We start from the raw sequence: 55,830 nt of genomic DNA, 5'->3' as shown, positions 1-55,830 counted from the left end.
GCTCCCTCAACCCGTCCATGAAGATCAAGGACCAGATGGAACAGCTCACCAAGCGTGGGGGTCGCAAGACTCCCGCCGAGCTGCTGGAAATGGTGAAGCTGGATCCCGTCCGGACACTCGCCAGCTACCCGCACGAACTTTCCGGCGGCCAACGTCAGCGTGTGCTGATCGCTATGGCCCTGTCCCGTTCGCCGAAGATCGTTGTTGCCGATGAGCCCACTACCGCTTTGGACGTCACAGTCCAGAAGCAGGTTGTGGACCTGCTCAACGAGCTGCGAGAACAACTCGGCTTCGCCATGGTGTTCGTCAGCCACGACCTCGCTTTGGTTGCTTCCTTGGCGCACCGAATCACGGTCATGTACGCCGGCCAGGTGGTGGAATCCGCACAGGCATCCGAACTCCTGCAGAACCCCAAGCACGAGTACACCCGTGGCCTGCTTGGCGCGGTGCTCTCCATTGAGGCCGACGCCGTCCGGCTACACCAGATTCCCGGCACCGTTCCCTCGCCGCGCGACTTCGCCACCGGGGACCGTTTCGCGGCACGTTCACTGCGTGCCGACGCCGATCCCCACCAGAAGCTGGTCCTCACCGCGGTTCCTTCGGTTGACTCCGTCAACCGCGACGATGCCGACCACTACTGGGCGAGCCACCTGAAGGAGGATGCGAAATGAGCCAGTCAATTCAACAAGACTCAAAGCCGGTCATCGAGCTCCAGGACGTCAAGGTCTACCACCATGCACGGACCGGTGGCCTGTTCCGTCCGAACATCGTCAAAGCCGTGGACGGCGTGGACTTCACCATCAGCCGCGGTGAAACCGTGGGCATCGTGGGTGAGTCCGGCTGCGGCAAGTCCACGCTTGCTTCAGTGCTCGTGGGACTCCAGCCGCCGACGTCGGGCAAGGTTTTGTTCCACGGAAAGCCCGCCATCAAGCGGAATGCGGCAATGCGCAAGCAGTTCGGGCGCTCCGTCTCCGTGGTCTTCCAGGATCCGGCAACGGCACTGAACCCGCGCATGACCATCCAGGACATCTTGACCGACCCGCTGCAGATCCACGGCATCGGCAACGCAGCGTCCCGCGCTGCCAAGGTCAAGGAACTGTTGGCGCTGGTTGGCTTGCCGCAATCGGCGGCTGAAGTGACGCCGTCGCAGGTTTCCGGCGGCCAGCGCCAGCGTGTGGCGATCGCCCGGGCACTGGCGCTGGACCCGGACATCATTGTGGCGGACGAGCCGACGTCGGCGCTGGACGTTTCCGTCCGGGCACAGGTGCTCAACCTGCTCTCCGACCTGAAGACCCAGCTGAACCTCGGCATGGTGTTCATCTCGCACGACATCCAGACCGTCCGGTACGTCTCGGACCGCATCTGCGTCATGTACTTCGGCAAGATCGTCGAGCAAGGCTCAGCCGCACAAGTCTTCGACAACCCGAGCAACGACTACACCAAGAAGCTGCTGGGCGCCGCACCAAGCCTGCTTCACATCTAGCTTTTCCTTTCGCAAGCTACCAACAATGGAGATTTCTGTGTCCACTCAATTCCAGGGCGTCATTCCCCCGGTCATCACTCCCCGCCACGCCGACGGCAGCATCGACACCGCGTCGCTGAAGAACGTCACCAAGCACCTGATCGACGGCGGGGTGTCCGGCCTTTTCGTCCTGGGCTCCTCCGGCGAAGTCCCCTACCTGACCAACGAAGAGCGTGAGCTGGTGGTCTCCACCATCGCTGACGCCAACGCTGGCGCGGTTCCGCTGATCGTGGGCGCCAACGAGCAGACCACCACCCGCGTGATCGAGGAAGCCCGCAAGGTGGTTGACCTCGGTGCCGACGCGATCGTGGTCACCTCCATGTACTACGCGATCGGCAACGCCGCGGAAACCGAAACCCACTTCCGCAGCATCCACGCCGCCATCGAGAAGCCGATCTTTGCCTACGATGTTCCGGTCCGCACGCACTTCAAGCTGCCTACCGATTTGTTGGTCCGCCTTGGGCGCGACGGCGTCATTGCCGGCGTCAAGGACTCCTCCGGTGACGACGTTTCCTTCCGCCAGCTGCTCCTGGCAGCCAAGGACATCCCCAACTTCGACATCTTCACCGGTCACGAAGTTGTGGTGGACGGTGCCCTCCTGGGCGGCGCGCAGGGCGTTGTTCCGGGCTTGGGCAACGTGGACCCGGCCGGCTACCGTCGCCTGTTCGACGCCGCCCAGGCCGGCGACTGGGCCGGTGCTGCGCGCGAGCAGGACCGTCTGGCCGACGTCTTCGAGATCGTCTACACCCCCAACGGCCGCGTCTCCGGTGGCGCAGCTGGCCTGGGTGCTTTCAAGACCGCGCTGCAGGTGATGGGCGTTATCGAGTCCAACACCATGAGCTCGCCGATGCTGTCTTTGAACGAATCCGAGACGGCTGCGATCCGCGAAATCCTGGAACGGAACGGGCTGGTCTAGCTTCCATGACCCACGTGATCGGCGTTGACCTCGGCGGCACCAAAACCGCCGCCGGGGTGGTTTCCTCCTCTGGCGAGGTGCTGCTGTCGGAGACCATTCCGACGCTCAACCGGGACGGTGGCGAAGCGATCCTCGACGCCACCGCAACGCTGATCGCGGGCTTGGTGGAGCGCGCTGCCGACGCCGGACTTTCAGTGTCCGGGGTCGGCATCGGCTCCGCCGGAGTCATCGACGCTGTGGCTGGGTCGGTGGTTTCCGCTACCGATGCCATTCGTGGCTGGGCCGGGACTGCGCTTGCTGCCGGTCTGTCTGCACGCCTTGGCCTTGTTGTCCGGGCCGTCAACGATGTCCACGCCCATGCCCTCGGTGAGGCTTGGCTTGGCGCGGCCGCGGGTTCTTCAAGCTCCCTCATGGTGGCGTTCGGGACGGGCGTCGGCGGCAGCTTTGTGCTGGATGGTGCTCCTGTTTTGGGGCACCGATTTGTTGGCGGACATGTGGGGCACTTCGCGTCCCCTCTCGCTGTGTTTTCCGGGCGTCCTTTGTCTTGCGTGTGTGGCGGGTCCGGCCATGTCGAGGCGATCGCTTCGGGGCCCGCAATTTACGAGTCCTTCCTGCGGTTTGGGGGTTCGCGGGCGGAGGCAACGGACACGCGTGGCGTGTTTGCACTTGCCGCTTCAGACGCTCACGACGCCGGTGCTGGCGCTGCCTCTGCGGGTGACCGCACCGCAGCTTTGCGCGCCATTGCCGTCGGTGCTTCCGCTGCTGGGCAAGCCGTGGGTGGGCTCATCAACATCCTTGACCCTGAAACCGTGGTGATTTCCGGTGGATTGGTCGACGCCGGTGATCTTTGGTGGACCCCCATGGAGGCCGCCCTGCGCCGGGAACTATTGGCACCACTGGCTGCCGTTCCCGTTGTGCGCGCAGCTCTCGGCAATAGCGCGGCCATTGTCGGCGCCGCGAAACTGGTCCTCAACTAAGGAGACTGCCCATGATCCTCACCCCCGAAGGCCTCGAGGCCCTCCGCTCCCAACTGATCGTCTCCTGCCAGGCGTACCCCGGCGAGCCCATGCGTGATCCCCGGACCACGGGCCAAGTGGCGGCGTCGGCCGTCATTGGTGGTGCTGCGGCGATCCGCGTCCAAGGGTTGGCCGACGTGCAGTTCACGCGCGCCGCCGTCGAAGTCCCTGTCATTGGCCTCTGGAAGGACGGGCACGATGGCGTCTTCATCACCCCGACTTTGCGGCACGCCCTTGCCGTGGCGAACGCCGGGGCGCATGTTGTTGCCATTGATGGCACGCGGCGAACCCGTCCGGACGGCCTGTCGCTTGATGACACGGTCGCTGGCATCCACGCGGAATCCCACGCGCTGGTCATGGCGGATTGCGGTTCGTTCGACGACGCCGTGGCAGCCGTCGAAGCCGGCGCAGACCTGATCGGCACCACCCTTTCCGGCTATACCGGCGAGCGCTCCAAGACCGACGGCCCGGATCTGGAACTGCTGGAACAGATCGCTTCTGCAGGCTTGGGTAAACCGCTCATAGCCGAGGGCCGCATCCACACCCCGGCCCACGCCCGCCAAGCCCTCGACGCCGGAGCCTTTGCCGTGGTTGTTGGCACCGCGATCACCCATCCGGCCAGCATCACGGGCTGGTTCAAGGGCGCGATGCACGCGTAGCTACATTTCTTGCTGGATCATTCCGTAGACCCACCCTGCGTGTTCCCTGCCTGGCGCGGGTTACCAAGGTGCAGCACTGAATGATCCAGCACAATCTCCACTGGCCTGTCGTTCGCGCGGGAGTACTGGGACCATCCGCCAACGAACAGCTTGCCCTCCCCCATTCCCAACTGCTCCATCATCAGCAGGTTGTGGCACGCAGTCACTCCGGATCCGCAGTAGGCAATAGTCCCTTCGGCGGACAGGACGCCGGCACGTTCGAAGTTCGCCCGAATCTGCAGCTCGGGCAGCAGCTGTCCCGACGAGTCGAGGTTCTCACGGCAAGGAACGTTCACGGCACCGGGTATGTGGCCTGGACGGGGATCGACGGGGTCTTGGCGGCCTTCGAAACGGTCCCGATTCCTCGCATCCACTGTGATGCAGGCGCCAGAGGAAGCTTCCGAAATGTCTGCCAGCAGATCTGCCGGCCAGGCTTTGGCAGTGAAGCGCCCCGGTCGTCGCAGAGGCGTCTCGGTAGTGAGATCTCCGGGATAGTTCCCGATACCCCCGTTCAGGATCGCCGCATGGTGTCCCGTGGATCGCAGCTTCCAGACCAGTCGGGCGGCGATGACTCCCCCGGCGTCGTCATAGGCCACTACGGTGTCCGAATCACTAATTCCGGCTTCACGCATCCCCTGGGCAAACACTTCGGGATCGGGTAGCGGGTTCCTACCAGCTTCGGGCGAAGCGGGCCCGGACAGCCAACGATCCAGATCCATGAACACAGCATCCGGGATGTGGCCGGCGTCGTAGGCGTCCTTGCCCGAAGCGCCGTTCAAGTACCAGCGCGTATCCACCAGGACAATCTTCCCGAGGTTGCGAGCACACCAATTCCAGTCAACAAAGGGCTTCAGCTCATCTCCCATGCATCGAGCCTAAACGGGACTTCCATATTTTGAGATACGCATCCCAAAATATGGACATTTCCATCGCGTTGCGGGGCCTGCTCTGCGCCCCAAAACCAACGCCAAGCACGCACAACGGGCCTCACAACGCAGAGGGCACGGTTGTAGGCTTCTCACATGACTGCCGAGAGCTCCCGGGAATTCGACGTAATCGTGATCGGCGCTGGCGCCGTGGGGGAAAACGTAGCGGACCGCGTGGTCCGCGGCGGCCTGACGGCGGTGATCATCGAGAGCGAATTGGTAGGCGGCGAATGCTCCTACTGGGCTTGCATTCCGTCAAAAGCACTCCTTCGCCCCGGGTCAGTGCTCCACGCCGCCCAAGGGGTGCCGGGCGCTTCGGAAGCTGTCACCGGAGTGATCGACGCCCAAGCGGCACTGAACCACAGGGACTGGTTCACCAACAATTGGGAGGACGGCAGCCAGGTCGAATGGTTGGACAGTGCCGGCATTGAACTGATCCGCGGACGTGGCCGCATCACCGGACCGCGGGAGGTCCAAGTAGATGGCCTCGACGGCAACAGTTACGCACTCAAGGCGCACCATGCCGTGGTTGTCGCCACCGGTTCCACGCCGTCCATCCCGGATATCGACGGCCTGAAGGACGTGCCATTCTGGACCACCCGCGGCGCCACCGCAGCCAAGGAAGTTCCCAAGCGGCTGGTGGTGCTGGGCGGTGGAGTTGCCGGCCTGGAGCTGGCCCAGGCGTTCGCCCGGCTCGGTTCCGACGTTGCCGTGGTCGCCCGGGGACGCCTGTTGAGCAGCTATCCGGAGGAAGCTGCCAATCTGGTGTTGGCCGGGCTCCGCGCGGATGGAATCGACGTTCACGTCCACACCGACGTAGAGGCCGTGGAGAAGCTCGACGACGGCTCAGTCACAGTCAGGCTCAACGGCAAGACACTCGTAGCCGACCAGCTCCTGGTCGCGTCCGGACGGCACCCCTCACTGGCCAACCTGGGCTTGGAGAATGTTGGCGTCGAAGCGCAGAACGGCAAACCCCTCCGCCTCACGACCGATGCCAGCGGACTGGTGGAGGGCCCGGCCAGCGACGGCACCAGCGGACTCTGGCTCTACGCCGCCGGGGATGCTGCAGGCAGGGTGCTCCTGACGCACCAGGGTAAATACGAGGCCAGGGCCACCGGTGACGCAATCGTCGCAAGGGCAAGCGGCAACCTCACCGGCAACCCGAAACCGTGGAGCCCGTGGGCCCACACAGCCAACGATCATGCCGTCCCCAGCGTGGTCTTCACTGATCCCGAGGTGGCATCGGTAGGCCCGAGCCTGGAGCAAGCCCTGCTGCAGGGCAAGAACGTGACTGGCGTCGAGCTGCCCATCAACGTCTCCGGTTCCCAGTTGTACTCCCCCGACTACAAGGGCTGGGCGCAGATAGTGGTGGATGAGGACCGCAAGGTCATCCTTGGAGCCACCTTTGTGGGCCCGGGTGTCGCCGAGTTGCTTCATTCCGCCACGATCGCAATTGTGGGCGAGGTACCCCTGGACAGACTGTGGCATGCGGTTCCCTCCTATCCCACCATCAGCGAAGTGTGGTTGAGGCTCCTGGAGAAGTACGGCCTCTGATTCCTATTTGAACTGACCAGTCAGTTCAGTTAGACTTTCAGCAGACACCAGTTCTGCGAAAGGCTTCATTGTGCTGTCCGTACAGCAACTCCAGATCAACGGCCGCCGGGATGACCTCCTTCCGGCAACCTCACTCCAAGCCCGTCGTGGCGAACTCCTGCTCGTCGCCGGCGAAGGCCAGGACCAGAGGACCGCGCTGGCCTTGGCGCTCAGTGGCCGCATGAAGCCCAGCAACGGGATCCTGAGCTGGGAAAACACCACCAAGACCAAGAAAATCCGACTCGCCAGCGCACTGGTGGACTCACCCGGCGTCAACGAGCCCGAACAGCACCTGAGCGTCCGCGACCTCGTCACCGAAGACCTCTCCCTGATCCCCCGCCGCTACCGTGGCGCGCTGCTGAGCAAGCCCTGGCTGAAGGTCAACAGCTTCGAGGACATCGCCGGGCTTTGGATCGAGCAGCTCCCGGCCGGCCGTCGCCTCGAACTCCTCACCGCGCTCGCCTTGGCAGACCCGGCCACCGATCTCCTGGTGGTTGACACTCCCGATCGCCACAGCGCCGATCCCGCCGCGTGGCTTCCCCGGCTTCAGGCATTGGCGTCCGACGCCGGGCGGCCGCTTGCCGTCGTCGCGGTCGTCGCTGCCCTCCCGGACAATTGGACCGGAGCCGCGGCGGTGATCGGCAATTCGATCGCTCACCCACCCGAACCGGAAGCGGAAGCAGCGCCGTCCGCGCCCAAACCGGCCACCGCCGTCGAGCCCAAGGCCGCCGTCGAGCCCCCGGCCGCCGCCGAACCGCAGCCGTCCGTCGAGCCCAAAGCCAAACACGCGGCCGCACCCGCCCAAGGAACCCCCGAAGAACCTGAAGCACCCGCAGCGCCCATAGCTGCAGAACCTGAATCCCAAGACCTCCAAAGGACTGCAAAGTGACTGTTCTGCGGCTTGCCCGCTCCGAACTCAAGCGCATGACCGGCGGGCTCCTGCCCAAGCTGACCATCCTCGCCCTGACCATGGTGCCGTTGCTGTACGGCGCCGTGTACCTCTACGCGAACTGGGATCCGTACGGCAACCTGAACCAGATCGACGCCGCCCTGGTGGTCGAGGACACGGGTGCCACGTCCTCAGATGGAACCACGCTGCAGGCTGGTGAAAAAGTTGCCGACAGCCTGGTGGAGGGCCACGTCTTCAACTGGAAGCAGGTCTCCAGCGCCGAGGACGCAGATGCCGGCGTCCGCACGGGCGAGTACGCGTTCGCCCTGCGCATCCCCAAGGACTTCTCAGCGAACCTGGTCTCGCCCGGCAGCTTCGACGCCGCCAACCAGGCCATGCTCCACGTCACCACCAACGACGCCAACAACTACCTCCTGAGCACCATCGTGGACAAGCTCACCACCGCTGTGCACTCCACCGTGGCCAAGGAAGTGGGCGAGGAAACAGCCAACCAGCTCCTCACCGGCTTCGGCACCATCCACTCCTCCATAGTGAAGGCAGCGGACGGAGCTTCGGAGCTCGCCACGGGAGTCGGGAAGCTCAGCGACGGCGCCGCGACCCTCCACACAGGCACCAGTCAGCTGGTCACCGGCGCAGACCAGCTCGTGGCGGGCCAAACCAAGCTTCGTGACGGAGCCGTGCAACTGAACACTGGTGCAAGCCAACTGAGTTCGGGACTCACCGAGCTCAAGAACAAGACAGCAACCCTCCCCGCCGACTCTAAAAAACTCGCCGACGGCGCCGCCCAGGTGGCCGCCGGAAACGCCGAATTGAACGCGAAAGTCCAGGACGTCGTCGGGCAGCTTGAGGCGGCAGACAAGGGCCTGCGGACCCGCGTCGTCGAATCCAACGCCCGGATGGTCACGGCGGGTGTTCTGACACAGGAGCAGGCAGACAAGGTCCTGGCAGACTTCGACGCCGCCGCTGCATCGAGCCCCGTTACGGACGCCAAAGCCAAGATTTCCGGTGATGCCGCCAAGATCCAGCAACTCTCGGACGGTTCAGCCGCCGTGAGCGCCGGGGCCGCCAAGCTTGCCGCCGCCACACCGACACTCACCGACGCCATCTCGCAGGCCGCTGCGGGGGCCGGACAATTGAACACGGGAGCATCCACCCTGGCCGCAGGCCAGCAGACCGCCTTGGATGGCGCCGCCAAGCTCGACGACGGCGCCCGCCAACTCGACGACGGCGCAAGCCAGCTCGCCAGCGGTGCCGTGACGGCATCCGACGGTTCGCACACCCTGGCCACCGAGCTCGCCAAGGGCGCGGGAGACATCCCGAACCCGAACGATGAACAGAAGAGCAACGTGTCCAAGGTGATCGCTGATCCCGTCGCCGTGGACAACGTCTCGCAGGCCAAGGCAGGCTCCTACGGTGCTGGCTTAGCGCCCTTCTTCCTGACGCTCGCCCTGTGGATCGGCGTGTTCATGCTGGTTCAGGCCATGCGTCCCATCACCCAGCGAGCCCTGGCGTCCAACGCCCCGGCGTGGAAAATCGCCGTCGGAGGCTGGTTGCCGTTCTTCGTGGTCTCCGTCCTGCAGGCCACCATCCTCACCTTGGTGGTGAACCTCGGCCTGGGCCTGAACCCCGCGCACCCCATCGGGATGTGGCTGTTCATGCTGGCCGCGGTGATGGCGTTCAGCGCGATCATCCAAGGCATCGTGGCGCTGATGGGTACGCCCGGCAAGTTCGTGGTGTTGATCCTGCTGGTCCTGCAGCTCGTGTCCTCTGGCGGTACCTTCCCGTGGCAGACCACCCCAATGCCGCTGCACGTAGTACATGAGGTCCTGCCCATGGGATACGTGGTCACCGGTATGCGGCACCTGATCTATGGCGGCGAACTCAGCATGATCTGGCCTACCGTACTGGGCCTGCTTGGATACACTTTGCTGGGTGCGGCGTTGTCCACGCTCGCTGTCCGCAAGCACAAGATGTGGACCCTCAAGACCCTGAAGCCGGAGATCGCCGTATGAGCACCACCGATCCTGTCCGTTCAGAAGCAGGCACATCCGGCCAGGCAGGGAAAAAGCTCCGCCCGGAGCGGACCAATGCCACCAAGCAGCGACTTTTCGAAGCGTCCATGGATTTGATCGGCGAACGCGGGGCGGCCGGTGTCACGGTGGACGAGATCGCCGCGGCGGCCGGGGTTTCCAAAGGGACTGTCTACTACAACTTCGGCAGCAAGTCGGACCTGATCGCCCATTTGCTGCGCCATGGCGTGGACATCATGTTGAGCCGGCTCCAGGCGATCGAGGGCCAGACCAGCGATCCCCTGGAAGCGATGCACACCATGATCGCTCAGGCCATGGAGTTCATGGACGACTACCCGTCCTTCGCCCGCCTGTGGGTCAGCGAGAACTGGCGCACACCCGGCGAGTGGAGCGCGGTTTTCGCCGAACTCCGCGCTGAACTGCTGGCGGTCATCGGGTCCGCCGTGGAGCGCGTCGCCGCCGGATACAAGGTTGACCAAAGCATTGCCCGCGGCAGCTTGGAAGCGGCGATCTTCGGGGCAATCTTCGTGGTGGGCCTCGACCGGCAGACCTACAATCCGGAGCGAACCCGCGAGCAAAGCGTGGCCGCCGTGATGACCATCATGCACGGCTACGTCATCAGGTAGCGTTGAGAGGCCCGCTCTGCGCGCCATCACGCGCTGGTAGGGCGCAGAGCGGGCCCCGCAACGGTATCCAACTGCAATCTACGACGGCGTGGCGCGGCCACTTGGTCGGCGATGATTAACCTCATGCGTCACATGGGGAACAGCGGAAAGCTTGCGGTGGTAGCCGCCTTTGTGTCGCTCGGGCTGTTGGTGCTGGCCGCCGTGGTCCTTGAGGAGCTGGTCCTGTACCTGTTCCTCGGGAGCGTGCTGGTCTGCTATCTGGCTTCCTTGGTACAGGTCTTCAACCGCCGGCGCTACCTTGTGGTTTTGCTCGGCGCCGTGGGAACCAGCCTTTTCATCGGTTGCAGCATCGCGTTCCTGCGGATGTGGGGTATCGCCTTCACCCAGGACGCCAATGCCCTGGGCAGCGCCGTGAGCACCAAGGACTCAGACATCTACTTCTACTTGGCGGCCGTGGCAGGAATCGGAACGCTGGCGGTGATGTTCCTCGGGGCTGTGGTGCCATCCTTCGGTTCGCGGGCGGCGTCTCCAGCCAAACGGCCCGCATCGGCGGCGAAGCGACCCCCGGCGCCACGCAAACCGGCTTCCCGTCCGGCTGCCCCCGCAAAGCGCCCGGCTGCCCAGACGCAACGTCCGTCGAGCGCGGCCAAGGCGCCTGCTGCGAAGCGACCCGCAACACCCCGCACGCCAACAGCGGCAGCCAAGCGGCCGGCGTCGAGCGCTTCAGGGCAACGCAAGCCGGCACCCAAGCGCTGATCCCGCAACTGTGCTTACTGCCCAGCCGTGCTGGAACGGACACATATGGTCGGAGGAATATCCGCCTGCGTCGGCCCAAGCCGGGCCAGGACCAGACGATCGTGGTGAACGACCCGATCAACGACTAAGGTACTGCTGTGGTCGCGACTGCGGCCGAGTGAATTCTCGACGGCGGCGGGCCGCCCTCGGGTTCGCGGAAACGCTGGTTCCTGGCGAACTTGACGGGTGGCCCGCCGTCGTCGCCGCAAAATTGAGGACCTAATGAACGCAGCTGCCATCGATGGGTTGCTCGCGGCGCTTGAGAAGCTGCCGGACAATGTTCCCTTGCGGCTCAACGTGGCCCGGTTGTTGATTCAGGCAGGGCGCCACACCGAAGCAATCGAGCAGCTTAACGTGGTTCTCGCGATCGATGCGGACAATGCGGACAATGCGGACACCATACAGCTCCTCATGGATGCTTCCGCGGGCCTGTCCACGCAGGGCCAAACGGTTGAAGGCAGCCCTGCACCCTCAGCCGGTCCCAATGCCCAGGCAGCAAGCGACTTTGACTGGCATCGAGCTGAGCAGGAGTTGGGACCTTCCCTTCCCGCGCCGTTTGTCGAGGACCACCCCGAGAGCGACCCGCAGGCGATCTCCGGCAGCACCGAAGGCACAGGTGGGGCACTGTTCGACATCGACCGGCCGGTCGTCACTTTGGCGGATGTCGGTGGTTTGGATGACGTCAAGACCCGCTTGAACGAATCCTTCCTTGAACCGATGCGAAACCCCGAGGTGGCCAAGGCGTTCGGTAAGTCACTTCGCGGTGGGTTGCTGCTGTATGGGCCGCCGGGCTGTGGCAAGACCTTCATGGCCCGCGCCGTGGCGGGCGAGCTCGGGGCCTCGTTCATGACCGCCACCATGACCGACATTCTTGATAAGTACATCGGCGAAACCGAGAAAAACCTCCACGAAATCTTCCAAGCTGCCCGCCGTGCGGCGCCTGCTGTCCTCTTCTTGGATGAGATCGACTCCGTAGCCACCAAACGATCCGCCTTGTCCGGGGGCGCCGCATGGATGCGGCAAACCGTGAACCAGCTACTGCTCGAGCTGGATTCAATGGACGCCCAGAACGATGGTCTTTTCGTCCTCGCGGCCACCAACCATCCGTGGGACATCGACACCGCGCTATTGCGCCCCGGCCGCCTGGACCGCATGCTCCTGGTTTTGCCGCCGGACAGGCCAGCCCGCGAAGCAATCCTCAAGCACCACTTCTCATCCCGGCCGATCGCCGGCATCGATGTGAAGAAGATCGCTGCCCGCACGGAGGACTTTTCCGGCGCTGACCTTGAGCACGTCGTCACGTCCGCAGCCGAGAAAGCGATGATGGAGTCCCTTCGGAAGGGTTCGGTCCAGGCAATCTCCATGTCGCACGTCAATCAGGCCCTCAAAGACATCCGGCCCTCAACACGCGCATGGCTCCAATCAGCCAGAAACGTGGTGGAATTCAGCAACTCCAACGGATCTTACGACGAGTTGGGCCAATACTTGCGCGCCCGAAAGATGCTCTGACATGCTCGGCGTGGAGATGGTCATCGACCGATCCGAGGCTTTCCTGGTGACCGGCAGGCATGAACGGGCGTTGGCCTTGCTAAGCCATGCACTTGCCTCCGACCCTGACAACGCCGATTTGCACGGCCAGATGTCGCGGGTATTAGCCTCATCCGAAGACTGGCAGCGGGCCTTGGATTCTGCGCAACGCGCTGTGGACCTGGAGCCTGGGGAACCATGGTGGTGGCTGCGGCTGAGCGCCGCCCTCGCCGGCAGCAATGATATGCAGAACGCTGAGTCTGCCATCCGTTGGGGCTTGACCGTAGCCGGAGGCGCATGGACTCCCGGGCTCTATATGCTGGGCTGCATCCTGTTCGACCAAGCAGAACCGACACAACTCGATGAGGCTGAACAAGTGTTCCGCAAAGCCGTGGAGTTGTCTCCCGAAAACGCCGACTTCCGCTACATGCTGGCTAACACCTTCGCGGCACGGCAAAAGGGTTTCGATGCAGAGCAGCAAATCGACGCGGGCTTGGCTATCGACCCGTTCCACACAGATCTGCTCCTTATGCGGGGCACCAACCCGTCCAAATCCGCTGACGGGCGCGTCAAATCGTTGCTGGGCGTTCTCCACCTCAACCCCGATGAAGCGCGAGCCCGGGCGTCACTCGAAAACGAATACTTCCGGCTACGGGTACGACGCCATATGGTGTGGTGGCTGTTGGCTGTCGCAGATGCCGCTCTGTTGCTATGGATTCCGCAAGCGGTCTATGTGCTCTGCGTGCCTGCCCTATGGATCAGTCTCTTATTTGTCGCGTATACCAACTTCGACGCCAGAAAAGCTCTACCCAAAGGCTTCGTGCGCCGCATGGACCGAAAATACGCTGCCGCGACGTGGACGGGGTGGTTCTCGATAGCGGCGTCCGTGAGCATACCCTTCGTAGTGTTCGCGCTCTACGGCGATCACGGGTCGGTTGCCGGGAACGTCGCAGCTTCCACTCAGTTGGTGACTTCCTCCGTAGCCTATTCCTTCTATCGATGGCTAGTGATCCGCGCCCGGCACAAGTCCATATCCCCCGAGCGCAATCCGAACGACTTGAGGAACCTGTTGGCGGAGGCACAGGGAGCCGGTGCAGCAATCTACGTGCTATTCATTGCCTTCGGGCTCGCGCGACTTGGCTTTCACGGCGCGCAGCCGGCTGCCGCCGGGGTGGTACTTCTCACGGCAAGCCTCGGCTCCGCTTGGTGGTGGATAACTTGGAACTCAGTGATGCCCCCACACAAACTGGCCCGCGCAGCCAACGGCGGCACCCGCAAGGCTTGGCAGACGACAGCCTTTAGCTTGCTGGTCCTCGGAATGGCCGTAGCAGGGATTGTCATCATCGCGACCCACGACTTCGCGCTGGTCCCCGACTATCAGCGCCGCTAGAAACGTAGGGCCGGGATGGGCGCACTTGTCACCATTCGGTGACATGCTGGGTAGACGGCGAGGAGGACCCATGACATCTGAGGCCAACATCGACACACATGCCGCAGTCGGTGCGACCGTCCGTGCGCGGCGCCGTGAACGCGGGCTTTCACAACAATCACTCGCAGAGGCGAGCGGTGTTTCGCGGAAATTCCTCGTTGACCTCGAGGCTGGCCACGAACGAGCCGAACTCGGCAAGACCATGGCCGTCTTCCACGCGCCCGGGCTGTCGCTGACCGCTTCTGATCCCATGCCTCGCGGCAGCGACTACGATCCAGCACGGCGGGACTACGCCGCAACGTTCACACAGCTGATCAGTTCACAGGACTTCGAGTTGGCCATCAAGATGCTCGCGGACTACGCAACAGCCTCCCTGAACGCCGGGAAACCGCTGCTCCAACGCAGCCCCCGGCTCAATGATCCGCACTGGTCTGCGGCCCTGGCCGGGATCACCAAATACACCGCGCACCGGCTCGGGCAACCCGCACCGTCCTGGACCGAACGGGTCAAGCCCCTCAACGAGGCATGGATGCCGGCCGAGTCCTACCGGACCGTCAGGGAACCCATGAAGAAACTCACCATGTCACAAACACCCGCCGAACTCGCCGCGCTCAACGTCTTCATCCGCGAACGCAGCCTGGCCACCACGTGAGCGGCGGAGAACTCACCGCCGTTCAAATCCGCGCACTCCTCTACGAACTCGGCAGACGTCTGCAGGCCCTGGGCGTCCATAGCGACATCAAACTCGTCGGCGGCGCCGCGGCATCTAGAGCCGCAGGGCAGGCCTCACAACGGGGATGTCGGGGCGCTTCCGCGATGCGCCCAGCACAGCGGTGGCCACGCCGAGGAGCAGGATCAACCCGCCGGTGATTTCGGTCGCGGTAGGAATCTCGTTGAGGACCAGCCAGGCCGCCGTCATCCCCACTACCGGAACCAAGAGGGTAAAAGGCACGACGTCGGAACTCGGGTAGAGCGTCAGCAACCGGTTCCAGATGCCGTACCCCACCAGCGATGCGAACACGGCGGTGTAGACCGCACTCAGGATCGTTGCGGGCTGGAGGTCCGTGAGCGTCGCCCATACTGCGCCGGGGCCGTCCACCAGCAAGGACAATGCGGCCAGCGGAAGCGGCACCACCGCGCCGGACCAGACCACCAGGCCCAATCCCGAGGCTGCCTTCGAATGCCGCGCCACCACGTTGCCCACCGCCCAGGACAATGCCGCGGCCAGGACGATCATGAGCGGCAGCACAGGAGCCACGGCGCTTCGTCCCAAGGCCACCACTCCCAGCCCGGCGATACCGAGCACCACTCCGATCAGCTGCCTCCGGCTGGGCCTCTCACCGAGAAACCGCGCCGCCAACAGCACGGTAAACAACACCTGCGCCTGCAACACCAGCGACGCCAGCCCGGCCGGCATTCCCAGGGCCATGCCCAAGTACAGGAGCCCGAACTGCCCGGCACTCATGAAGAGTCCGACGCCGATAATCGCCTTCCAGCCCACGTCCGGTTTGCGGACGAACAGGACAAAGGGGAACACGACCAACAAGAAGCGCATGGCGACAAACAACAGCGGAGGCACGTCCCGTCCGTTGGCGTGCAGTCCCAGGTCAATAGCGACGAAGTTGATGCCCCAGAGGACGGCTACCAGGATGGCGAGGACAGAGTGGCGAAGGTTCACAAGTACACTCTGACCCTCCGAAGCTTGAAGCACCAGCGTTGAATTCAGTATGGAACAGCGTAGATTTGCTTCATGATCGATATTTCAGCCCTGCGCGCACTCGTGGCGGTGGAGCAGCACGGTTCCGTTGTGGCAGCCTCGGACGTCATGGGTTACAGCCCATCTGCGGTCTCTCAACAGATCAAGAAACTCGAAAAACAAACCGGCGTGACGGTCTTGGAACGCAACGGCCGCGGAGTGCTCCTCACCGAGAGGGGCCTGGCCTTGGCGGGGTACGGCCGGCGGATCATGGGCGAGCTCGAGGAATTGCAGGCAACCCTGCTCGCCGATCCCGCCAAGCCGTCCGGGCTCCTGAGGCTCGTTGCATTCTCCACGGCCTGCCGGGGTTTGGTGGGACCCGTGCTCGGGCGCATGGCAGCCTCCCACTCGACGCTTGAGATCACGGTACTGGCGGAGGATCCACGTGAAGCCGTCCAACGGGTTGCCTCGGGAGAAGCGGAACTGGCCGTGGTACACAACTGGAACTCCGTACCGTTGGTGATTCCGGAAAACCTGGTCCACGAGGACCTCTGCATTGACCAGGCCGATGTGCTCGTCAACAGCACGCACGCGCTTGCCGGACGTACCGTCGTCGAACGTGAAGACTTACTGGACGAAACGTGGATCAGCACGCCGGCAGGCGCCATCTGCAATGAAGCGCTGCTGCAGATCTTCGCCGGACTGGGGCGGGTCCCGGACATCCGCGTGTACGATCCCGACTTTTCCACCCACATCGCCATGGTGGAGCAGGGTGTGGCGGTCGCGCTGGTGCCGCGGCTTGGCCGTCCCCCTTTGCCGCCGGGCGTCGTGGCAGTTCCCGTGGTGAACCCCGCGCAACAACGGTCAGTCGGCGTGGTGTATCGGAAAACAATGACCGCCAGTCCCAATATCCGGTTGGCCGTTCGCCTGCTGCGGGAGGTTGCCGCCGAGGAATTGCCCCTCCCGGCGGCTTGACGAATGTCACACTCCGGAACATTCGACGGTCGGCAGTCTGTTAGCTTAGGCTAACCTTAGCTAGCAGGCGCCGCTCAGGGCGCACTCGTCGAATATTTGAAGGGGCCGGCACTGTGGAAGCGATCCTATTTCCCACGGACATGAACCACCACCACACCTATGGCCTGGCCAGCTACATCATGATCGACGACGGACTCTATCCGAGCGCACACAACCGTCGGGATCCATATGCGCTTCCGGCGTTCGATATCCGCGGTCAATGGGTCTATCCGAGCCGGTACAACGAACACATGGCACCGCAACTGCCCGTGTACATGTTCGACGGCGAATACCTGATTGCCACCGGGCACGGCGAAGAAGCTGCCGGCTTGCCCGTTTTCGAACTCCGCTGCATGTGCATGCCGCAACTGTCCTATGGGGACCCAAGTAACTCGCATTAGTGGTTGTTCTGAGCCCTCAAAACAACCACTAGTGCCAGCCAGTTGGGTTAGTGGCGGGGCACTTTGAAATGCGTCAGCCGGGCATCCTGCCCATCCAGTTCCGCCCAGGTCTTCTCGGTCTCCATTACCGTCAACGCACTCGTTGGGTAACGGGTTGCCGCATCCATGTAGGCGTCATGGTCGGAATCGCGGGATGCAAGATGCATGGCAAGGTCCTGCACGCCGGGCATGTGTGAGATGACCATCAGTGTGGTCACGGTGTCCGGAACATGGTTGATGACGGTCAACATGCGGTTGGCGGAAGCTGAGTACAAACCGTCCTCGAGTTTCGGGGTGGGGGCCTTGTCCCCCAGCTCGTCGCAGACCCAGGTGCATGTCTGCCGGGTCCGGAGCGCGGAAGAGCACAGGATGAAATCCGGAACAATCCCGTGCTTGAGCAGCCATTTGCCGGCCAGCGGCGCCTCACGGTGGCCGCGTTCCTCCAGGGGACGCTCGTGATCGGGCACACCGGTAGGCCAGTCGGCTTTGGCATGGCGCATGATCACCAGACGCTTGATGTGATGGTCACTCATGAATCAACCCTATCCGCCCCCCTGGCCGTGGAGGCCAATGCTCACTGGGCACGACAAAAGCCGAATGGCGGCACATCCCGATAGCGCCGTTGTTGCGTGAGGAACGAGCGCAGGCGCAGAGGGATTGTGCCGCCATTCGGCTGCAGCAGTAGCTTAGATCGAGTATTCCGGAGCGGCCCAGACAATAACTTCGGGGTGCTCATAGAACCGGTAGCCCTGGCCGCGGACCGTACGGACGGTGTTGGCGAGGCGTCCGAGCTTGGAGCGGAGGCGACGGATGTGCACGTCAATGGTGCGCTCGTTGGGGACTTCTTCAGCGTTTCGCCACAGGCCCTCGAGCAGTTCGTCGCGGCCCACCGTGCGGGTGCCGTTTTCCACGAGGTAGTTGAGGAGCTCGAACTCCTTGAACGTGAGGTTCAGCGATTCGCCGTCCAGGTGAACTTCGCGGCGGGCGAGGTCGATGAGGACGCCGGAGGGGCGGGCTTCCTGCTGAGGCGCCGGGCGTGCGGCTTCGGCGCGCTGGCGTGAAGCGACCGTCGGGTCACCAAAGGTGGAACGCACGACGTCGAGTGCGGACCCTTGCGCGCCGGCGGGAGCAACTGCCACTGCGGCGTAGCTCTCGGCGCCAGTCACGAGGGACTGGGCGTACGCCCGGATTTCCTGGGCGAGCTTGGCGATGGAGGTGCCTGCCGCTGCAGCGGTTTCTTCGTCAATGCCCATGTAGAGCACAAAGCCGCGGGCCACATTGTCGTTGGCAACAGGGCGGAGCCTGTCCGACTGGGCAATCACGGGCGTCGGCGCCGTCATGGGCGCAGGCTCATTGGTGGGGACGGCCCGCAGCTGGCCATAGGAATTGGGGTTGTAGCCCTGCGGCACATAACCGGGTGCCTGCTGGGCTGCACCTTGTGCGGCGGGAGCGTAGCCGGGACGGTTGCCGAAGCCGGGGCGGAGCCCTGCATTCGATGCAGCCTTGTTGGCGTTTCGGACGGAGATGTGGACGTATCCAGATGCAACTGACATGGAGTGCTTACCTCAAAAGTGAATAGCCGTCATCGCGGCTTCGAATGCTTGGTGTCCCCGCAATGAGTTTGGGGAGGGGCGCCCAACGCTGGGCTAGGGGGCGAATGCCTGAAACTTCTTGGGGTGGAAAGTTAGGCTTGCATTCGACAACAGCGGACGTCATCGCCAGCGGGTGCGCTGGACCAGATTGCTGCGGCTGCAGGTGCTGTTGAGTTCTTGTTCACATTGGAAGTGTGCAACGTAACAATGGCAACACGCAAGTAACAAAGCGCCGAACCGTCCACATTTTGAGACATATCGGACTATTGTGCTGCAGATCACAATTCCGCCGGGTCGGAAAATGAACGTCATTTCATTCGGTCACGGCAAGAAATATCCGCGATTTTGTGAATTTTCTTCGGCCCATGCGGCATGATGGCCACCTTGATTCCCACAGGGAACCCTGTGACTGAATCTCACGATCTGAAACACTTGTTGTCCAGTTGCAACCCGGCGCCGTCTCGATTTTGAGGTGCTGAATCTGTTACAAGCGGTGGACAAGCCATCAGGAAGTGGTCCGCGAACCCGACGTCGCGCCCAGCCCGTGGCCCAGCGAACCGGGTGTCACCGCACTCCCACCTCGCTAGTGTTGACTTCACAGGGTCCTCACAGGACGGGCAAAGCGCCGGCAAACCAGCAGAATGGAGAGTTGTCACATGGCATCCCCTCACTCCATGACCAACAACCTTCCCCAGCTCTCCCACCCGGACGGCTCCCCCATCCGCGCACTGGTGGTCGATGACGAGCCCAGCCTCGCCGAACTCATGAGCATGGGCCTGCGCATGGCAGGCTGGTCTGTCGCCGTAGCCGCTGATGGTCCCGAGGCCGTGAAGGCCGCCAAGGACTTCCGTCCGGACGTCCTGGTTCTGGATGTGATGCTCCCGGGATTCGATGGCGTTGAGGTACTCAACCGCATCCGTGCCTTCGCCCCCGAAGTTCCTGCCCTGTTCCTCACTGCCAAGGACGCCGTGCAGGACAGGATCGTGGGCCTCGCTGCCGGCGGCGATGACTATGTCACCAAACCCTTCAGCATGGAGGAAGTCCTGCTCCGCCTCCATCGACTCGTCCAACGGTCCGGTGTTGCGGCCATGGACACGGCCGAGCTTGTGGTCGGCGACCTTACATTGAACGTAGACACCCGCGAAGTCACACGGGCCGGCGAGGATATCCCGCTGACGGCCACCCAGTTCGAACTCCTCCGGTACCTTATGGAAAATCCCAAAAGGGTGGTCAGCAAGGCCCAGATCCTGGACCGCGTGTGGGACTACGATTTCGGTGGCCAAGCCAACATCGTGGAACTCTACATTTCTTACCTGCGCAAGAAAATCGAAGCAAACCACCCGCCGATGATCCACACCATTCGTGGCGCCGGCTATGTCATCAAGCCTGCGGACTAAGCGTTGACCACACTTTCAGGAGTTGCCAGGACGTCCCGGCGGAGCTGGCTCAATCCGTCCACGTGGCATTTGCGCACCCGGCTGGTCCTGGTGTCCATGGCGCTTCTTGTGGCAATCTGCAGTGCCGTAGGAGTGGTCAGTTACGCGTCGATGGACACGTACTTCAACAGGCAACTCGACAAGCAGCTGGAGCAGGCGTCCAGCCGTGCGACATCCTTCGGGAGGCCGCCGTCGAACTTTCCTTCCTCACCGTCCGGCCAACCGGACCCGCTGGAAGCGCGCGGCCAGGCGGCGGGAACGCTCAGCGCCCGGATCGATGGCTCCACGGTGCGGAGCTCTGGCCTGATCGACGCCCAGGGCAATCGCGTGGCCCTCTCGGCTGACGACGAAGAGGTCCTGCTGGCGCTCCCCACGGACAACCGTCCGGTGGATCGCAGGCTGTCCAACGGCGACTACCGGCTGGTGGCAGTCGAACCCGCGTACGGCGATGTGATCGTGACTGGTTTGCCACTGGCGGACAAGCAAAACGCTGAAGCCTCGCTGGTGTGGACCATGGTGTTTGTTTCCTTGGGCGGATTGGTGCTGATCGGCCTTGCGGGCACGGTCATCATCCGCCGGACCATGCGGCCGCTGGAACAGCTTTCGGAGGTAGCCACCAAGGTTTCGCGGCTCCCCCTCGACGCCGGTGAAGTGGCACTCGCGGTGCGCGTACCGCCGTCGGCCGCCCATCCCGGGACGGAAGTGGGCAGCGTGGGCCACGCCTTGAACCAAATGCTGAACAACGTCTCCAGCGCCTTGGAAGCCCGGCAGGAAAGTGAAACGAAAGTCCGGCAATTCGTAGCTGACGCGTCGCACGAACTCCGGACACCCCTGACCGCCATCCGCGGGTACACCGAGCTCCTGAGGATGACCGAAAACTTCACTGACGACGGCCGGAAATCCTTGGCGCGCGTGCAGAGCCAGTCAGAACGCATGACCACGCTGGTGGAGGACCTCCTGCTGCTGGCGCGGTTGGACGAAGGCCAGCCCGTAAAGGTCACGGACGTGGACCTGACCCAACTGGTCATCGAGACCGTCAGCGACGAAAAGGTCATGGCCCCGGACCACATCTGGCAGCTCCAATTGCCGGATGAACCCATCACCGTCCGGGGGGACACGACGCAACTGCACCAGGTGTTGGCGAACCTGCTTTCCAATGCCCGTAAACACACCGACGCCGGAACCACCGTGGTTACGGGCGTCATGCTCTCCGCCGATGGCAGCGCAGTGGTCACTGTGACGGATAACGGCCCCGGTATCCCGGCTGATTTCCAGGGCCGGATCTTCTCCCGTTTTGCCCGTGCCGACGCCGCCAGATCGGGGTCCGAAGGCACGTCCGGACTGGGCCTTTCGATCGTGGAATCGATCGTCGAGGCCCACGGCGGCAGTGTCGAAGTGACCTCCCGGCCGGGGCGTACAGAGTTCGCCCTCCGACTCCCCACGGTTGCAACCGAACGCGTGTAACGAATCCAGCAAGGCGACTCACCGTCGTCGTGATCTCTGTTACCTAAATGTGACTTCTGTTGAATCCTCCTGTACCGTCGAAAGGGTGGGTCTCCCCTAACAGGCCCACACCCGGGATGCGCCGAGCTCTGCCACTTCCCGGAGTTCCGTTCTCATTCGAGGCAGAGACGGGGGACCCATGGTCTCCGGGCCCAGGCATTTTTGCCGGCCCTAGGGGTGAAGCCGCAGCTACATGCGCGGCCGGATGACCTCATCCGAACCCGACAGCTAACTCCGCAGGCGCTGAGAGGTAATCACACATGTCTGAACCTAACGATCAGACGCGCCCTTCCGCGCGTCATCGCGACGAAAACAACGCACCGCTGACCAAGTCGCAGTCCGTCCTCAAGAACGCAGCACGCCAGGGTAAGTCCGGCTACCGCATGTCCGTTGTGGCCGGCGTCGTAGCAGCCGCACTGGGCGTGGCATCGCTTGGACAGGCCGCCAACGCCGCGTTCAACCTTCCCGAGATGAGCCAGGCCGCCGAGCGCCAGGCCACCAACGCCCAGATCGACGATCAGGCGAAGGAGAAGGCTGCCGCTGACGCCGCAGCCCAGGCTGATGCAGCCAAGAAGGCAGCAGAGAAGGCCGCCGCGGACAAGGCGGCTGCAGACAAGGTTGCCGCGGACAAGGCCGCCGCCGACAAGGCTGCCGCCGACCAGGCTGCTGCCGCGCAGGCCGCTGCAGACCAAGCCGCTGCTGCGCAGGCTGCCGCCGAAAAGGCCGCTGCCGACGCCGCCGCCAAGCAGGCCGCCGACGCCGCTGCTGCCGCCGCCGCCGCGGAAGCTGCAGCTGCTGCTGCCGCGCCCAAGGCAGTGGACGATCCCGCCGCCGCTAAGGCGTACGCCGCAAGCATCCTCGCCAGCTACGGCTGGGGTCCGGGCGAAATGACCGCCCTGAACACCCTGTGGGAGAAGGAATCCAACTGGCGCACCACGGCCACGAACGCTTCCAGCGGCGCCTACGGCATCGTCCAGTCCCTGCCGGCTTCCAAGATGGCCTCGGCCGGTGCTGACTGGCAGACCAACTACCAGACCCAGATCAAGTGGGGCCTGAACTACATCAAGGAACGCTACGGATCCCCGTCGGCCGCCCTGGGCTTCCACTTGGCCAACAACTGGTACTAAGCCAAGAGTTCTCCTGATCACCGCGCCGGTTCCCGCCGTTCGCCCCAGTACCCACTGGAGCGGATCGCGGGAACGGGCGCGGTTTTCGCTTTTCACAGTACGGTCACAGCTTCCGCCTAAAGGCCTCATATTCGGCGGCTCCATGCTGAAGACATGACGCTCACAGATCCCGCCGCCAGCGCATCGCCGAACCCGGTCCGTGCCGCGCGCCTCGCTGTGCCGGCCCTGCCAACCAGGCCGCAGACCCTGCGCCACCAGAGCGTCCTGCCCCACGAGCAGCCACCCGTGCGCCACCAGCCTCGGCGCGAGCCAGTGGATACCCGGGCAGGCGCGCCCGTCCTGGACATCGCCATCCCCGTGTTCAACGAGGAGAACGTCCTCGAAGAAAGCCTGCGCAGGCTGCACGGACATCTCACCGACTCCTTTCCACACACTTTCCGGATCACCGTGGCGGACAACGCCAGCACGGACAACACCCTGAAGATCGCAGAGAGACTGGCCCGCGAACTCCCCGAGCTCAGCGTCATCCGCTTCAGCGAAAGCGGGCGCGGCAACGCTCTCCGGCACGTCTGGCTTGCGTCATCCTCGCCGGTGCTCGCCTACATGGAAGCGGACCTTTCAACCGACCTCTCCGCGCTGGCTCCGCTGCTGGCCCCGTTGATCTCCGGCCACTCGGACCTCGCCATCGGCACACGACTGGCGCGCACTTCGCGGGTAACCCGCCGGCCCTGGCGCGAGTTCGTCTCCCGCAGCTACAACTCCCTACTGCACGCCTCGATGGGCACCCACGTCTCAGACGCACAATGCGGCTTCAAAGCCATCCGCGCGGACGTGGCGCACCAGGTCCTGCCCTACACCAAGGACAACGCCTGGTTCTTCGACACCGAGCTTCTGATAGTTGCCGAACGGTGCGGACTGCGCATCCATGAAGTCCCGGTCGACTGGACCGACGATCCCAACGCAAGTGTCGACGTCGTACGAACCGCCGTGGCTGATGTGCGCGGCATGGTGCGCCTGACGCGCGAGCTGGCCAGCGGACGGATTCCTCTCGAACAACTGCGCGCAGCTTTGTCCCGCGGGCCCGTCCCACCACCCGCCCCGCAAAACAGCACCCTTGGGCGATTGCCCCGGCAGGCTGCCCGCGCCGTGGCGTGGACAGCCGCCTACGTGCTGTTGTTCCTCCTGGGCCGCAGCTTCCTGGACCCCCAACCCGCGAACATCGCCGCACTCGTGGCGACCGCACTCGCCACTCGCCAACGCTTCGAAGGTCTGGCCGGTCTGGGGATTCGCCTGGCACTCACCTCCGGCGCGCTTGCCCTCCTGCCATTGATCACGACGCCGGACCGCTGGCTTGAGGGGGCAGCGGTAGTGGGCGCTTCCCTCGCCGCTTCCGTGATCAGGTTCTTGCTGTTTCGGCGGACACTTGCACCTGACGTTACGTGAGGATTTAGCGTGGTCCCCATGACGGGAACAAACGGAACCGGACCCTGGAGTATCGGAGAGCTCGCCAAGGCCTGTGGAGTGAGTGTGCGGGCACTCCACCACTACGACGGGATCGGGCTCTTGTCCGCAAGCCAACGCACAGCAACGGGCCATCGCCGGTACACGGAAGGCGATCTCCGCAGGCTGTACCGGATCCGGGCCCTCCAGAGCCTGGGGCTTCCTCTGGCGGAAGTGGCTGAAGCTTTGGACGCTCCCGACGACGCCACGACGCTCCGGAACCTGCTGCAAGAACAACTGACCCGAGTTCAGCAGCAAGCCCGGCAGGTCCAGGCCCTTCAAGACCGCTTGGGCGGCCTGCTATCCCTCATGGACGTGGACGCCATGCCCACCCCTCAACAATTCATGTCAACGTTGGAGATGATCACTGTGCTCGAAAACAACTTCACTGCCGAACAACGCGTGCGGCTTGCCGATAGGCGAAGCGAACTTGGTGCCGGGAAAATCGAAGCCGCCAAAGAACAATGGGCCGCCCTGGTGGAGGAAGGCCTGGCCCACGTCGCCGCCGACACGCCAGCTTCGGACCCCGCGGTCCAGGAATGGGTGCGCTCGTGGGACGGGATCGGGTCCATGTTCCATTCCGGAGAGGACACCAAAGCAGCCGCCAGGGCCGCGTGGCAGGACAACAGCCAGGCGATCAGCGCCGGACTGCCTTGGACGGCTGAGCAGCTGGCCGGATTGATGGGGTACTTGCAGAAAGCGCGGTCGGCCGGCTAAGGCCCGCGTGTCGTGGGCTAGGCCTCTGGCTCCGCCTCCACGGCACCGCGAACGGCAGCGATGGACGCAGCAACGTCGCCGGCATCGGTGGACCAATTGCTCACCGAGATCCGTAGGATTTCCCGGCCATGCCATGACGAACCAGACATCCAGACCGCTCCCTCGGCCATCAGCCTCTGGGTTACCCGGTGCGTGCGGTCATCACTGCCGAAGCTCACCGAGACCTGCGTGAAGACCACGTCATTGAGGACTTCGACCCCCGGGATCGCGGCCAGGCCCTCGGCCAGGGCGCTGGCGTTCGCGGCCAGTCGTTCCACCATGGCGATCACACCGTGGCGGCCAAGTTGGCGCAGCGCAGCCCACACCGGAATTCCGCGGGCACGGCGTGACAATTCGGGCACTTTCTCGAAGGGGTCCCCCGGCCCGGCATCCGTTGCGATGAAATAGCTCGTGTGGACGCTGAAAGCACGCCTCAGCGCCTCCGGGCTGGCCACAATGGCCAGGCCGCAGTCATAGGGGACGTTCAAGGTCTTGTGGGCATCCGTGGCCCAGGAATCGGCGCCTTCCACTCCCGCCAGCCGCCCCCTCAATTTCGGGCTGACGGCGGCCCACAAACCAAAAGCGCCATCCACGTGGACCCACGCACCGCGGTCATGGGCCACGGCCACGGCTTCCTCCATGGGATCAAACGAGCCGGAATGCAGGTTGCCCGCTTGCAGGCAGACCAGCGACGGCCCGGGTTGCTCGTCCATGGCAGCTGCCAGGGCTGCGGGGAGGATCCGTCCTTCGTGGTCAGCATCCACAGGGACGCACGCCCCCAGTCCGAGGTACCGGAGCGCCAAGTCGACGGCTGCGTGCCGTTCGCGTCCCGCGAAAGTCGTGATGCGCGGAGCACCCGAAAGACCCAGGGCCTGAAGGTCCCAGCCGGCCTCGTCCATCAGATACTGGCGACCGGCCGCGAGTCCCACGAAGTTGGCTGTGGTGGCGCCCGTGGTGAACCCGACGTCGGAACTTGCCGGAAGGTGCAGGAGGTCCAGAAGCCAGGCGGCAGCGGATTCCTCGATGGCCGCGGCAGCCGGGGTGGCAAACCGGAGCCCCGTGTTCTGGTCCCATGCCGAGACAAGCCAATCGGCGGCCATGGCAGCGGGCAGGGTTCCACCCATGACCCACCCGTAAAACCGCCCGGATTGGATGGCCATCAGGCCGGGTTCCGCGAGGGCGGCAAGCTCGTCCACAACATCGGCGGGGTCAGTGGCCCCGTCCGGAAGGATGGTTGCCAGGCTCGCGGCGACCTGATCGGCGTCGACCTTTGGACGGACGGGGCGGTCGGGAACCGACGCCAGCCAGTCCGTTGCGTGCACCATGGCCCGCTCCAATGCAGCCCTGTACGCCTCCGGCATCGCAGACATGGGCACAGCCTACTCCCGCCCGGCCGGGCCGAACAGTACTAGAGCGTGAGGGTAATGAGGTGACCGCCGTCGTCGTCCTTCACGGCGGTGACTGTGACGGACGTGTAGTCCTGGATGCGCCACATGCCTTCTTCAAGGTCGCCGCCGGCGTCGCCCACCACCACTGTCCGCATTCCGGCGGCGCGGGCCGCGGCAATGCCGGCAGGGGCGTCTTCAAAGACCACGACGTCGGCAGGCTCGACTCCCAGCAACGCCGCCGCCGTGAGGTATCCCTCCGGGTGCGGTTTGCCGCGCGTGACGGCCTCGGAAAAGACGGTGGTGCTTGGCATCGAAAGCCGGGCGGCCCGCATGCGGATTCCGGCGAGGATGCTGTCCGCTGAAGTGACCAAGGCCGTTGCTTCGTCCGGCAGCGCTTGCAGTACTGCCTCTGCGCCGGGCAGCGCGATCACGCCGTCGGTACGGGAACGCTCCATGTCACCCAGTTCGGCAGTCAAGGCGGCAACGTCCGCATCGGCCGGCGCGAAACGGCGCACGGTATCTCCGGCTTGGACTCCGTGGGAAGTCCGGAGAATCTCGTCGATGTCCAAGCCGTACCGGTGGGCGAACTCCGACCAGACCTGCTCAACGACCGCTGTGGAATCCACCAGCGTGCCATCCATGTCGAAGAGGACAGCACGGACGGTCAACACGGTTTGCTGGGCGGACGCGGCGTGCTCGGCAGGATGGCTCATGGTTCCATCCTGCCGCACGGTGCCAGGGTAGCGACGAACTGTTACTTAGCCGTTGGGGCGCTGCGGAAGGTACTGCAATGCCCATTTGTTGCCGTCGGGGTCCGCGAAGTAGACAAAGTGGCCCCAATCCTGGATGTCGACGTCACTGACGTCCACGCCGTTGGCTTTGAGTTGCTCGTGCGCTTTGTTGATGTCCGCCACCACCACTTGCAAGCTGGGCGCTGTTCCGGGAGGGGCATCATTGAGTCCCTCGCCAATGGCGATGGAACAAGCCGAACCCGGCGGGGTCAACTGCACAAAGCGGATGCCGTCCATGGGACGCTCATCGAAATCGGCGTTGAAACCAACCTTGTTGACGTAGAAGTCCTTCGCGCGATCGACGTCGGACACAGGGACAAACACCAGTTCAAGTTTCCAGTCCATGCGCCACAGGCTAGCGGGGCCGTCAGGAAACCGGTAGGGGTGTTTGAGTTCCCGGGCAGCCTCAATAGCTGTGGTCCCCTCCAAGTCGTGGGTGCGCTGCCCACGTCGCCGTAGGGGAACGGCGAGACCGCAGCGGACCCGCGAACTCGGTGGGCCGAGTATCGCGGATTCGTCGTCACGTTTTGGCCGGAAAGGTCACGTCATAGGTATATGCCCATGCCCGAGTTTGTCATTTCGATGGAGTTGTCGGGGGTGTGGCTTCACCTAGTGGAGGGCAGTTGGTTGGCGTACGACATTGATTCTGGCGGGGCGTTGGCCGTGGTGGCTTGGTCCGGGCTGGGTTTCCGGGTGGGCAGGTTCTGTCCGGTGCCGGTGGGTTAGGGGCCCGGCCATGTACGAGATTGATACATCGGTGGTGGAGGGGTGGCCGGATCCTGCGGCGTTGGAGGAAGCAGCGGCTCCGTTGCTGGAACACGCGCAGGGTGTTGTGAATGTGGTGCAGGCTGCGGCGTCGGAATGGTCGGGCCTGGCGGATGTGTACCGGGCTCCGGAAGCGGCGGAGCTGGTGGCTGCGTTCGGGAAGCCCGTGCAAGTGAGTGAGGCGCTCCGGACGGGTGTGGTGGTGGTGTACCGGGCGTTGCTGGGCTACGCGGACACCGTCCGGGATTTGAACCGGCGCCGTGGGTTGCTGCTGGATGAGATCGAGGTTTTTTACCGTGAGCGGGACACGTACCTGGAGCGGGTGGCGCTCATGGAGGGTATGGGTGATGGTTCGGCCTCGATGAGCGGTACGGCGGTGGCTTACGAGGCCGAGGACCTGGATCGCCGTGTCCGTTCGTTGGCGGCCGAGCATGAGCAGGCCGAGAACGATTGCGCCCGCCGGATCAACAGCGTGCCTCCGGCGGACGGTCCGGTACCGGCATATTACGACGCCGGAACGGCGACGGACCTCGCGGTGGACCGGACCCGGTCCCGGCTGCACTATCTGGAGAGCGCCCATGGGGGCGGTGCCGCCGGGTCGCTGGAAATGCTGGCGCTGCTGAAATCGTTGACGCCGGGCCAGTTGCTTGACTACGGGATGGCCGAAGCCGATTTCCTTCGCTCCGGCCTTGCTTCCCCTCCGCCGGTGGACCAGGTCCGTGACTGGTGGGCGGGGTTGTCCCCGGAACAGCAGGCCGCGTTGATGGTCGCCGCGCCCGGGGTGATCGAGAACCTGAACGGGATCCCCTACAAGGCCAGGGCGAAAGCGAACCGGGTCAATCTGGATGCGGTGTTCAAGGACCCCCGGACCAGCGACGAGGACAAGGCCGCGCTGCAGGTCATCTACGACGCGCTCGAGCCCGCTGATGAGTTGCAGGCTGCCCAACGAAGCATCGTGTCCTTCACCCCCGACGAGAACGGCAAACCCTTGGTGGCGGTTGCGATCGGGGATCTGGATACGGCCACGAACGTGACCTGGAACGTCCCGGGCATGCGGACCACCGTGGCAGACGGGCTGGAATCCTGGACGAAGTCTGCCCAGGACCTGTACAACACGCAAGGACAGTCACTCGATGCTCCAGAGGCAGGACGCAGAGCTGTTGTGTCGTGGGTTGGGTATGACAGTCCGGAGGAGCCACCGAGTGGCGAGGTGTTGTCGACCGAGCTGGCCAAAGCCGGTGGGGCCAAGCTCGCCGCCGCGTTGGATGGCTTCACCGAAACCCGGGCGACCCCAGAGGACGACCACGGCCGGCCGCGGTTGAATGTGGTGGCCCATTCCTACGGCACCACCACCGCGTCCTACGCGCTGAAGGCAACCAGGCATGAGGTAGCGACGGCGACGTTTTTCGGGTCCGCGGGTATCGAGTGGCGGGAGATCGGCTCGGCCGCGGACCTGCACGTTGCCAAAGACCCCGCCGGAAAACCCGAGGTGTATGTGACCGCGGCCAGTGAGGACCGGGTCGCCCCGTTGGGGATCCTCGGCAGTGGGCTCAGGGGCCGGGAAGGGCGGTGGGATCCTACCGGTGACTGGTTCGGGGGCAAGAACTTCTCCTCCGAAGGCGGCTACGACCCGGACACGGGCACGGTCTACACGAGAACGACCGGGCACGATGCCAAAGGATGGGCGGCCGAAGGTAGCGGCGACACCGTCTTCGCCGCCACCAGCGATCACGGCTACCTCGATCCCGACACGGAGTCCGCCCATAACATCGCGATGACCTCCACCGGGCGCGGCCATCTGATCAAGGAATTGATCCCGCTCCGCCACGAAGAGAGGCCCGGCTACGGCGGGATGGACTACCCCACCGGGCCCTTGATCGAGCGTGATCTCACCCCGGAAGAACTCGCCAAGGAGCGGAGCAAATGACGACGACAAAACTCAATCGCAAAACGTGGTTGGCATTGATGATGGTGGGGTGTTTGGTGATGACAGGGTGTGGCATGAACTCAACGAATGATGGTCAGCAAGGCGAGCCGGGACCCGGTGAGCGGAGCGCTGAAGAGGTGTTCACGGACTTCATGGATGCCATGGAGGACACAGTTCAGCAGTCGGGCACGACATGGCCCGGGTGGGACCGTAATGACACAGCGGATTACGTGTCAGAACCTTGTGGGGTACACGCACGGGCCGACGGCCGGCTATACCAGCGGCAAATCGAAGGCGGCCCGATTGATGATCCGGCGGCTGCTGTGGACCGAATGAAGGCCCACTGGGAGTCCAAGGGCTACAAGATTGGAAACATCTTCGACGACGGCGATCCCGCAACAGGGGTCCAAATCAACGCACGAACACCCAGAGGCATGCTGGTGCAGTTTTCACCCACCCCCAACGGGAGTCTCATTATGGTGATGGGCGAGTGCACCCTGGACCCCGCCGCCAGGAAGAAGACCACCTGAATGGCCGGTTTGTCCCGACGCCGCCCATTCGGCCCCAAAATCCCGCGCAACCCTGAACGCTTTTTGATCGTGCTACTCATGGTGGGGTGCTTGGTGATGACAGGCTGTGGCATGAACTCAACGAATGATGGGCAGCAAGGCGAACCGGGACCTGGCGAGCGGAGCGCCGAGGAGGTGTTCACGGACTTCATGGATGCCATGGAGGACACAGTTCAGCAGTCGGGCACGACATGGCCCGGGTGGGACCGTAATGACACAGCGGATTACGTGTCAGAACCTTGTGGGGTGCACGCACGGGCCGATGGCCGGCTATACCAGCGCCAGATAAGGGGTGGGCCCGTCGATGACCCGCAGGCTGCAGTGGACCGGTTGAAAGCCCACTGGGAATCCAAGGGGTACAAGATCAAGAATATCTTCGACAACAGGGGCCCGAAGACCACTGGTATTGAGATCGTTGCTTCGGCTCCTCGGGGCGTGGTCCTGATCTTCACGCCAACAAAAACAGTTAGCTTCATCATGGTGATGGGTGAATGCACCTTGGACCCGGCCGCCAGGAAGAAGACCACCTGAATGGCCGCCTCGTCCCGATCCCGCTTACCAAGTCGCAGGCACCTTAGCCCGCTGCATTTCTTGATCTCAATACTCACAGTCGGGTGTTTGGTGATGACAGGGTGTGGCATGAACTCAACGAATGATGGTCAGCAAGGCGAGCCACGACCTGGCGAGCGAAGCGCCGAAGAGGTGTTCACGGACTTCATGGACGCTATTGACGACACCGTCAAGCATTCGGGTACGGACTGGCCCATCTGGGACCGCAACCACACGGCGGGCTTCTTCGCGCAACCGTGTTCGGTTCATAAGCGGGACGATGGCCGGGCCTACCAGACACAGATCGAAGGCGGACCAATTGATGATCCGCAGGCAGCAGTGGACCGGATGAAAGCCCACTGGGAATCCAAGGGGTACAAGATTGGAAATATCTTCGACGACGGCAATCCCGCAACTGGGGTCCAGATCAACGCACGAACACCCAGAGGCATGCTGGTGCAGTTCTCACCCACACCCAACGGGAGTCTCATTGTGGTGGTTGGCGAGTGCACCTTGGACCCCGCCGCCAGGAAGAATACCACTTGAGTGGGTGTCTCGTCCCGGCCCCACTTACCCGGTCCCGCGCGCCTGATGTCGTTTTCGAAGTCCAGTCAGAAGGGATAATACTGCGGCGCAAACCAAAGCTACGGAGCCGCTGATGACGAAAAACTCCACAACGGGCGAATGCAACGACGTGCTGTCGGTAAACGCCCGAACGTGGGAGATGGAGAAGTTCAGAGCCGCATCTGGCAGCAGCAAGAGCGTGGCCGGAGTGCCGTAGGAGTACAAAAAGTACGAGGCGAGCCGGCCTACGCCGACATCAGCCGTGGTTCTCCGGAAAAGGAGTCCACAAACAAAGACTGACGCTGAGCTCCAGAGCACGAACCACAGGACGTTGCCTACATTAGATCCGCCCTGAAATGCGGTGAATGACTCGAACAGCCCGAGGCCCGTGTATTGCGCTGCGGTAACGAAAACAGCCCAACCGCCTAGAGCCCAGGGAACCAGAGTGGCTCCCGCCAGGACCCATGCCCGAAACGTGACGGTCTAACCAGCCACGCCGTACAGGCGGTCGCCAGCGTCGCCCAGGCCGGGCACGATGTACGACTTCTCGTTGAGCTTCTCGTCAATGGAAGCGAGCACGATCTTCACGTTGGCGTCCGCGAGCTCTTCCTCCAGCTTGGACAGACCCTCCGGAGCTGCCAGCAGGCAGATGCAGGTGACGTCCGAGGCGCCGCGCTTGAACAGGAATTTGATGGCCTCGCGCAAGGTGCCGCCGGTGGCGAGCATGGGGTCAAGGACGAAGACCTGACGGCCGGTGAGGTCCTCCGGGAGGCGCTCGGCGTAGGTGATGATGTCCAGGGTTTCTTCGTCACGGGCCATGCCCAGGAAGCCGACCTCGGCCGTGGGGACCAGCTTGGTCATGCCCTCGAGCATGCCCAGGCCAGCGCGCAGGATGGGGACAACCAGCGGTGTGGGCTTGGTGAAAGCCGTGCCGATGGTCTTGGTGACGGGGGTCTCGATCTCCACTGGCTGCGTCTTGACCTCGCGGGTGGCTTCATAGGCCAGGAGGGTGACGAGTTCTTCAGTGAGTTGCCGGAAGACCGGTGAAGGAGTGTTCTTGTCCCGCAGAACGGTGAGCTTGTGAGCGACCAGCGGGTGGTCCACGACGAGTGTGCGCATGCGTCCAAAACTATCATTGAGATATGAGCGCCAACGAGCCGTATCACGCAGAACACATGGCTTGGATGGGCCTTGCCCTGGATGAGGCCCGGCTCGCGTTGGAGACCGACGACGTGCCGATCGGCGCCGTCGTGTTGGGTCCCGACGGCGGCGTGCTGGGTTCGGGACGCAACGAACGGGAAGCCCATGGCGACCCGACGGCCCATGCCGAGATCGTCGCGATCCGCCAAGCTGCTGCCGCCCTGCAACGCCATGCCCGCGAACTGGGTGAAGGCGGTGATGGCTGGCGGCTTGAGGACTGCACCCTGGTGGTGACCCTGGAGCCGTGCGCCATGTGTGCCGGGGCGATTGTCCTGGCCCGTATTCCCCGCGTCGTTTTTGGCGCGTGGGACGAGAAAGCCGGAGCGGTGGGTTCGGTATTCGACATCCTCCGCGAGCGCCGGCTCAACCATTGGGTGGAGGTCTACGCCGGGGTACGTGAGGAGGAGTGCGCTGCCTTGCTGAAGGACTTCTTCGCCTCCCACCGGGTACCCGGAGTGGAGCACCGGCCGGTCTGACCATGAGCTCCGGGAGCAAACCATGACAGTCACGTTCAATCACACCATCGTCTACGCAACGGACAAGCACCGTTCAGCAGAGTTCCTTGCCCGCGTCTTCGGGCTTCCCGCACCGCAGCCCATGTGGTCGTTCGTCACGGTTCCGCTGGGCAACGGCGTCACCCTGGACTTCCTGGGGGCGGTGGGCGAGATTGCGCCGCAGCACTACGCCTTCCTGGTCAGCGAAGAGGAGTTCGACGGGATCTTCACCAGGATGATCGCCGAGGACATTCCCTATTGGGCCGATCCGGCAAGGTCCCGACCCCGGGAGATCAACCACAACGACGGTGGACGAGGCGTCTACTTCTGTGATCCCGACGGGCATTTCCTTGAAGCGATCACCCGGCCGTACGGTTCGGGATGATTATCTGCCTGCAGCGGCCTCGTCCAGTGCGTCGATCCGCAGTTGGCGCGATGCCGGTGAGTCAAGGCTGAATGACCTGAAGTCCCCCAGGTCTTCCCTGATCCACGTCTCCACTTCAGCGATCCGTCGGGTCACGGCATCGGTGGGTTTGGTGAACGTCCACGCCGCAATCCGTTCCTTGCCGGGATCGTACTGCCACAGACCGATGATCCTCCCCCTGTCCAGGATGGGGTGGTCCGGCAGGTCGGCCTGAAGTGCCAGTGTGGTGTCAAGGACCTTCTTGCCCCTGTCCGCGTCAGCGAACATGTCCGCCGAATTCCTCCTGTGGAGGACCAGTGAATCGGTTCCTGCCAGGAGTTGGACCTGCTCGTCGCCGATCTCTTCGAAATCAGCCAAGCGTTCGACGTCGGAGGGCAGCATCCACAGCACGTCTCCGTTCGCTGCGGGCACCTCCACGGCCCCGACGGCGGCGAGCGCGGCTTTGCTTTGGGCCACCGTGAAGGCAGTGAACCACTGGCTCTGCTTGAACGTCGCTCCCCCGGTCCAGCGCAAGTACCGTTCCAGCAGGAGCCGGCGGGCGCCGTCGTCGTCCATTGCGCTGCCCGGAAGGCCCCAGTTCGTGTAGGCGTAGCGCTGCTGGTCGAGGCGGCCGTTGACGGGCACGCGGCGGATTCGGCCGTCCGCCTGCAGGAGTCCCAGGGCGGTGGGAAGCGTGGTGGAGGCGCCCTTTTTCTTGCCTTCCTCGCCCAGGCTGCGGACCGACTCGCCCAGCTCGTTCCGGAGTTGCTTGGGGTCCATGGGATCGCTGGACTCTTTGAGGGCGTGCTCTACTTCGTCCTCCAGCAATGTGATCTCACCGCGTTCCACGCCGAGCCTGGCCAGCACCTTGAAGGGGGCTATCGCGGCGTCCCTGCCGATCTGGAGTCCCCATGCGAAATCGGCCTGGCCCAGGACGTAGGTGCAGCCGCGGGCGGTGGGGAGCTCGTGGATCTTCAGGGCTTTGACGTCCCGGTCCGCTTGCTCGCGCCTGATCCCCGCCCTCGCGAACAAGGTGAGGTACGGGTTGGCGCCACCTACCGATCGGGCCCATCCGGCGTGGTCCAGGACTTCCTCGGAGGTCTTGCCTATCAGTGAGCCGTCAAGGCCTTGCTCGTGCCACGCCCATGCCCGGAGGCGTTCGGGAGTGAGCGTTCCTGCGGCTGGGACAGCGGGTGCGGTGGCGGTCATGGCCCCATTCTGCACCCTTACACGCTCCTACGTGAGGGCCTTCAGGACCGTGGCCGCGGTGGTGTCCCAGCCTGGCAGGTGTGTTCGGGCCAGGAGGCCTGCGTTGCGCCAGCGTTGTTGTACAGCGGGGTCCGTCAGCCAGGTCCGGAGGGTGCCTGCGAGGTTGTGGGGGTCGCTCAGATCCAGCACGGCACCAGCTCCGGTGTTGCCCAGGGCTTCCACCGCGCCTGTCCCCTGCCGGACGAGCACCGGCACCCCATGGGCCAACGACTCCGTGACCACCAAACCGAACGCTTCGGACTGCGAAACCAGGACACTGAGGTCTGCTTTGTGCCACTGCTCCTGGAGGGCGGCTCCGGCCAGCTCGCCGGTGATCCTGATGCGGCGCTCCAGCCCGTAATGCTCGACGGCGGCTCCCACCTCTGCAGCGTACGTCGGGTCGGCGTCGCGGGAGCCGATCAGGGCAGCGGTCCAGGGGAGATCTTTCAGGGTCGCGAGAGCCTGTACCAGTGATGTTTGGCTCTTGTTGGGCAGCAGGGCCGCGACAGCCACGATGTGCTTCGGTTGGGAGCCGGTGCCCGCTTCCGCTGCGTCCGCACCGGGTTGCGCAACCACGATGTTGAGCGGGCCGTGCTTGGCTTTCAGTTCCGCGGCAGCATGGAAACTCGGGCAGATGACCCCGGACGCCGCCGCCAAAGCCCTGCTTTCGCGGTCCGAGTGTTCCGCCAACGCCATGTGCGAAAGGATCCACACCGTGGTTCCGGCATTCACGGCGCCGGCGATCTCATCCGGGGCACCGCTGGCCACCAGGCCGTCGGCAATCACGGTAGCGCCGCCGTCGAGCACGTCAGCGAACCGCCGGCGGTCCGCCGGGCTGCCCACCGGCCACCCGCCGTCGACCGTTGCTGTCTCTACTGTGGCCCCCTGGTCTGCCAGGTGCTCGGCGAGTTTGGTGTTGTACTTGTTGCCGCCGGAGCCGTGCCGGACGTTACCCGGAACCAGGAAGCGTATGTGCATTTACTTGGCCGGAAGCTCCAGCGAGTAGCCCGCCCAGGCGTCCGGGTTCTCGCGGAGCACAACGTCGATGCCGCTGAGCGCCGGTCCGTCCTGGGTGTCCTGGATTCTTGTGGCGATGGCGTCGCCGATGTGCTGCGCGAGTGCCTCGGTGGTGGAGAGCTTGTCTTTGAAAGCAGGGTGTTCGTCGAGGTTCTTGTAGTTCAGGTCGGCCAGGATGTCCTCGAGAATGCCTCCGGCGGCGCCGATGTCCAGGACTATTGCATCGTCATTGAGCCCGGGGCGGCGGAACGTCACCTCCGCCACGAAAGTGGCCCCATGGAGGCCCTGGGCCGGCCCGAACGCCTCGCGGGGCAGGCTGTGGGCGATCATGAAGTGGCGTCGGACGGTCAGGCTGAACATGTCTTACTCCTCCGGCTTGGGATAGGCGACCACGTGGCAGAAGCCGCCGGGCTGTTCCAACAATGCAGCGAGCGTAGCGGGCAAATTCTGGAACTGGCATTCGCTGGTCAGGAACGTGTCGAACAGCGGGTCCCTGAGTTGGTCCGCCGCTTCCTGCAGGCGCTGGGCATTCGTTCGCCGGTGCCTTCTCGGGAGGGCAACAGCGCCAACCTGGCTGGACCGGATGGTGAGCCTGCGGGCGTGGAAGTCCTCGCCGAGCGGGAGGGTCACCTCCTTGTCCGCGAACCAGGAAAGCTCGATCACGTCCGAATCGTCGCCGGCCAGTTGCAGGCTCAGCTTGAGGCCCTCGTTGGAGGCGGAACAGTGGAAGACGATGTCGTTATCGCTTTTCGCCTGTTCCGGTAGGGCGAAGACGACTTCTATGGTCTCAGCGAGTTTTCTCTTGTCGGGGTCCGCGTCCACCAGCTGCAGTCGACCGAGCGGATACTTCCGCAGGAGCGTCGCCAAGACGCCTCCCACCAAGCCACCCCCGACGACGGCGACCCTGTCTCCCAGCCTCGGTCCGGCTTCCCAGAGGGCATTGATAGCGACTTCCACAATGCCTGTCAGCACTGCGCGGCGGGCCGGGACGTCGTCAGGAATGAGCGTAAGTTGGTCGGTTGGGACGACATAGAGGTCCTGGTGCGGGTGGAGGCTGAAGACTGTCTGTCCTCGCCATTCGTCCGGGCCTTCTTCCACGGTGCCGACGCTCAAGTAGCCGTACTTCACCGGTCCGGGGAAGTCGCCCTCCTGATGCGGGGCGTGCATCCGCTCGGCCACCCGGGTGGGCACGCGGCCCTCGTGGACCACGCGCTCGGTGCCGCGGCTGACTCCTGAGAAGAGGGTCCTGACAAGGGCTTCGCCTTCTCCTGGCTTGGGGATGGATTCGGAGCGTAGCTCGCCGTGGCCCGTCTTGGTGACCCAATAGGCCTGGGCTTCGTATTCTTGCTCGTGCTCCTGCTGCTGCTCCGAGATAGTCATGATGCTTATGAATCTATCGCTGGGGCGCCGCGGACGGAAGTTTGCTTAGTCTTGCGCGTCCTGCTCTTGGCCTGTCTTAGGCCTCGTTTTGGGGAACCGGGTCCAACTCCGGTACCCTATTTCAGTTGGTGACGTGTCCGAGCGGCCGAAGGTGCAACACTCGAAATGTTGTTTGGTGTAAAAGCCAACGTGGGTTCAAATCCCACCGTCACCGCCAATGAGAAAGGCCCTGCTTCCCTTTGTTTATGAGGGAGGCGGGGCCTTTCGCTTTGCTCGCCGAGGGGCGGGATCTCGGCACTTTCAGGTGCGCAAAGCTGCGAGAGCTAACCCTTCGGTGCGGGCAGGAGTAGATTGAGGCCGGATGCCACAAGACACCTTCGGAACCGACACGGACCGTGGAGGCAACAATGGCCGGGTCAACAAACAAGACAGCCAAAAGCACGGACTACGAGTTCTTCACGGTCTGGAGAGTCGCCGGAACGCGCGAAGAAGTTGTTGACGTGCTGGGCAATGCCGGGACCCTCCAGCAATGGTGGCCGGCGGTCTATCTCAAGGTGACTCCCGTGGACCCGGGAAATCCCGACGGCACTGGCACATCCTTCGACCTCCACACCAAGGGCTGGCTTCCCTATACCCTGCGGTGGCGGCTCACAGTCACGGAACCGGTCACTCTGGATGGCTTCGCCCTGACGGCCAAGGGCGACCTCAACGGCACGGGCCGCTGGACGTTCGAGACAGACGGGCCTGAAGTCGTGATCAGTTACGACTGGCGTGTAAGCACTGCCAAGCCATTGCTTCGGAGACTGAGCTGGCTCCTCAAACCAGCGTTTTCGGCCAATCATCACTGGGCCATGGCACGCGGCGAGGAAAGCCTGGCACTTGAGCTCCGCCGTCGACGTTCAACGTCCGCCAGTAACGTACCTGAACCGCCTGGCCCAACCTTCGCACGCCGGTCCAGGGGTTAGCTCCCGGACTCTCCGAGGTCCTGAACCCCGAGATCGAACCCCTTGGCGTCACTATCCACATAGATACCCATCCGAGACCCTTCCGGCACCGAACTCCCGATAGAATCAAGACGCTGACAGCAAGGCAGCAGCCAGATCGTAGAGGGAGGACTCCGTGCGCACATCGCAGCCCCGGGCGCCCTTCCATGCGTTGCGGTCCGGCGCCATCTCCTTGGTCATCGTGCTTTTAGCGGCTGGCGCGCACGTCGTGGGTGGCGGATCGCTTCCCACAGCACCTGTTCTGGTGGCGTTGCTTGCGTTGACGGCTTTGGCTGCTACGTTGGCCACCCGCTTCAAGCTGAACTTCCTGTCGATGGCGGCGCTCTTGGGCTCCGGACAGTTGGCGCTCCATGAAGCTTTCACAGCTCTGGGGCCAATCTCCACCACCGCGCCGGGAACCAACCACCACCTCGGGGCCGAGCCTTTGAGCCCGGCCCTCGACGTCGCCGCCACGCACACGCACGAGCTCGGCACCACATTCGGCGCCCTCATGCTCATGGGTCACGTGCTGGCTACGCTCACGTCAGCCCTGATCCTGGCCAAGGGCGAGGACGCGCTCTGGCAGCTTGCTGCGTGGCTGCGTCCCCTGGTTGCCCTGCCCGCCTTGCTGTTCAGGCCCGACGCCGGAGCCTCGCCTGTCGTGGCCGACGCACCCGCCGTTTTCACCCCCCGCCCTTGGCGGAACCTCAGGCAAGACAGCCGCCGCGGCCCGCCGGCCGCCGTCGTACTTTCCTAGTTCCGCCCGGCACCAAAGCAGCAAAGCCAGAACAAGCCTTTGCATGGTGACGGGTCCCAAACCCGTACCCCGCGCCGCCCAGACGGCGCCCCCGAAAGGCAATCCCATGAAGAAGTCCGCCCTCCGCCGTACCCTCTCCGCCACCGCCGTCGCCGGCGGAACCGCCGCTTTGATGATGGCCGGCCTCGCCGGCGCGTCCGCTCACGTTTCGGTCGATCCGAACAAGACTGCTGCGAACTCGTACGCCCTGTTGACGTTCGGCGTCCCCCACGGCTGCGGCACGTCCGGAACCATCAAAGTGGCCATCAGCCTGCCCGAGGAACTGACCGACGCAACGCCCACCGTGAACGCGAACTGGACCGTGGAGAAGGTCACCGAGAACCTGAAGGAGCCCAAGAAGCTGGAGGATGGCACGTCCATCACCCAGCGGACCAGCCAGATCGTATACACGGCCAAGGCACCGCTGGATCCGCACATGCGCGACGCCTTGGTCCTCTCGGTCAAGCTGCCGGACGCCGCCGGCAAGACCATCTACTTCCCCACGTACCAGACCTGCGAGACGGGCAAGACGGACTGGATCGAGATCCCCAAGGATGGCCAGAGCGAGGATGACCTGAAGTCGCCCGCACCGGCCATCGCCATCACCGCAGCTGATGCAGCAGGCGACCACCACGCGGCAGCCACCGTGTCCACGGAACAGGCTGCTGTAGTCACTGACGACGGCTCGCAAGCTCGCAGCTGGGCCGGTTTGATCGCGGGCATCGCAGGCCTTGGCTTGGGCGGCGCCGCGTTCATCCGCAGCCGCTCCACCAAGTCTGCAGAATCCAAGGCCGCAGCCACCAAGTAGCTGACTGAGGGTTGGCGCCCGCGAGATCACAATCCGGGCGCCAATCCCCGTTCCCGGCCGTGGCTGAATTGACTCGCGTCACGGCCCCGGCAAGGCTGATGCCCATGTGGACTCAGCGCATCAAAACCGGCCTTGTGACGACGACGGCAGCCGCCTCATTGCTGCTTCTTGCAGCTTGTGGACCAAGCCCAAGCCCCGCGGGAAGCAGCAGTGCCCCGCCCACCTCTTCGACGCCGTCGGCGTCGGCCTCACCTTCGGCAACGGCTACAACGACGCCGTCACCTTCCGCGACAGCAACCTCCGCCGCACCCGCCGCGCCTGCCCTGTGCACGGCGGCGTCGCTAACGGCCGCCACGGATTCAACAGGCGGCGGAGCGGCCGGCAGTGTCTACGAGAAGCTGGTACTGACGAACTCCGGAACCACTCCCTGCATCCTCGAAGGCTTCGCCGGTGTGTCACTGACCGCCGATGCCAACGGTGCCCCGATCGGCGAGCCTGCCACCCGCGAAACCACCACGCCGGTCACCAAGATCGAGCTTGCCCCGGGAAAGGCTGCGTGGGCTGAAATCCGTTACACCCAGGCAGGCAACTACGGGGACTGCACCAAAGTCCCTGCCGCCGGATTCCGGATCTACCCGCCCAACGACACTGCATCGCTCTTCGTCGCGGAAGCCCACGACGCCTGCAGCAACGCCGGCATCAAGCTCCTGACCGTCACCGCGTTCCAGGCAGTCTGACCGTCCCCCCACGGCTCCGGCTTATTCTGTCGGAGCCGTGGGGCATGATGGAGGAATGCAGGAGCAGCAGGCGTCGGACGGCGCCATCGGCCGTTTCAGCCAGGCAACCAGGGAATGGTTCCTCGGCGCTTTTTCCGCGCCTACGCCGGCCCAGGACGGCGCGTGGAATGCGATCTCCTCGGGCTCCCACGCCCTGGTAGTGGCGCCGACTGGTTCCGGCAAGACTTTGGCCGCCTTCCTCTGGGCCCTGGACCGCCTGCATTCCACACCGTCCGGCACTCTTCCGGGGTTGGAGAGCGTCCCCGCCAATGGCAAGGGACGCGCCAAACGCCCCAAAACCAAGACTCGCGTCCTGTACATCTCTCCACTCAAAGCGCTGGGCGTGGACGTTGAGCGCAACCTCCGCGCCCCGCTGATCGGCATCACGCAAACTGCCAAGCGCTTAGGCCTGCCCGCACCCTTGGTGACGGTCGGCGTCCGTTCAGGAGATACGACGGCGGCAGATCGCCGAACGCTGTTGTCGCACCCGCCCGACATCCTGATCACCACCCCGGAGTCTTTGTTCCTGATGCTGACGTCCCGCGCCCGGGAAACGCTGAGCGAAGTGGACACGATCATCATTGACGAGGTCCACGCTGTCGCGGGGACCAAGCGCGGCGCACACTTGGCCGTCTCCTTGGAACGACTCGATGCCCTCCTGCCCAAACCGGCCCAGCGCATTGGCCTTTCTGCAACGGTCCAGCCGCGCGAGCTTGTGGCGCAGTTCCTCGCAGGCCAGGCTCCTGTGGAGATTGTGGCACCGCCGTCAAAGAAGAACTGGAACCTCACGGTCACGGTCCCTGTGGAGGACATGTCGGACCTGCAAGGCGCGGCCGGGGCCTTCGACTCCGGCCCGGCCTCCGGGTTGCAGCCGCAGGCCTCCATCTGGCCGCATGTGGAAGAGCAGATCGTTGACTTGGTCCTGTCCAAGCAGTCCACCATTGTCTTCGCCAACTCCCGGCGTCTTTCGGAACGTCTGACGGCCCGGCTCAACGAGATCTACGCTGAACGCCAGCTGATGGCCGTTGGTGGTGGCGATTGGGTGGCTTCGGAAGCCACCCCCGGGGTTCCAGCATCTACCGCAACCCCGGCGCACATGATGGCGCAGGCCGGCAGCACCACTGGTGCGGACCCTGTGCTGGCCCGCGCGCACCACGGATCGGTCTCCAAGGACCAACGGGCGATGATCGAGGACGACCTCAAGTCCGGCCGGCTGCGCTGCGTGGTTGCTACGTCATCCCTGGAACTGGGCATCGACATGGGCGCCGTGGACCTGGTGGTCCAGGTGGAATCGCCGCCGTCGGTCGCCAGTGGCCTGCAGCGTGTGGGGCGTGCCGGCCACCAGGTCGGCGAGATCTCCGAGGGCGTTTTGTTCCCCAAGCACCGCGCCGACCTCCTCCACACCAGCGTTACCGTGGAACGCATGCTGAGCGGCCAAATCGAACGGCTCAGTATCCCCGCCAACCCGTTGGACATCCTGGCCCAGCAAACCGTGGCCGCCACGGCCTTGGGCAGCATTGATGTGGAGGATTGGTTCAGCACCGTGCGGCGGTCGGCACCGTTCGCGAGCCTGCCGCGCTCAGCGTTTGAGGCAACCTTGGATCTGTTGGCCGGGCGCTATCCATCGGACGAATTCGCCGAACTCAGGCCGCGCATCGTCTGGGACCGGCACGCTGGAACCATCGAGGGCAGGCCAGGGGCCCAGCGCCTGGCGGTCACTTCGGGTGGCACTATTCCTGACCGCGGGTTGTTCGGCGTGTACATCATCGGCACCGAAGTTGAAGGGTCGTCCTCGTCCGGCAGCACGGACGGGAGCGAACCAACTGCTTCGGCCCGCGCTGCCAAGGGTGGTCGCCGTGTTGGTGAGCTCGATGAAGAGATGGTTTACGAATCCCGGGTAGGCGACGTCTTCGCACTCGGGGCCACCAGCTGGAAGATCGAAGACATCACCCATGATCGCGTGCTGGTCTCCCCGGCCTTTGGCCAACCCGGCAAGCTTCCTTTTTGGAAGGGTGATTCCCTCGGCCGACCCGTGGATCTGGGCCGTGCGCTCGGTGCCTTCATCAGGGAGCTCTCCGCCGCTGACGAAGCCCCCGCCATGGAGCGCTGCCAAGCCAGCGGCCTTGACGCCTTCGCCGCCAGCAACCTGCTCCAGTATCTACGGGAGCAAAAAGAAGCAACGGAGATCGTGCCCAGCGATCGAACGTTGGTGGTGGAGCGCTTCCATGACGAACTTGGCGATTGGCGTGTAGTCCTCCACAGTCCCTTCGGCATGCCCGTCCACGCACCGTGGGCACTCGCCGTGGGACAGCGCCTTCAACAGCGCTACGGCTTGGATGGTTCGGCCATGGCAGCGGACGACGGCATAGTGCTGCGCGTTCCCATGATGGAAGACGAACCACCCGGTGCTGAGCTGTTCCTTTTTGACCCGGAGGAACTTGAGCAAATTGTCACCGCCGAGGTGGGCGGCAGTGCACTGTTCGCCTCAAGGTTCCGCGAATGCGCCGCCCGCGCCCTGCTCCTGCCCCGTCAGAACCCGGCCAAGCGCCAGCCCCTGTGGCAGCAACGCCAGCGTTCGGCCCAATTGCTGGATGTCGCCCGGAAGTATCCCTCGTTCCCCATCGTGCTCGAAACGGTTCGCGAATGCTTGCAGGATGTCTATGATCTGCCCGCGCTGAAAGATATTGCGGCATCGGTGGAGCGCCGCGAACTCAGGATCGTGGAGACCACCACGCAGCAGCCCTCCCCCTTCGCGAAGTCCTTGCTCTTCGGGTACGTTGCCCAGTTCCTCTACGAGGGCGACTCCCCCTTGGCCGAACGACGGGCTGCCGCACTGGCCCTGGACTCCACCCTCCTCAACGAACTCCTTGGCCGGGTGGAACTCCGTGAACTCCTGGACGCGGCCGTCATCGATTCCACCGAGAGGGAGCTCCAGCGCCTTGCACCGGACCGGCGGGTTCGTGGGATGGAGGGGGTTGCAGATCTGCTGCGGCTGCTCGGTCCGCTCAGCGTTGAAGAAGTCGCGGAACGGCTTGAAGGTGCCCAGCAGGCTGAAACCAGCCTGCAGACCGAGGCTCTGGAACAGCTCGCGGTCACCGAGACCCCCGAGGAAGCCCCGGCTGCCGCACCACCGGGCAGCATCGTCGACGCCGAATCCCACCTCGCCGCCCTGCAGAAAGCCAACCGCGCGCTCAAGGTGACCATCGGCGGCGTCGAGCGTTTTGCTGCCGTTGAGGACGCGGCCCGGTTGCGCGATGCCATCGGGGTACCCCTACCGATGGGCGTGCCGCTGGCGTTCATCGAACCTGTTCACGATCCCCTGGGTGACCTCGTCTCACGGTACGCCCGCACGCACGGCCCATTCACGGCGTCAGAAGCTGCGGCCCGGCTGGGACTCGGCGTCGCCGTCGTTAACACAGCCCTGAAGCGACTGGCCGGGGACGGTCGTGTGGTGGAAGGCGAGTTCCGTCCACACGCCGTCGCGGAGCAACCAACGGAGGATGCCGACGCAGAACTCATGACCCTTGACGCACCACCGTCCAGCGAGTGGTGCGACGCCGAGGTCCTGCGGAAACTCCGGCGTCGTTCACTCGCTGCGCTGCGGGCCGAAGTGGAGCCCGTAGACACTGCGGCCTACGGGAGGTTCCTTCCGGCGTGGCAGAACGTGACCGCCCCCGGCAAGTCTCGGAGCCAGGCGTTGCGTGGACTCGACGGCATCATCACGGCAGTAGACCAGCTGTCCGGTGTGCCCATCCCGGCATCCGCGTGGGAACCGTTGGTGCTCGCGAGTCGGGTGGCGGACTACAAACCTGCCATGCTCGACGAACTCATGGCAGCCGGCGAACTCCTCTGGTCCGGTGCCGGGTCCTTGCCCGGGAATGACGGCTGGATCAGCCTGCACGTGGCCGACTCCGCGGAACTGACCCTCAATCCCTCCCCCGACTTCCAACCCGGCGATGCCCAACAGCGGCTCCTTGACCACTTCAGCGCGGGCGGCGGATACTTCTTCAGGCAGCTCACGGAGGTGGCGGGCGGCATGGATGCGGTCCTCAGCGACGACGCCGTAGTCACTGCGCTCTGGGATCTCGTCTGGGCTGGTCGCGTCACCGGGGATACTTTCGCCCCCGTGCGTGCCATGATCGCCGGCGGAAAAACTGCACACCGGCAGGTCGCGAAAGCACCGAGGGCCCGGGCTCCGCGCATGAGCAGGCTCGGGCGTTCCCACGGGACCGGCTTGCTGGGGTCTCCCGGGCTCACGGGTGGCCGATACGGCTCCGTAGCGAGCGGCGTTGCCCCTTCCCCGCCGTCAGCGGTGGGCCGTTGGTCGGCATTGCCCGCTCCGGAGTTCGACCCCACCATCCATGCCCGCGGAACGGCTGAACTTCTCCTCGACAGGTACGGAGTGGTCACCCGCGGTTCGGTCATGGCGGAGAACATCATCGGCGGTTTCGGACTCATGTACAAAGTCCTGGCGCGGCTGGAAGAGGCTGGCCGGTGCCGCCGCGGCTACTTCATCGAGCACCTCGGGGCTGCCCAGTTCGCCGTCCCGGCAACGGTGGACCGGCTCAGGTCCTTCACCGAGGATGCCCGCATTTCCAAGGCAGAACCCTCTGCGTTGGCGCTGGCCGCAACGGACCCGGCCAACCCCTACGGGGCCGCACTCCCCTGGCCTGCGCTTTCCGTGGACGCCGGATCGGGGCATCGTCCGGGGCGGAAGGCTGGAGCGCTTGTGGTGATGGTCGACGGCGCGTTGGTCCTCTATGTCGAACGCGGCGGAAAGACGCTGCTCACTTTCAACCAAGACGAGGCAGTGCTGGCAGTTGCCGCCCAAGCATTGGTTGACGTGGTGCGGCGCGGAGCCGTGGACAAGCTGTTCATGGAGAAGGTCAACGGCCACGATCTCCTGGACACCCCGATAGCCGTCGTGTTGGCAGCGGCCGGGGCATACTCAACACCGAAGGGACTCCGCATCCGTGCCTGAAGGCGACTCCATTTGGCGGGCTGCGTCGCGGCTGAACGAGGCCTTGGCGGGAAAGACCATCACCGCCTCGGATTTCCGTGTGCCCCGCTTTGCCACCCTCAACCTGGCAGGCTGGACCATGACAGAGGTGGTGCCCCGGGGCAAGCACCTGCTCATGCGGCTCACTGGACCTGCGGATGAGGAGCCCGGCGCCAGCAGGAAACCCCGCGCCCTGACCATCCACTCCCACCTCAAGATGGAGGGAAACTGGATGATCTATCCACCGGGCGGCCGCTGGACCAAACCCGGCCACACCGCCCGGTGTGTCCTCCGCACTGCCCAGGCCGACGCCGTCGGGTTCTCCTTGGGCATCCTGGAAGTGGTGCCCACAGCGGAGGAAGACAAAGTGGTAGGACACCTGGGACCGGACCTGCTCGGCCCGGACTGGGACGAAGAGGAAGCACTGAGCAGGCTCCGGGCCGAACCTGATGTCACCGTAGGTTTCGCCCTGCTGGACCAGCGGAAGCTTGCCGGGATCGGCAACATCTACCGCTGCGAAGCATGCTTCCTGTCCGGCATCCATCCAGCCCTCCCGCTCGGGGAAGTCCCGGACCTTGCCAGGACAGTCAACGATGCCAAGCGCCTGCTCGGCGAGAACCTAGGTCCTGGCCGGCGCTCCACCCTTGGTCCGCGCGCCATGAGGCCCGGATACTGGGTCTACGGCAGGGAGCGCCAACCGTGCAGGCGATGCGGCACAGCGGTACGCCGCGGGCTGCTGGCGGCACCGGACAGAACCGAGGAGCGGGACATCTACTTCTGCCCGCGCTGCCAACCGGCTCCGCAGCCAACGCCATAAAGCACGGCAAGGCCGCGCAACAGAACCGCCCGCGCAGCAGCAACGCAGACCCGCGCAGCAACAGCCGGCCGCCGCGCAGCAGCAATTGCCCGACCGGGCTGAGCAACAACCGCCCGGCCGGGCACCCCACCAACCGCCACGACGACGACCGCCCGCCTTGGGATCCGCCGACTACTCCAGGAAGCTCCCCAGCCGCCCCAGCAATAGTCGCCGGCCCCGCAGAACTGCGCACCGCCGTCGGACGTTTTTTACACCATCCGCCACCACTTTTGGTTGGTGGACCCAGCGCAATCCCATAGCTGCAATCTGGCTCCGTTAGAGGAATTCCAGTCGGCCACGTCCACACATTTGTTCGCCTGCGGGTTCACCAAATCTCCGGCGGAGTTCAGCACGAACTGCTGCGCGGCGTTACCGTTGCAGGCGGCCAGCTGGACGCGGGCACCGTTACTGGTGGAACCCCAGGCCACCTCCATGCACTTACCCAGCGACCGCACCGTGCCGTTGGAGGCGAAAGTCCATTGCTCTGAGGCTGCAGTGTCGCAGTCCCACAGCTGCAGTTGGGCGCCGTCGGTTGCCTGGCGTCCAGCAACATCGATGCACTTGCCCGCGTATCCCTGGATCCGCTTCCCCGGCGCGGGCGCAGGGGTGGACGGAGCGGCAGCGAGCTCGTACACCCGGACGTAGTCAACCATGAGGGACTGCGGAAGGGTCGTGCCCGAATCCGGCGCTCCTGGCCAGTAACCGCCCACGGCGAGGTTCAGCAGCATGAAGAAGTTGTGGTCGAACACCCATGGCCCGGGTGTGTTGGCTTTGGTTTTCTGTGAGTACGGGATCCCGTCGAGGTACCAGGTGATGGAATCCGGCGCCCAGTCCACCGTGAACGTGTGAAAAGCGTCGCCCAACGCCCGTCCTTGAGGCAAGGTGTAACTGGCATTGGCTGCGTTGGCACCGGAGTAGCCGGGACCGTGGAGGCTTCCCCACACCGTCCCGGGTTCCTTGCCGATGTTTTCCATGACGTCGAGCTCGCCGCTGTTGGGCCAGCCGTCGGTGAACACGTTGTCGCCCAACATCCAGAACGCGGGCCACATTCCTTGTCCTTTGGGCAGTTTGAGTCGGGTTTCGAACCGGCCCTGGGTCCGGCTGAACTTCCCGGCCGTCAACAGGCGCGCGGAGGTGTACTGGCACGGTCCGTAGTGGCAGAAGTAGCCACCGGGGTTTTCCCGCCGCGCAGTGATGGCCAGGTCTCCTTGGCCATCGGCGGCGGCGTTGCTCGTGCTAGCCGTGTAGTACTGAAGCTCGCCGTTGCCCCACCCCGATCCCCCGGTGTCGTGGACCCATTTGGTGGAGTCCGGCGCTGTCCCGGCGGAGTCGTTGAACTCATCGCTCCATACCAAGCGTCCAGGGGCCGGCATGCTGGCCGCTGCCAACGCCGGTGGTTCAGGAGCGATGAGTGTCGCCGTAATGGTCAGCCCGACGATGACCATCACCAAAGGCATGAGTCTTCGCTTCATGGTTGCCACTCTGACCGCCTTTTCGCCAAGCACGCAAGGCTTTTCCAAGCGACACGCAAAACGTCACTCCGAGGAAATAATCCACGCGAAATTACTTATCAAGTCCGTAACGGCGACGAAATGTGGCCGGGAGAAAGTGGGATAAGGAACAGGTAAATTCCGTTCGCAACTGAATTCCCTTCCTCTGAGCATCGACGATGCATGCTCCAGGCGCGTCAGCCGTGTCCTCCCAACTTTCGCCATCAGGGCGTCTGGACAGGCTGCCGTGCCTTTGCCTTTTCCCCAGCAGTTACCGGAGGCTAAACATGGGCATTCATAGGCAGATATTGGTAAGGATCCTTGCGGTCCTGGTGGTTTCTTTTGGCTTGATCTACATCAGTTGGCGCTGGTCGGGCACCGTTGCATGGGACGCATGGTGGATCTCGCTGCCCCTCGTGGCGGCGGAGACCTACAGCCTGGGCGAATCGGCGCTGTATGCGGTCACCATGTGGAATGCACGACGACGGCCGCCTCCCCCGCCTGCCCTGCCGGGCAGGACCGTGGATGTTTTCATCGCCACCTACAATGAACCACTCGAGCTCGTCCTCAAGACGGCCATCGCAGCCAGGGACATGGACTACCCGCACAAGACATGGATCCTGGACGACGGCGACCGCAGCGAGTTCGCGAGCGCAGCCCGGCAGATCGGCGTCGGATACATTACGCGCGGTCCCGAGTGGGACGGCCGGCAGCGGTTCGCCAAGGCAGGCAACGTCAACAACGCCTTGTCCGTGACCACCGGCGAGTTCGTGGCCATTCTGGATGCGGACCAAGTTCCGGAACCCCGGTTCCTGGACCGCGTCCTTGGCTACTTTGATGCCGGTGAAGTGGCGTTCGTCCAGACCCCGCAGCATTTCTGGAATGTTCCGGACCGCGATCCCTTGGGCAGCCAGGCGGAGCTGTTCTACGGACCCATCCAGCAGGGCAAGGACGGGTGGGATGCAGCGTTTTTCTGCGGTTCCAATGCCGTCCTGCGCAGGGAGGCTCTCATGGCGCTGGGCCTGACGCGCTACACCCGGACCGCCACCGAGCACACCTGGAGTGCACTGCGCAGGGGTCGCTCGCGGTTGCAGGACCTTCTTGGCGAACTGGGCAGGCGGCATCCGGCAGCCATGCCCGTAGTGGAGCAGGCACTGGAAGCGATCACCCGCGCGGAACAACAAGTCCGCCGGGGCGACGTCCTGGCAGAGATCACGTTCGAGCTCCGCGTCTCCTTCCACGCTGCGGCATTGGGGGTTCCCGATGCCATGGACGATGCAGCGCCGGAACTCGATGCCGTGCTGGAATCGGTGGACGTGGCGCATACCGACCAAGCCCTGGCCATCCACCCGATGGACACCACCACCATCACCGAAGACATGGCGACAGCCATGCATCTTCACGCCATGGGATGGGGAAGCGTCTACCACCACGAGGTGCTGGTCCACGGAGGACGTATCCACCATGTTGTCCCAGCGCCATCGCTGGGCTGCCGGCACCATGCAGGTGTTTTTCAACGACAATCCGTTGTTCCTTCGCGGGCTTACCTTGGCACAGCGCCTCATGTACCTGGGGACCATGACCAGTTACCTCAACGGCTTCGCGGCCCTGAGCTACATCGCGGCGCCGGTGGTTTTCCTGGTGGCGGGCACTTACCCCCTCACAGCGAGCCCGGTGGTGTTTTTCTGCTTGTTCCTGCCGTTCTTCATTTCCTGCCAGTTGCTCTTCCAAGTGGCGGGCAACGGGTCCAAGGGTCTCTGGCGCGGTCAACAGTGGTCTTTCGCGCTCTTTCCCACGTGGATCGCGGCAACCTGTTCAGGCGCAGCGGCCGTCTTCCTTGGCAGGCACCTGACGTTCTCGGTGACTGCCAAGAGCAGACAGGCAACGGGACGCGGTTTCCAGCACGTCCGGCTCCAAATAGTGGCCATGGCTGTCCTGGTTGTGTCGTCAGGTATCGGGATAGCCCGGGTGGCCACCGGCGAAGCTCCGCTGTACCCCACGCTCATCACGCTCGCTTGGGTGGCCTTGGATCTGGCCCTCCTGAGTGTGGTGATCGGCGCGGCACGGTACCGGGGCCCAGGAGAAGGACAGAATGACCCCATGCCCGCACCTGGTGAACTCGCCTCTCTGCTACGTGCACCTTCCATCCCACCGCCTCACATCAGGCGCTGAACCATTCACTCAAACGCCGTTCCATCCCCCAGCAAGGAGCGACCATCATGTCCACACTTTCCCGTGTCTCAAACACTCAGACCACCGCACTGGCATCCTTCGATCTGACCCTCACTGGCCCTTTGGACGCCGTGACCGTTCTCGCCATTCGACATGATTCTGCAAAGGCCGCAACGGATGGGCCCATCCTGGTCCTGCTGGACATCACTGCGGTGACGTCCGTGGGCGCTTCCGGCGTCGTGGGCCTCCTTGAGGTGCTCCACCTGCTCCGCGCACGCGGCGGAGACCTGCGCCTTTTCGGCAGTTCAACGGCCTTGGACGACACCGGGCTTCAAGCCCATTTGGGACAGGTGGCCCGCATCTACGGCACCCGTGAAGAAGCCGTCGACGGCGGCCATTCGGTGAAGCGGGCACGGCACCTTGCGCCGAGGTTCGGTTGGCTCAACGCCGTCGTGCGGCGAAATCGCACCTTCGGTTGGGGCTGACATGGCCCGGACCACGCTGACGCCACCGCGGCCGCCCCGGCAGAAGCCAACTCCTCCCACGTTCGCCGGACACCCGGGGCGCAAACGGAGGCGCGCAAGCCTGATCGTTCCGTTGCTGGTGACAGCGCTGGCGGCAACCGGCCTGGGATTCGCTTCCAAGGAAGTGGTCCCTGTGGTCCAGGCTTTGTCGTTATGCAGGCCGGCGGATGCCTCGTCCATCATCCCCAAGGATGGAGTGCTCCTGGGCGTGAACCTGGACTGGGATTCGGAGACTTTGGCCGAACACCGCGCCAACCTCGGCCATGATCCCGCAGTGGTGGTCCAGTTCTCGGACATCCCGTACGACGACGAGACGTGGTCGCACACCACCAACGCCGTCACCCAGGTCCGGGCAACGGGCGGTGCGTTGCTCCTGACGCTCGAGCCGCACGGAGGGCTGGCGACCATGAGCGATGAGGTGATCGCCAAGTTGGCCACCGACTTACGGGCCATCAACGATCAGGGGACGCCCGTCGTCGTGCGTTTTGCGCATGAGATGAACGGCTCCTGGTACTCGTGGGGCCAACAGCCAATCCGCTATGTGGAGGTGTTCCGCAAGGTGGCAGCGGCCGTTCATTCCCAGGCGCCCGGGACATCCATGATGTGGGCGCCGAACTACGGGGGCGGGTATCCGTTCACTGGTGGCCAGTACGCGGCCCGTCCGGGCACTCCGGACTTCGCTGCCCTGGACACCGACCACGACGGCACGCTCACCATGGCCGACGACACCTACGCGCCCTACTATCCCGGGGATGACGCTGTGGACTGGGTGGGAGTTTCCTTGTATCACTGGGGCAACCAGCGGCCATGGGGCAACAACGACATTGCCGAGCCGGGCAAATTCCTGGCCATGCTCACCGGCACCTACAGCGGCACCGCGGGCGACGACGCCTCCGTTCCCGACTTCTATAAGGTGTACGGCGTGGACCACAGCAAGCCGGTGGGCATTCCGGAGACCGCCGCCATCTTCACGCCGGCACGCGGCGGTGCCTCCGAGCTGGACGTCAAGCAGGCCTGGTGGCGGCAGGTCTTCTCCGCCGAAACCCACCAAAAGTATCCGCAGTTGAAGATGATCAACTGGTTCGAGTGGAAGAAGTACGAGATCGAAATCAACGACGACGTCGACTGGCGGAGCGCTGGATCGCCCGCCATCCGCGACGCCCTGGCTCAGGACCTGCCGGACTGGTTGCGCTACGGCGAGGACCTGGAGGCGTGCCGCTAGGCGTGCAGTATGACTTCAGGCAGCAGGCGCGGCCTCCACGGCTTCCGTGGGGGCCGTTGCCTTTGCCTGTTCCGGCACCATGAACTTGGGCAGCAGGATCTGCACGATCGGCCCGATGGCCAGGGCGTACACCACGGTGCCCACGCCCACGGAGCCGCCCAGCAACCAACCCACAGCCAGGACAACCACTTCGATCCCGGTACGAACCAGCCGCACTGACCAACCAGTGCGGCGGACAAGGCCCGTCATGAGGCCATCCCGGGCCCCTGGGCCCAGGCGTGCACCGATGTAGCAGGCCGAGGCGATGCCGTTGAGGATCACGGCGCCGGCCAACATGGCGATCTGTCCGCCGAGGTGGGAGAACTCCGGGATGAGCCAGAGGCCGAGGTCAGCGAACAAGCCCACCAGTACGGCATTGGCAATGGTTCCAATGCCTGGCATTTGCCGCAGCGGGATCCACAGGAGGAGAACCAGGAAGCTGACCGCGATCACCACAACGCCGATGCTGAATCCGGTCTTTTGGGACACACCCTGGTGGAACACATCCCAGGGGTCCAAGCCAAGGCCGGCTCGGATGAACATGGCCAGGGAGATGCCGTACATCGCGAGGCCGATCAGGAGTTGGGTGATTCTGCGGGTCATCATGAAGTACATCATCCAAGAGAACTGGCCTTGTATTCCATAGCCAGTTTGGAATACTGGTCTTATGTCCGGCTCACTGAATCCCACCGCCCTCGCCCGTCTCCTCGGCTCATGGGACACCGGCGCCCTGCCCGCTTACCGCGAGCTGGCCGACGTCGTGCGTTTGCTGGTGATGGATGGGCGCATCCCGCTGGACGTCGCCCTGCCCAGCGAGCGGGCGCTCGCCCAGACACTTGGCCTCAGCCGGACTACCGTCACCGCGGCCTACGCGAGCTTGCGCGAGCAGGGCTTCCTCACCGCCGGCCAAGGCAGCCGGGGCCGGACGTGCATCCCCCATCGCAGCGTGCCTGTGAGCGCACCAGGGCTCGCAGTCCCGGCGGGGCTCCTGGACCTGGCGTACGCATCGTTGTCTGCCGCCGGCGAAGTGGTGCACCGGGCGTTTGCGGATGCACTCACCGAGCTGCCGGCGCTCCTGCCGGGATTCGGGTACGACGCCGTCGGTTTCCCCGCCTTGCGGGAGGCCATCGCGGACAAGTACACCGCCGAAGGTGTGCCCACCACGCCGCGCCAGATCCTGGTCACTTCCGGAGCCCAGCACGCGCTCAACATCGTGCTCCGCACGCTTGCTGGGAAACAAGACCGGGTCCTCGTGGAACACCCGACGTACCCGAATGCGCTGGACGCGATCCGCGCGTCCGGTTGCCGTCCATTGCCGGTTGCGCTGCCGCCGAGCACGTCACCGGCATGGGACATCGAGGCCATGGTGGCCACCATGAATCATCAACGGCCTGCCATGGCCTACCTCGTACCCGACTTCCACAACCCCACGGGGCGCATCATGTCCGATCTGCAGCGGCGGCGCTTGGTGCGGGCGGCGGCTTCCTCCGGCACCGTGCTGGTGGTGGATGAGACGCTCCGCGGGTTGAACCTCGACGGCGTCCGTACCGCGCCGATGTCGGCGTTCGGTTCCGCGGTGGTTTCGATCGGATCGCTGAGCAAGTCGCACTGGGCAGGGCTGCGGACCGGGTGGATCAGGGCAGACGAGGCCCTGATTGCCCGCTTTGTTGCCACCCGGACCGTCATGGATCTGGGTGGTCCTGTGGTTGAGCAACTAGCAGCGGCCCGGCTCGTCAGATCCTTCGCCGAGCCACTGGACGCCCGGCTTGAGGAGCTCCGGCACAACCGGGAATCGCTGCTGGGGCTGCTTGCTGAACACCTGCCGGAGTGGGAGGTGGAGCGGCCGCGGGGCGGGCTCACGGTGTGGTGCCGTTTGCCGAGTCCATGCAGCACTGCGCTGACGGTGCTCGCACCGGACTTCGGAGTGCGATTGGCGGCCGGTCCGCGGTTCGGTGTTGGCGGAGCCTTTGAACACTACATGCGCGTTCCGTACACCTTGCCGCCCGCGCAGTTGGAGATCGCCGTCCGTTCGCTCCGCGCCGCCCAGGACAAGCTCGACGCCTCTCCCCAACTCCGCCGAACCCTCAAATCGACCCGGCCAGCCGCCGTCGCGGTCGCCTAACAACCCAACTGGCTGGCATTAGTGGTTGTTCTGAGCGCTGAGAACAACCACTATTGCCAGCTACTTGGCAGACTCGCGCACTGTGGAACCCATGCGCTGCTTCGCAGTGTTGCTCCCGGGCCCGACGGGAACGTGCGAGGTTGCCTTGGCCAGCCCAAAGCGCGGCATCCCGTTGTAAACCACCTCAATGCCCGACGCCGGCACCTGGTACGTCTCGTGCCACACTCCAATGTCCCCGCTGCCGGCGATCTCCTTCATGAATTTCCGCCAGGGCGCCAGGTGCGGGGAGTCCCTGTCGGCGGCAAAGCGCCGCAGATGCTCGGGGCTTTCCCAGTAGCTGAGCAGGATGGTGGTGCGCCCGAACCACTGCTCGCTGGCGAGCAATCCTGCCTCGGGATTGGTGGCGAGGTGCCGCATCATGGCGGGCATTGCCGATGCGACCCGGCCCACCTTGCCCAGCTTCCACCACCGGTTGGCCCGCATCCCGATGAGGAAGACAGTCACTGTTTCGCGCCCGACATCCGCTGTGAAGCGTCCCGGGAAGATCTCCTGTGCCATGTGATTCCTTGGGTTGTGGAACCGCGAAGTTCCGGCTCCTAGTTTCGTAACAACGTTATGAAACAATGTTATGAAATACTTGGAAGCATGGCAAGACCCATCGTTCATGACCACCTGGTCCAGCAACGGCTACTGGCGGTCACCGCGGAACTCGTGGACCGCGAAGGCCCCGCCCGCGTCACCCTCCGGGATGTCGCCGCGGCCGCAGATACCTCCACCACCGCGATCTACTCGCTCTTCGGCGGGAAAGCGCAACTGCTGACGGCCGCCGTCGACGACGGTTTCCGCTCCTTCGGCGAGTCGCAGCGCAACGCCGCCGCGGACGGACTCCTGGGACTGGGCCGGGCGTACCGCGTCTGGGCACTGGAACACCCGGCCCTGTACCGGCTCATGTTCGGCGGCGCTTTGGCAGCCTATGTCGATTGCAGCCCGACGCCGGAGGTCGCCTCGGACTCCATGCGTCCCCTGGTGGAGGCGGTCACCGCAGCGCAGGCGGCGGGGAGTCTCCGGACTGAAAACCCCGCAGTGGTGGCGATGGCCATCTGGGGCCAGGTCCACGGGCTCGTTGCCCTGGAATTGGCCCAGATGAACGAGCCCGGGACCGATTGGCCCGGCATCTACGAAGCTGCGTTGCAAGGAGTGGCACGCGCCTGGGCCCCATAAGCGGAAACTGACTGGCATTAGTGGTTGTTCTCGGCGCTGAAAACAACCACAAATGCCAGCCAGTTGGGCAAGAAGGCCCTACGCGTACACCTTCTCCAGGAACCCGCCCCACGCCTTGGCCGTGAGCTCCGAGTCGCCGGAGCCGCTGAACTCGTGGACCGTCATGCCCACAGGAGCGCCGAACACATTCCGGCCGAAGAAGCGGTACATGGTGTCTGACGTCCGGAGGCCAAGGAAGTTCTCGTTCGAGAAGTCCACTTCGCCACTGAGCCGGCCCACGCCGTCGACGTCTACTTCGAAAGGCGAACCAGCGGCAATGCCGTCCACGCCCAAGGCCTGCTTCAGCTGCACGAATCCGTCGGGTGTTTGCGAAGAAGCCGGCGACTGGATGTCCGTGAACACCACCGGCATGCCGTCGAAGTACTGCAGGTACTGGCCCAGCGTGTGCAGGTAGAACTCCGTGTGATTGCTGGCG

General features: G+C 64.3%; 52 protein-coding genes, 1 tRNA gene, 1 pseudogene and 1 riboswitch (2 of these 55 running past the window's edge). Of the genes and pseudogenes, 38 read left to right on the top strand and 16 right to left on the bottom strand.

Going from position 1 to position 55,830, the window contains the following annotated elements:
• The 5 genes in view from ACFRJ9_RS01585 to ACFRJ9_RS01565 are tightly spaced (at most 37 nt apart) and all read left to right on the top strand, a layout consistent with a single transcriptional unit that may run on beyond the window.
• Window positions 1-671, top strand: partial view of a dipeptide/oligopeptide/nickel ABC transporter permease/ATP-binding protein gene (locus ACFRJ9_RS01585; RefSeq protein ID WP_377663694.1) — the final stretch only. The gene continues 1,450 nt to the left of window position 1, outside the view; 671 of the gene's 2,121 nt are visible here — the last part of the coding sequence; its start codon lies off the left edge, out of view; the stop codon is at window positions 669-671.
• Complete coding sequence (locus ACFRJ9_RS01580) at window positions 668-1,483, top strand: ATP-binding cassette domain-containing protein (protein ID WP_377663692.1); 816 nt, start codon at window positions 668-670, stop codon at window positions 1,481-1,483. Before ACFRJ9_RS01585 ends, ACFRJ9_RS01580 begins: the two co-directional genes overlap by 4 nt.
• Before the next feature lie 37 nt (window positions 1,484-1,520).
• On the top strand, window positions 1,521-2,438 hold the full coding sequence (locus ACFRJ9_RS01575) for a dihydrodipicolinate synthase family protein (RefSeq protein ID WP_377663690.1): 918 nt from the start codon (window positions 1,521-1,523) through the stop codon (window positions 2,436-2,438).
• A gap of 5 nt (window positions 2,439-2,443) precedes the next feature.
• Window positions 2,444-3,415 (top strand): ROK family protein, encoded by a 972-nt coding sequence (locus ACFRJ9_RS01570; RefSeq protein ID WP_377663688.1) that lies wholly within the window; start codon window positions 2,444-2,446, stop codon window positions 3,413-3,415.
• Between the two features lie 11 nt (window positions 3,416-3,426).
• Entirely contained in the window at window positions 3,427-4,113 is a 687-nt protein-coding gene (locus ACFRJ9_RS01565) for an N-acetylmannosamine-6-phosphate 2-epimerase (protein ID WP_377663686.1), read from the top strand.
• A 17-nt stretch (window positions 4,114-4,130) separates the two neighbouring features.
• On the opposite strand, the gene ACFRJ9_RS01560 is transcribed toward ACFRJ9_RS01565, so the two are convergent.
• Entirely contained in the window at window positions 4,131-5,018 is an 888-nt protein-coding gene (locus ACFRJ9_RS01560; protein WP_377663684.1) for a sulfurtransferase, read from the bottom strand.
• A gap of 156 nt (window positions 5,019-5,174) precedes the next feature.
• Between ACFRJ9_RS01560 and ACFRJ9_RS01555 the strand changes: the two genes are divergently transcribed.
• The 8 genes from ACFRJ9_RS01555 to ACFRJ9_RS01520 all read left to right on the top strand — a co-directional run bounded on the left by ACFRJ9_RS01555 (window position 5,175) and on the right by ACFRJ9_RS01520 (window position 14,640).
• The gene (locus ACFRJ9_RS01555; protein ID WP_377663681.1) at window positions 5,175-6,632 is read left to right on the top strand and encodes a dihydrolipoyl dehydrogenase family protein; all 1,458 of its coding nucleotides are present in this window, start codon (window positions 5,175-5,177) and stop codon (window positions 6,630-6,632) included.
• 70 nt (window positions 6,633-6,702) lie between these two features.
• Entirely contained in the window at window positions 6,703-7,560 is an 858-nt protein-coding gene (locus ACFRJ9_RS01550; RefSeq protein ID WP_377663678.1) for an ABC transporter ATP-binding protein, read from the top strand.
• Window positions 7,557-9,593, top strand: a complete 2,037-nt coding sequence (locus ACFRJ9_RS01545) for a YhgE/Pip family protein (protein WP_377663675.1) — start codon at window positions 7,557-7,559, stop codon at window positions 9,591-9,593. Before ACFRJ9_RS01550 ends, ACFRJ9_RS01545 begins: the two co-directional genes overlap by 4 nt.
• On the top strand, window positions 9,590-10,237 hold the full coding sequence (locus ACFRJ9_RS01540) for a TetR/AcrR family transcriptional regulator (protein ID WP_377663672.1): 648 nt from the start codon (window positions 9,590-9,592) through the stop codon (window positions 10,235-10,237). Before ACFRJ9_RS01545 ends, ACFRJ9_RS01540 begins: the two co-directional genes overlap by 4 nt.
• A gap of 132 nt (window positions 10,238-10,369) precedes the next feature.
• Window positions 10,370-10,993 carry a hypothetical protein gene (locus ACFRJ9_RS01535; RefSeq protein ID WP_377663670.1) on the top strand — a complete coding sequence of 208 codons (624 nt, stop codon included), beginning with the start codon at window positions 10,370-10,372 and terminating at the stop codon, window positions 10,991-10,993.
• A gap of 261 nt (window positions 10,994-11,254) precedes the next feature.
• A complete protein-coding gene (locus tag ACFRJ9_RS01530) occupies window positions 11,255-12,541 on the top strand; it encodes a tetratricopeptide repeat protein (RefSeq protein WP_377663667.1) in 1,287 nt (428 codons plus the stop codon).
• Between the two features lies 1 nt (window position 12,542).
• Window positions 12,543-13,949, top strand: coding sequence for a tetratricopeptide repeat protein (locus ACFRJ9_RS01525; RefSeq protein WP_377663664.1), 1,407 nt, complete (start codon window positions 12,543-12,545; stop codon window positions 13,947-13,949).
• Window positions 13,950-14,019: 70 nt separating this feature from the next.
• The gene (locus tag ACFRJ9_RS01520) at window positions 14,020-14,640 is read left to right on the top strand and encodes a helix-turn-helix transcriptional regulator (RefSeq protein ID WP_377663661.1); all 621 of its coding nucleotides are present in this window, start codon (window positions 14,020-14,022) and stop codon (window positions 14,638-14,640) included.
• A gap of 114 nt (window positions 14,641-14,754) precedes the next feature.
• Here the strand turns inward: ACFRJ9_RS01520 and ACFRJ9_RS01515 are convergent, their stop codons facing one another.
• Window positions 14,755-15,666, bottom strand: a complete 912-nt coding sequence (locus ACFRJ9_RS01515) for an EamA family transporter (RefSeq protein ID WP_377663658.1) — start codon at window positions 15,664-15,666, stop codon at window positions 14,755-14,757.
• A 72-nt stretch (window positions 15,667-15,738) separates the two neighbouring features.
• On the opposite strand from ACFRJ9_RS01515, the gene ACFRJ9_RS01510 reads away from it, so the two are divergent.
• Both ACFRJ9_RS01510 and ACFRJ9_RS01505 read left to right on the top strand, forming a co-directional pair.
• A complete protein-coding gene (locus ACFRJ9_RS01510; protein WP_377663655.1) occupies window positions 15,739-16,659 on the top strand; it encodes a LysR family transcriptional regulator in 921 nt (306 codons plus the stop codon).
• A gap of 113 nt (window positions 16,660-16,772) precedes the next feature.
• Complete coding sequence (locus tag ACFRJ9_RS01505; RefSeq protein WP_377663652.1) at window positions 16,773-17,099, top strand: hypothetical protein; 327 nt, start codon at window positions 16,773-16,775, stop codon at window positions 17,097-17,099.
• A gap of 47 nt (window positions 17,100-17,146) precedes the next feature.
• Here the strand turns inward: ACFRJ9_RS01505 and ACFRJ9_RS01500 are convergent, their stop codons facing one another.
• On the bottom strand, window positions 17,147-17,671 hold the full coding sequence (locus tag ACFRJ9_RS01500; protein WP_377663649.1) for a SixA phosphatase family protein: 525 nt from the start codon (window positions 17,669-17,671) through the stop codon (window positions 17,147-17,149).
• Between the two features lie 153 nt (window positions 17,672-17,824).
• Window positions 17,825-18,691, bottom strand: a complete 867-nt coding sequence (locus ACFRJ9_RS01495; RefSeq protein ID WP_377663646.1) for a winged helix-turn-helix domain-containing protein — start codon at window positions 18,689-18,691, stop codon at window positions 17,825-17,827.
• 695 nt (window positions 18,692-19,386) lie between these two features.
• Here ACFRJ9_RS01495 and ACFRJ9_RS01490 point away from each other — a divergent pair.
• The 5 genes from ACFRJ9_RS01490 (at window position 19,387) to ACFRJ9_RS01470 (ending at window position 25,013) form a co-directional block, all read left to right on the top strand.
• On the top strand, window positions 19,387-20,127 hold the full coding sequence (locus tag ACFRJ9_RS01490) for a response regulator transcription factor (protein WP_377663643.1): 741 nt from the start codon (window positions 19,387-19,389) through the stop codon (window positions 20,125-20,127).
• A 3-nt stretch (window positions 20,128-20,130) separates the two neighbouring features.
• The gene (locus ACFRJ9_RS01485) at window positions 20,131-21,630 is read left to right on the top strand and encodes an ATP-binding protein (protein ID WP_377663640.1); all 1,500 of its coding nucleotides are present in this window, start codon (window positions 20,131-20,133) and stop codon (window positions 21,628-21,630) included.
• Between the two features lie 109 nt (window positions 21,631-21,739).
• Window positions 21,740-21,926: riboswitch (cyclic di-AMP (ydaO/yuaA leader) on the top strand.
• A 3-nt stretch (window positions 21,927-21,929) separates the two neighbouring features.
• Window positions 21,930-22,796 carry a hypothetical protein gene (locus ACFRJ9_RS01480; protein ID WP_377663637.1) on the top strand — a complete coding sequence of 289 codons (867 nt, stop codon included), beginning with the start codon at window positions 21,930-21,932 and terminating at the stop codon, window positions 22,794-22,796.
• Window positions 22,797-22,949: 153 nt separating this feature from the next.
• Window positions 22,950-24,239: a dolichyl-phosphate beta-glucosyltransferase gene (locus tag ACFRJ9_RS01475; protein ID WP_377663635.1), complete on the top strand. Its 1,290-nt coding sequence runs from the start codon at window positions 22,950-22,952 to the stop codon at window positions 24,237-24,239.
• A gap of 18 nt (window positions 24,240-24,257) precedes the next feature.
• On the top strand, window positions 24,258-25,013 hold the full coding sequence (locus ACFRJ9_RS01470; RefSeq protein ID WP_377663632.1) for a MerR family transcriptional regulator: 756 nt from the start codon (window positions 24,258-24,260) through the stop codon (window positions 25,011-25,013).
• Between the two features lie 17 nt (window positions 25,014-25,030).
• Here ACFRJ9_RS01470 and ACFRJ9_RS01465 read toward each other — a convergent pair whose 3' ends face one another.
• The 3 genes from ACFRJ9_RS01465 to ACFRJ9_RS01455 are packed head-to-tail and all read right to left on the bottom strand — an operon-like array spanning window position 25,031 to window position 27,576.
• Window positions 25,031-26,422 (bottom strand): pyridoxal phosphate-dependent decarboxylase family protein, encoded by a 1,392-nt coding sequence (locus ACFRJ9_RS01465; protein WP_377663630.1) that lies wholly within the window; start codon window positions 26,420-26,422, stop codon window positions 25,031-25,033.
• A 38-nt stretch (window positions 26,423-26,460) separates the two neighbouring features.
• Window positions 26,461-27,153 (bottom strand): HAD-IA family hydrolase, encoded by a 693-nt coding sequence (locus ACFRJ9_RS01460; protein WP_377663628.1) that lies wholly within the window; start codon window positions 27,151-27,153, stop codon window positions 26,461-26,463.
• Between the two features lie 45 nt (window positions 27,154-27,198).
• Window positions 27,199-27,576 (bottom strand): VOC family protein, encoded by a 378-nt coding sequence (locus ACFRJ9_RS01455; protein WP_377663626.1) that lies wholly within the window; start codon window positions 27,574-27,576, stop codon window positions 27,199-27,201.
• 391 nt (window positions 27,577-27,967) lie between these two features.
• Between ACFRJ9_RS01455 and ACFRJ9_RS01450 the strand changes: the two genes are divergently transcribed.
• From ACFRJ9_RS01450 to ACFRJ9_RS01435, 4 genes are all read left to right on the top strand, one after another.
• Window positions 27,968-29,923 carry an alpha/beta hydrolase gene (locus ACFRJ9_RS01450; protein ID WP_377663624.1) on the top strand — a complete coding sequence of 652 codons (1,956 nt, stop codon included), beginning with the start codon at window positions 27,968-27,970 and terminating at the stop codon, window positions 29,921-29,923.
• A 74-nt stretch (window positions 29,924-29,997) separates the two neighbouring features.
• Window positions 29,998-30,453 carry a hypothetical protein gene (locus tag ACFRJ9_RS01445; protein ID WP_377663622.1) on the top strand — a complete coding sequence of 152 codons (456 nt, stop codon included), beginning with the start codon at window positions 29,998-30,000 and terminating at the stop codon, window positions 30,451-30,453.
• Window positions 30,454-30,564: 111 nt separating this feature from the next.
• Window positions 30,565-31,023, top strand: coding sequence for a hypothetical protein (locus ACFRJ9_RS01440; protein ID WP_377663620.1), 459 nt, complete (start codon window positions 30,565-30,567; stop codon window positions 31,021-31,023).
• 108 nt (window positions 31,024-31,131) lie between these two features.
• Entirely contained in the window at window positions 31,132-31,587 is a 456-nt protein-coding gene (locus tag ACFRJ9_RS01435; protein WP_377663617.1) for a hypothetical protein, read from the top strand.
• A gap of 501 nt (window positions 31,588-32,088) precedes the next feature.
• Here ACFRJ9_RS01435 and upp read toward each other — a convergent pair.
• Window positions 32,089-32,724, bottom strand: a complete 636-nt coding sequence (gene upp / locus ACFRJ9_RS01430; RefSeq protein WP_377663614.1) for a uracil phosphoribosyltransferase — start codon at window positions 32,722-32,724, stop codon at window positions 32,089-32,091.
• 23 nt (window positions 32,725-32,747) lie between these two features.
• Between upp and ACFRJ9_RS01425 the strand changes: the two genes are divergently transcribed.
• Together ACFRJ9_RS01425 and ACFRJ9_RS01420 are read left to right on the top strand one after the other, a co-directional pair.
• On the top strand, window positions 32,748-33,281 hold the full coding sequence (locus tag ACFRJ9_RS01425) for a nucleoside deaminase (RefSeq protein WP_377663611.1): 534 nt from the start codon (window positions 32,748-32,750) through the stop codon (window positions 33,279-33,281).
• A gap of 22 nt (window positions 33,282-33,303) precedes the next feature.
• Window positions 33,304-33,684 (top strand): VOC family protein, encoded by a 381-nt coding sequence (locus tag ACFRJ9_RS01420; RefSeq protein WP_377663609.1) that lies wholly within the window; start codon window positions 33,304-33,306, stop codon window positions 33,682-33,684.
• Here ACFRJ9_RS01420 and ACFRJ9_RS01415 read toward each other — a convergent pair whose 3' ends face one another.
• From ACFRJ9_RS01415 to ACFRJ9_RS01400, 4 genes are read right to left on the bottom strand one after another with little or no spacing between them, the layout of a single operon-like run.
• A complete protein-coding gene (locus tag ACFRJ9_RS01415) occupies window positions 33,685-34,911 on the bottom strand; it encodes a DNA glycosylase AlkZ-like family protein (protein WP_377663607.1) in 1,227 nt (408 codons plus the stop codon).
• A 27-nt stretch (window positions 34,912-34,938) separates the two neighbouring features.
• Window positions 34,939-35,928 (bottom strand): glycosyltransferase family 4 protein, encoded by a 990-nt coding sequence (locus ACFRJ9_RS01410; RefSeq protein ID WP_377663605.1) that lies wholly within the window; start codon window positions 35,926-35,928, stop codon window positions 34,939-34,941.
• Complete coding sequence (locus tag ACFRJ9_RS01405) at window positions 35,929-36,327, bottom strand: 6-pyruvoyl tetrahydropterin synthase family protein (protein WP_377663603.1); 399 nt, start codon at window positions 36,325-36,327, stop codon at window positions 35,929-35,931.
• A 3-nt stretch (window positions 36,328-36,330) separates the two neighbouring features.
• Complete coding sequence (locus ACFRJ9_RS01400; protein WP_377663601.1) at window positions 36,331-37,347, bottom strand: zinc-binding alcohol dehydrogenase; 1,017 nt, start codon at window positions 37,345-37,347, stop codon at window positions 36,331-36,333.
• A 127-nt stretch (window positions 37,348-37,474) separates the two neighbouring features.
• On the opposite strand from ACFRJ9_RS01400, the gene ACFRJ9_RS01395 reads away from it, so the two are divergent.
• The 7 genes from ACFRJ9_RS01395 (at window position 37,475) to ACFRJ9_RS01365 (ending at window position 46,526) form a co-directional block, all read left to right on the top strand.
• Window positions 37,475-37,564, top strand: a tRNA-Ser gene (locus tag ACFRJ9_RS01395).
• Window positions 37,565-37,754: 190 nt separating this feature from the next.
• Window positions 37,755-38,312 carry an SRPBCC family protein gene (locus ACFRJ9_RS01390; protein WP_377663599.1) on the top strand — a complete coding sequence of 186 codons (558 nt, stop codon included), beginning with the start codon at window positions 37,755-37,757 and terminating at the stop codon, window positions 38,310-38,312.
• Between the two features lie 154 nt (window positions 38,313-38,466).
• The gene (locus tag ACFRJ9_RS01385; RefSeq protein WP_377663597.1) at window positions 38,467-39,087 is read left to right on the top strand and encodes a hypothetical protein; all 621 of its coding nucleotides are present in this window, start codon (window positions 38,467-38,469) and stop codon (window positions 39,085-39,087) included.
• 106 nt (window positions 39,088-39,193) lie between these two features.
• Window positions 39,194-39,934: a YcnI family protein gene (locus ACFRJ9_RS01380; RefSeq protein WP_377663595.1), complete on the top strand. Its 741-nt coding sequence runs from the start codon at window positions 39,194-39,196 to the stop codon at window positions 39,932-39,934.
• 104 nt (window positions 39,935-40,038) lie between these two features.
• Complete coding sequence (locus ACFRJ9_RS01375; protein WP_377663861.1) at window positions 40,039-40,671, top strand: DUF4232 domain-containing protein; 633 nt, start codon at window positions 40,039-40,041, stop codon at window positions 40,669-40,671.
• 55 nt (window positions 40,672-40,726) lie between these two features.
• Window positions 40,727-45,691, top strand: a complete 4,965-nt coding sequence (locus ACFRJ9_RS01370) for a DEAD/DEAH box helicase (RefSeq protein ID WP_377663593.1) — start codon at window positions 40,727-40,729, stop codon at window positions 45,689-45,691.
• On the top strand, window positions 45,684-46,526 hold the full coding sequence (locus ACFRJ9_RS01365; RefSeq protein ID WP_377663591.1) for a DNA-formamidopyrimidine glycosylase family protein: 843 nt from the start codon (window positions 45,684-45,686) through the stop codon (window positions 46,524-46,526). The genes ACFRJ9_RS01370 and ACFRJ9_RS01365 overlap by 8 nt, the downstream gene beginning before the upstream one ends.
• 248 nt (window positions 46,527-46,774) lie before the next feature.
• Here the strand turns inward: ACFRJ9_RS01365 and ACFRJ9_RS01360 are convergent, their stop codons facing one another.
• Window positions 46,775-48,037: a ricin-type beta-trefoil lectin domain protein gene (locus ACFRJ9_RS01360; RefSeq protein WP_377663589.1), complete on the bottom strand. Its 1,263-nt coding sequence runs from the start codon at window positions 48,035-48,037 to the stop codon at window positions 46,775-46,777.
• A gap of 305 nt (window positions 48,038-48,342) precedes the next feature.
• Here ACFRJ9_RS01360 and ACFRJ9_RS01355 point away from each other — a divergent pair.
• The 3 genes and pseudogenes from ACFRJ9_RS01355 (at window position 48,343) to ACFRJ9_RS01345 (ending at window position 51,973) form a co-directional block, all read left to right on the top strand.
• Window positions 48,343-50,227, top strand: a pseudogene (locus ACFRJ9_RS01355) (glycosyltransferase).
• A 47-nt stretch (window positions 50,228-50,274) separates the two neighbouring features.
• A complete protein-coding gene (locus ACFRJ9_RS01350; protein WP_377663587.1) occupies window positions 50,275-50,712 on the top strand; it encodes an STAS domain-containing protein in 438 nt (145 codons plus the stop codon).
• A gap of 1 nt (window position 50,713) precedes the next feature.
• Window positions 50,714-51,973, top strand: a complete 1,260-nt coding sequence (locus ACFRJ9_RS01345; protein WP_377663585.1) for a glycoside hydrolase family 26 protein — start codon at window positions 50,714-50,716, stop codon at window positions 51,971-51,973.
• A gap of 15 nt (window positions 51,974-51,988) precedes the next feature.
• Here ACFRJ9_RS01345 and ACFRJ9_RS01340 read toward each other — a convergent pair whose 3' ends face one another.
• Complete coding sequence (locus tag ACFRJ9_RS01340) at window positions 51,989-52,618, bottom strand: YitT family protein (protein WP_377663583.1); 630 nt, start codon at window positions 52,616-52,618, stop codon at window positions 51,989-51,991.
• A 61-nt stretch (window positions 52,619-52,679) separates the two neighbouring features.
• Between ACFRJ9_RS01340 and ACFRJ9_RS01335 the strand changes: the two genes are divergently transcribed.
• Complete coding sequence (locus ACFRJ9_RS01335; RefSeq protein ID WP_377663581.1) at window positions 52,680-54,134, top strand: PLP-dependent aminotransferase family protein; 1,455 nt, start codon at window positions 52,680-52,682, stop codon at window positions 54,132-54,134.
• Window positions 54,135-54,194: 60 nt separating this feature from the next.
• Here ACFRJ9_RS01335 and ACFRJ9_RS01330 read toward each other — a convergent pair whose 3' ends face one another.
• Window positions 54,195-54,692, bottom strand: coding sequence for a DUF4188 domain-containing protein (locus ACFRJ9_RS01330; RefSeq protein ID WP_377663579.1), 498 nt, complete (start codon window positions 54,690-54,692; stop codon window positions 54,195-54,197).
• Between the two features lie 87 nt (window positions 54,693-54,779).
• On the opposite strand from ACFRJ9_RS01330, the gene ACFRJ9_RS01325 reads away from it, so the two are divergent.
• The gene (locus tag ACFRJ9_RS01325; RefSeq protein WP_377663577.1) at window positions 54,780-55,355 is read left to right on the top strand and encodes a TetR-like C-terminal domain-containing protein; all 576 of its coding nucleotides are present in this window, start codon (window positions 54,780-54,782) and stop codon (window positions 55,353-55,355) included.
• 78 nt (window positions 55,356-55,433) lie between these two features.
• On the opposite strand, the gene ACFRJ9_RS01320 is transcribed toward ACFRJ9_RS01325, so the two are convergent.
• A protein-coding gene (locus ACFRJ9_RS01320; RefSeq protein WP_377663575.1) for an SRPBCC domain-containing protein crosses the window boundary here: on the bottom strand, window positions 55,434-55,830 show its 3' portion. 296 nt of this gene lie beyond the right edge of the window; 397 of the gene's 693 nt are visible here — the last part of the coding sequence; its start codon lies off the right edge, out of view; the stop codon is at window positions 55,434-55,436.

It is taken from the genome of Paenarthrobacter sp. NPDC056912 (assembly GCF_042786555.1).
Taxonomy (GTDB): domain Bacteria; phylum Actinomycetota; class Actinomycetes; order Actinomycetales; family Micrococcaceae; genus Arthrobacter.
Note: the sequence above shows the minus strand (reverse complement) of the source record. Positions and strands in the feature narration are given on the sequence as shown.

What these genes read in the sequence shown, in the direction of transcription:
- ACFRJ9_RS01580 (WP_377663692.1), top strand. Translation starts at nt 668, where the DNA reads ATGAGCCAGTCAATTCAACAAGACTCAAAGCCGGTCATCGAGCTCCAG.
- ACFRJ9_RS01570 (WP_377663688.1), top strand. Translation starts at nt 2,444, where the DNA reads ATGACCCACGTGATCGGCGTTGACCTCGGCGGCACCAAAACCGCCGCC.
- ACFRJ9_RS01565 (WP_377663686.1), top strand. Translation starts at nt 3,427, where the DNA reads ATGATCCTCACCCCCGAAGGCCTCGAGGCCCTCCGCTCCCAACTGATC.
- ACFRJ9_RS01560 (WP_377663684.1), bottom strand. Translation starts at nt 5,018, where the DNA reads ATGGGAGATGAGCTGAAGCCCTTTGTTGACTGGAATTGGTGTGCTCGC.
- ACFRJ9_RS01555 (WP_377663681.1), top strand. Translation starts at nt 5,175, where the DNA reads ATGACTGCCGAGAGCTCCCGGGAATTCGACGTAATCGTGATCGGCGCT.
- ACFRJ9_RS01540 (WP_377663672.1), top strand. Translation starts at nt 9,590, where the DNA reads ATGAGCACCACCGATCCTGTCCGTTCAGAAGCAGGCACATCCGGCCAG.
- ACFRJ9_RS01535 (WP_377663670.1), top strand. Translation starts at nt 10,370, where the DNA reads ATGGGGAACAGCGGAAAGCTTGCGGTGGTAGCCGCCTTTGTGTCGCTC.
- ACFRJ9_RS01530 (WP_377663667.1), top strand. Translation starts at nt 11,255, where the DNA reads ATGAACGCAGCTGCCATCGATGGGTTGCTCGCGGCGCTTGAGAAGCTG.
- ACFRJ9_RS01525 (WP_377663664.1), top strand. Translation starts at nt 12,543, where the DNA reads ATGCTCGGCGTGGAGATGGTCATCGACCGATCCGAGGCTTTCCTGGTG.
- ACFRJ9_RS01520 (WP_377663661.1), top strand. Translation starts at nt 14,020, where the DNA reads ATGACATCTGAGGCCAACATCGACACACATGCCGCAGTCGGTGCGACC.
- ACFRJ9_RS01510 (WP_377663655.1), top strand. Translation starts at nt 15,739, where the DNA reads ATGATCGATATTTCAGCCCTGCGCGCACTCGTGGCGGTGGAGCAGCAC.
- ACFRJ9_RS01500 (WP_377663649.1), bottom strand. Translation starts at nt 17,671, where the DNA reads ATGAGTGACCATCACATCAAGCGTCTGGTGATCATGCGCCATGCCAAA.
- ACFRJ9_RS01495 (WP_377663646.1), bottom strand. Translation starts at nt 18,691, where the DNA reads ATGTCAGTTGCATCTGGATACGTCCACATCTCCGTCCGAAACGCCAAC.
- ACFRJ9_RS01490 (WP_377663643.1), top strand. Translation starts at nt 19,387, where the DNA reads ATGGCATCCCCTCACTCCATGACCAACAACCTTCCCCAGCTCTCCCAC.
- ACFRJ9_RS01480 (WP_377663637.1), top strand. Translation starts at nt 21,930, where the DNA reads ATGTCTGAACCTAACGATCAGACGCGCCCTTCCGCGCGTCATCGCGAC.
- ACFRJ9_RS01475 (WP_377663635.1), top strand. Translation starts at nt 22,950, where the DNA reads ATGACGCTCACAGATCCCGCCGCCAGCGCATCGCCGAACCCGGTCCGT.
- ACFRJ9_RS01470 (WP_377663632.1), top strand. Translation starts at nt 24,258, where the DNA reads ATGACGGGAACAAACGGAACCGGACCCTGGAGTATCGGAGAGCTCGCC.
- ACFRJ9_RS01465 (WP_377663630.1), bottom strand. Translation starts at nt 26,422, where the DNA reads ATGTCTGCGATGCCGGAGGCGTACAGGGCTGCATTGGAGCGGGCCATG.
- ACFRJ9_RS01460 (WP_377663628.1), bottom strand. Translation starts at nt 27,153, where the DNA reads ATGAGCCATCCTGCCGAGCACGCCGCGTCCGCCCAGCAAACCGTGTTG.
- ACFRJ9_RS01455 (WP_377663626.1), bottom strand. Translation starts at nt 27,576, where the DNA reads ATGGACTGGAAACTTGAACTGGTGTTTGTCCCTGTGTCCGACGTCGAT.
- ACFRJ9_RS01450 (WP_377663624.1), top strand. Translation starts at nt 27,968, where the DNA reads ATGTACGAGATTGATACATCGGTGGTGGAGGGGTGGCCGGATCCTGCG.
- ACFRJ9_RS01445 (WP_377663622.1), top strand. Translation starts at nt 29,998, where the DNA reads ATGAACTCAACGAATGATGGTCAGCAAGGCGAGCCGGGACCCGGTGAG.
- ACFRJ9_RS01440 (WP_377663620.1), top strand. Translation starts at nt 30,565, where the DNA reads ATGAACTCAACGAATGATGGGCAGCAAGGCGAACCGGGACCTGGCGAG.
- ACFRJ9_RS01435 (WP_377663617.1), top strand. Translation starts at nt 31,132, where the DNA reads ATGAACTCAACGAATGATGGTCAGCAAGGCGAGCCACGACCTGGCGAG.
- upp (WP_377663614.1), bottom strand. Translation starts at nt 32,724, where the DNA reads ATGCGCACACTCGTCGTGGACCACCCGCTGGTCGCTCACAAGCTCACC.
- ACFRJ9_RS01425 (WP_377663611.1), top strand. Translation starts at nt 32,748, where the DNA reads ATGAGCGCCAACGAGCCGTATCACGCAGAACACATGGCTTGGATGGGC.
- ACFRJ9_RS01420 (WP_377663609.1), top strand. Translation starts at nt 33,304, where the DNA reads ATGACAGTCACGTTCAATCACACCATCGTCTACGCAACGGACAAGCAC.
- ACFRJ9_RS01415 (WP_377663607.1), bottom strand. Translation starts at nt 34,911, where the DNA reads ATGACCGCCACCGCACCCGCTGTCCCAGCCGCAGGAACGCTCACTCCC.
- ACFRJ9_RS01410 (WP_377663605.1), bottom strand. Translation starts at nt 35,928, where the DNA reads ATGCACATACGCTTCCTGGTTCCGGGTAACGTCCGGCACGGCTCCGGC.
- ACFRJ9_RS01405 (WP_377663603.1), bottom strand. Translation starts at nt 36,327, where the DNA reads ATGTTCAGCCTGACCGTCCGACGCCACTTCATGATCGCCCACAGCCTG.
- ACFRJ9_RS01400 (WP_377663601.1), bottom strand. Translation starts at nt 37,347, where the DNA reads ATGACTATCTCGGAGCAGCAGCAGGAGCACGAGCAAGAATACGAAGCC.
- ACFRJ9_RS01390 (WP_377663599.1), top strand. Translation starts at nt 37,755, where the DNA reads ATGGCCGGGTCAACAAACAAGACAGCCAAAAGCACGGACTACGAGTTC.
- ACFRJ9_RS01380 (WP_377663595.1), top strand. Translation starts at nt 39,194, where the DNA reads ATGAAGAAGTCCGCCCTCCGCCGTACCCTCTCCGCCACCGCCGTCGCC.
- ACFRJ9_RS01375 (WP_377663861.1), top strand. Translation starts at nt 40,039, where the DNA reads ATGTGGACTCAGCGCATCAAAACCGGCCTTGTGACGACGACGGCAGCC.
- ACFRJ9_RS01370 (WP_377663593.1), top strand. Translation starts at nt 40,727, where the DNA reads ATGCAGGAGCAGCAGGCGTCGGACGGCGCCATCGGCCGTTTCAGCCAG.
- ACFRJ9_RS01360 (WP_377663589.1), bottom strand. Translation starts at nt 48,037, where the DNA reads ATGAAGCGAAGACTCATGCCTTTGGTGATGGTCATCGTCGGGCTGACC.
- ACFRJ9_RS01350 (WP_377663587.1), top strand. Translation starts at nt 50,275, where the DNA reads ATGTCCACACTTTCCCGTGTCTCAAACACTCAGACCACCGCACTGGCA.
- ACFRJ9_RS01345 (WP_377663585.1), top strand. Translation starts at nt 50,714, where the DNA reads ATGGCCCGGACCACGCTGACGCCACCGCGGCCGCCCCGGCAGAAGCCA.
- ACFRJ9_RS01340 (WP_377663583.1), bottom strand. Translation starts at nt 52,618, where the DNA reads ATGATGACCCGCAGAATCACCCAACTCCTGATCGGCCTCGCGATGTAC.
- ACFRJ9_RS01335 (WP_377663581.1), top strand. Translation starts at nt 52,680, where the DNA reads ATGTCCGGCTCACTGAATCCCACCGCCCTCGCCCGTCTCCTCGGCTCA.
- ACFRJ9_RS01330 (WP_377663579.1), bottom strand. Translation starts at nt 54,692, where the DNA reads ATGGCACAGGAGATCTTCCCGGGACGCTTCACAGCGGATGTCGGGCGC.
- ACFRJ9_RS01325 (WP_377663577.1), top strand. Translation starts at nt 54,780, where the DNA reads ATGGCAAGACCCATCGTTCATGACCACCTGGTCCAGCAACGGCTACTG.